Annotated in this window: 45 protein-coding genes, 10 tRNA genes, 3 pseudogenes and 1 other annotated feature (2 of these 59 only partly in view); of the genes and pseudogenes, 8 read left to right on the forward strand and 50 right to left on the reverse strand. The window is 33.9% G+C overall.

What is annotated here, in order from left to right; genetic code table 11:
* From EM808_RS16485 to EM808_RS16540, 12 genes are all read right to left on the reverse strand, one after another.
* Window positions 1–79: transfer RNA gene (locus EM808_RS16485), tRNA-Ser, on the reverse strand (it extends 14 nt beyond the left edge of the window).
* Between the two features lie 4 nt (window positions 80–83).
* Window positions 84–159: transfer RNA gene (locus EM808_RS16490), tRNA-Ala, on the reverse strand.
* Between the two features lie 18 nt (window positions 160–177).
* Window positions 178–254: transfer RNA gene (locus tag EM808_RS16495), tRNA-Pro, on the reverse strand.
* 8 nt (window positions 255–262) lie between these two features.
* Window positions 263–339 (reverse strand) — tRNA-Arg (locus EM808_RS16500).
* A gap of 21 nt (window positions 340–360) precedes the next feature.
* Window positions 361–449, reverse strand: a tRNA-Leu gene (locus tag EM808_RS16505).
* A 14-nt stretch (window positions 450–463) separates the two neighbouring features.
* Window positions 464–538: transfer RNA gene (locus tag EM808_RS16510), tRNA-Gly, on the reverse strand.
* Between the two features lie 16 nt (window positions 539–554).
* Window positions 555–630, reverse strand: a tRNA-Lys gene (locus EM808_RS16515).
* 17 nt (window positions 631–647) lie between these two features.
* Window positions 648–723 (reverse strand) — tRNA-Thr (locus EM808_RS16520).
* A gap of 5 nt (window positions 724–728) precedes the next feature.
* A tRNA-Val gene (locus EM808_RS16525) sits at window positions 729–804 on the reverse strand.
* A gap of 7 nt (window positions 805–811) precedes the next feature.
* A tRNA-Glu gene (locus EM808_RS16530) sits at window positions 812–886 on the reverse strand.
* 295 nt (window positions 887–1,181) lie between these two features.
* Entirely contained in the window at window positions 1,182–1,748 is a 567-nt protein-coding gene (locus EM808_RS16535; protein ID WP_127739304.1) for a DUF2812 domain-containing protein, read from the reverse strand.
* Window positions 1,735–2,052 (reverse strand): PadR family transcriptional regulator, encoded by a 318-nt coding sequence (locus tag EM808_RS16540; protein WP_127739305.1) that lies wholly within the window; start codon window positions 2,050–2,052, stop codon window positions 1,735–1,737. The genes EM808_RS16535 and EM808_RS16540 overlap by 14 nt, the downstream gene beginning before the upstream one ends.
* 467 nt (window positions 2,053–2,519) lie before the next feature.
* Here EM808_RS16540 and EM808_RS16545 point away from each other — a divergent pair, with 467 nt between their 5' ends.
* Window positions 2,520–2,975, forward strand: coding sequence for a hypothetical protein (locus EM808_RS16545; protein ID WP_127739306.1), 456 nt, complete (start codon window positions 2,520–2,522; stop codon window positions 2,973–2,975).
* Window positions 2,976–3,122: 147 nt separating this feature from the next.
* Here the strand turns inward: EM808_RS16545 and EM808_RS16550 are convergent, their stop codons facing one another.
* From EM808_RS16550 to EM808_RS16560, 3 genes are all read right to left on the reverse strand, one after another.
* The gene (locus EM808_RS16550) at window positions 3,123–3,392 is read right to left on the reverse strand and encodes a hypothetical protein (RefSeq protein ID WP_127739307.1); all 270 of its coding nucleotides are present in this window, start codon (window positions 3,390–3,392) and stop codon (window positions 3,123–3,125) included.
* A gap of 927 nt (window positions 3,393–4,319) precedes the next feature.
* On the reverse strand, window positions 4,320–5,069 hold the full coding sequence (arr, locus tag EM808_RS29145) for an NAD(+)--rifampin ADP-ribosyltransferase (RefSeq protein ID WP_127739308.1): 750 nt from the start codon (window positions 5,067–5,069) through the stop codon (window positions 4,320–4,322).
* 400 nt (window positions 5,070–5,469) lie between these two features.
* Complete coding sequence (locus EM808_RS16560) at window positions 5,470–5,853, reverse strand: VOC family protein (RefSeq protein ID WP_127739309.1); 384 nt, start codon at window positions 5,851–5,853, stop codon at window positions 5,470–5,472.
* A 543-nt stretch (window positions 5,854–6,396) separates the two neighbouring features.
* Between EM808_RS16560 and EM808_RS29795 the strand changes: the two are divergent.
* Window positions 6,397–6,492 (forward strand): annotated as a pseudogene (locus tag EM808_RS29795) (hypothetical protein); the annotation flags it as partial.
* 462 nt (window positions 6,493–6,954) lie between these two features.
* Here EM808_RS29795 and EM808_RS16570 read toward each other — a convergent pair.
* Window positions 6,955–8,400, reverse strand: a complete 1,446-nt coding sequence (locus EM808_RS16570) for a glycoside hydrolase family 5 protein (RefSeq protein ID WP_127739311.1) — start codon at window positions 8,398–8,400, stop codon at window positions 6,955–6,957.
* Window positions 8,401–8,846: 446 nt separating this feature from the next.
* Window positions 8,847–9,073 (reverse strand): annotated as a pseudogene (locus EM808_RS29970) (IS110 family transposase); the annotation flags it as partial.
* Between the two features lie 189 nt (window positions 9,074–9,262).
* Here EM808_RS29970 and EM808_RS16580 point away from each other — a divergent pair.
* Entirely contained in the window at window positions 9,263–10,198 is a 936-nt protein-coding gene (locus EM808_RS16580) for an NADP-dependent oxidoreductase (RefSeq protein ID WP_127739312.1), read from the forward strand.
* A gap of 533 nt (window positions 10,199–10,731) precedes the next feature.
* On the opposite strand, the gene EM808_RS16585 is transcribed toward EM808_RS16580, so the two are convergent.
* The 4 genes from EM808_RS16585 to EM808_RS16600 form a co-directional block, all read right to left on the reverse strand.
* Window positions 10,732–12,768 carry a beta-galactosidase gene (locus EM808_RS16585; RefSeq protein WP_127739313.1) on the reverse strand — a complete coding sequence of 679 codons (2,037 nt, stop codon included), beginning with the start codon at window positions 12,766–12,768 and terminating at the stop codon, window positions 10,732–10,734.
* A 51-nt stretch (window positions 12,769–12,819) separates the two neighbouring features.
* Window positions 12,820–13,647 carry a carbohydrate ABC transporter permease gene (locus EM808_RS16590; RefSeq protein WP_182103796.1) on the reverse strand — a complete coding sequence of 276 codons (828 nt, stop codon included), beginning with the start codon at window positions 13,645–13,647 and terminating at the stop codon, window positions 12,820–12,822.
* A complete protein-coding gene (locus EM808_RS16595) occupies window positions 13,647–14,570 on the reverse strand; it encodes a carbohydrate ABC transporter permease (protein WP_182103811.1) in 924 nt (307 codons plus the stop codon). Before EM808_RS16595 ends, EM808_RS16590 begins: the two co-directional genes overlap by 1 nt.
* Before the next feature lie 64 nt (window positions 14,571–14,634).
* Window positions 14,635–15,945: an ABC transporter substrate-binding protein gene (locus EM808_RS16600; protein ID WP_127739314.1), complete on the reverse strand. Its 1,311-nt coding sequence runs from the start codon at window positions 15,943–15,945 to the stop codon at window positions 14,635–14,637.
* 330 nt (window positions 15,946–16,275) lie between these two features.
* On the opposite strand from EM808_RS16600, the gene EM808_RS16605 reads away from it, so the two are divergent.
* Complete coding sequence (locus EM808_RS16605; RefSeq protein ID WP_127739315.1) at window positions 16,276–17,541, forward strand: helix-turn-helix domain-containing protein; 1,266 nt, start codon at window positions 16,276–16,278, stop codon at window positions 17,539–17,541.
* A 528-nt stretch (window positions 17,542–18,069) separates the two neighbouring features.
* On the opposite strand, the gene EM808_RS16610 is transcribed toward EM808_RS16605, so the two are convergent.
* From EM808_RS16610 to EM808_RS16730, 25 genes and pseudogenes are all read right to left on the reverse strand, one after another.
* On the reverse strand, window positions 18,070–18,345 hold the full coding sequence (locus EM808_RS16610) for an HU family DNA-binding protein (RefSeq protein ID WP_127739316.1): 276 nt from the start codon (window positions 18,343–18,345) through the stop codon (window positions 18,070–18,072).
* A gap of 238 nt (window positions 18,346–18,583) precedes the next feature.
* The gene (locus EM808_RS16615) at window positions 18,584–19,915 is read right to left on the reverse strand and encodes an FtsW/RodA/SpoVE family cell cycle protein (RefSeq protein ID WP_127739317.1); all 1,332 of its coding nucleotides are present in this window, start codon (window positions 19,913–19,915) and stop codon (window positions 18,584–18,586) included.
* A complete protein-coding gene (locus EM808_RS16620) occupies window positions 19,912–20,346 on the reverse strand; it encodes a PadR family transcriptional regulator (protein ID WP_127739318.1) in 435 nt (144 codons plus the stop codon). The genes EM808_RS16615 and EM808_RS16620 overlap by 4 nt, the downstream gene beginning before the upstream one ends.
* 3 nt (window positions 20,347–20,349) lie before the next feature.
* The gene (locus EM808_RS16625) at window positions 20,350–20,901 is read right to left on the reverse strand and encodes a sigma-70 family RNA polymerase sigma factor (protein WP_127739319.1); all 552 of its coding nucleotides are present in this window, start codon (window positions 20,899–20,901) and stop codon (window positions 20,350–20,352) included.
* 589 nt (window positions 20,902–21,490) lie between these two features.
* Entirely contained in the window at window positions 21,491–21,955 is a 465-nt protein-coding gene (locus EM808_RS16630) for a GNAT family N-acetyltransferase (RefSeq protein WP_127739320.1), read from the reverse strand.
* Window positions 21,956–22,110: 155 nt separating this feature from the next.
* Complete coding sequence (locus EM808_RS16635; RefSeq protein ID WP_127739321.1) at window positions 22,111–22,761, reverse strand: metallophosphoesterase family protein; 651 nt, start codon at window positions 22,759–22,761, stop codon at window positions 22,111–22,113.
* A 622-nt stretch (window positions 22,762–23,383) separates the two neighbouring features.
* Complete coding sequence (locus EM808_RS16640; protein ID WP_127739322.1) at window positions 23,384–24,952, reverse strand: 2-isopropylmalate synthase; 1,569 nt, start codon at window positions 24,950–24,952, stop codon at window positions 23,384–23,386.
* Window positions 24,953–25,005: 53 nt separating this feature from the next.
* Window positions 25,006–25,251: a binding site (T-box leader), on the reverse strand.
* A gap of 233 nt (window positions 25,252–25,484) precedes the next feature.
* A pseudogene (locus EM808_RS29155) lies at window positions 25,485–25,636 on the reverse strand (cupin domain-containing protein); the annotation flags it as partial.
* 547 nt (window positions 25,637–26,183) lie between these two features.
* Complete coding sequence (locus EM808_RS16650; RefSeq protein WP_127739323.1) at window positions 26,184–27,140, reverse strand: ROK family glucokinase; 957 nt, start codon at window positions 27,138–27,140, stop codon at window positions 26,184–26,186.
* 103 nt (window positions 27,141–27,243) lie between these two features.
* Window positions 27,244–28,227: a sugar phosphate isomerase/epimerase family protein gene (locus EM808_RS16655; protein ID WP_127739324.1), complete on the reverse strand. Its 984-nt coding sequence runs from the start codon at window positions 28,225–28,227 to the stop codon at window positions 27,244–27,246.
* Window positions 28,211–28,648, reverse strand: coding sequence for a C-glycoside deglycosidase beta subunit domain-containing protein (locus EM808_RS16660; RefSeq protein ID WP_127739325.1), 438 nt, complete (start codon window positions 28,646–28,648; stop codon window positions 28,211–28,213). Before EM808_RS16660 ends, EM808_RS16655 begins: the two co-directional genes overlap by 17 nt.
* A 21-nt stretch (window positions 28,649–28,669) precedes the next feature.
* Window positions 28,670–30,109: an MDR family MFS transporter gene (locus EM808_RS16665; protein WP_127739326.1), complete on the reverse strand. Its 1,440-nt coding sequence runs from the start codon at window positions 30,107–30,109 to the stop codon at window positions 28,670–28,672.
* 237 nt (window positions 30,110–30,346) lie between these two features.
* Window positions 30,347–31,753: an MFS transporter gene (locus EM808_RS16670; RefSeq protein ID WP_127739327.1), complete on the reverse strand. Its 1,407-nt coding sequence runs from the start codon at window positions 31,751–31,753 to the stop codon at window positions 30,347–30,349.
* A gap of 325 nt (window positions 31,754–32,078) precedes the next feature.
* On the reverse strand, window positions 32,079–33,050 hold the full coding sequence (locus EM808_RS16675; RefSeq protein ID WP_127739328.1) for a sugar phosphate isomerase/epimerase family protein: 972 nt from the start codon (window positions 33,048–33,050) through the stop codon (window positions 32,079–32,081).
* Window positions 33,050–33,508: a C-glycoside deglycosidase beta subunit domain-containing protein gene (locus EM808_RS16680; RefSeq protein WP_127739329.1), complete on the reverse strand. Its 459-nt coding sequence runs from the start codon at window positions 33,506–33,508 to the stop codon at window positions 33,050–33,052. The genes EM808_RS16675 and EM808_RS16680 overlap by 1 nt, the downstream gene beginning before the upstream one ends.
* Window positions 33,509–33,539: 31 nt before the next feature.
* Window positions 33,540–34,649 carry a Gfo/Idh/MocA family protein gene (locus tag EM808_RS16685; RefSeq protein ID WP_127739330.1) on the reverse strand — a complete coding sequence of 370 codons (1,110 nt, stop codon included), beginning with the start codon at window positions 34,647–34,649 and terminating at the stop codon, window positions 33,540–33,542.
* 264 nt (window positions 34,650–34,913) lie between these two features.
* On the reverse strand, window positions 34,914–37,418 hold the full coding sequence (locus EM808_RS16690) for a GH39 family glycosyl hydrolase (RefSeq protein ID WP_127739331.1): 2,505 nt from the start codon (window positions 37,416–37,418) through the stop codon (window positions 34,914–34,916).
* Between the two features lie 462 nt (window positions 37,419–37,880).
* The gene (locus tag EM808_RS16695; protein ID WP_127739332.1) at window positions 37,881–39,005 is read right to left on the reverse strand and encodes a Gfo/Idh/MocA family protein; all 1,125 of its coding nucleotides are present in this window, start codon (window positions 39,003–39,005) and stop codon (window positions 37,881–37,883) included.
* A 42-nt stretch (window positions 39,006–39,047) separates the two neighbouring features.
* A complete protein-coding gene (locus tag EM808_RS16700) occupies window positions 39,048–39,953 on the reverse strand; it encodes a sugar phosphate isomerase/epimerase family protein (protein WP_127739333.1) in 906 nt (301 codons plus the stop codon).
* 263 nt (window positions 39,954–40,216) lie between these two features.
* Window positions 40,217–40,684, reverse strand: a complete 468-nt coding sequence (locus EM808_RS16705) for a methylglyoxal synthase (RefSeq protein WP_127739334.1) — start codon at window positions 40,682–40,684, stop codon at window positions 40,217–40,219.
* Window positions 40,685–40,782: 98 nt separating this feature from the next.
* Window positions 40,783–41,832 (reverse strand): Gfo/Idh/MocA family protein, encoded by a 1,050-nt coding sequence (locus EM808_RS16710; protein WP_205685864.1) that lies wholly within the window; start codon window positions 41,830–41,832, stop codon window positions 40,783–40,785.
* Between the two features lie 96 nt (window positions 41,833–41,928).
* Window positions 41,929–42,999 carry a Gfo/Idh/MocA family protein gene (locus EM808_RS16715; protein ID WP_127739335.1) on the reverse strand — a complete coding sequence of 357 codons (1,071 nt, stop codon included), beginning with the start codon at window positions 42,997–42,999 and terminating at the stop codon, window positions 41,929–41,931.
* 14 nt (window positions 43,000–43,013) lie between these two features.
* Entirely contained in the window at window positions 43,014–43,805 is a 792-nt protein-coding gene (locus EM808_RS16720) for a sugar phosphate isomerase/epimerase family protein (protein ID WP_164849690.1), read from the reverse strand.
* Window positions 43,806–44,094: 289 nt separating this feature from the next.
* The gene (locus tag EM808_RS16725) at window positions 44,095–45,489 is read right to left on the reverse strand and encodes an MFS transporter (RefSeq protein ID WP_127739337.1); all 1,395 of its coding nucleotides are present in this window, start codon (window positions 45,487–45,489) and stop codon (window positions 44,095–44,097) included.
* Window positions 45,490–45,690: 201 nt separating this feature from the next.
* On the reverse strand, window positions 45,691–46,773 hold the full coding sequence (locus tag EM808_RS16730) for an FAD-dependent oxidoreductase (protein WP_235856632.1): 1,083 nt from the start codon (window positions 46,771–46,773) through the stop codon (window positions 45,691–45,693).
* A gap of 186 nt (window positions 46,774–46,959) precedes the next feature.
* Here EM808_RS16730 and EM808_RS16735 point away from each other — a divergent pair, with 186 nt between their 5' ends.
* Both EM808_RS16735 and EM808_RS16740 read left to right on the forward strand, forming a co-directional pair.
* The gene (locus tag EM808_RS16735) at window positions 46,960–47,559 is read left to right on the forward strand and encodes a TetR/AcrR family transcriptional regulator (RefSeq protein ID WP_127739338.1); all 600 of its coding nucleotides are present in this window, start codon (window positions 46,960–46,962) and stop codon (window positions 47,557–47,559) included.
* A gap of 540 nt (window positions 47,560–48,099) precedes the next feature.
* Window positions 48,100–48,690 carry a DUF1349 domain-containing protein gene (locus EM808_RS16740; RefSeq protein ID WP_127739339.1) on the forward strand — a complete coding sequence of 197 codons (591 nt, stop codon included), beginning with the start codon at window positions 48,100–48,102 and terminating at the stop codon, window positions 48,688–48,690.
* An 889-nt stretch (window positions 48,691–49,579) separates the two neighbouring features.
* Here EM808_RS16740 and EM808_RS16745 read toward each other — a convergent pair.
* From EM808_RS16745 to EM808_RS16760, 4 genes are all read right to left on the reverse strand, one after another.
* Window positions 49,580–51,151, reverse strand: coding sequence for an alpha-L-rhamnosidase-related protein (locus tag EM808_RS16745; protein ID WP_235856633.1), 1,572 nt, complete (start codon window positions 51,149–51,151; stop codon window positions 49,580–49,582).
* A 723-nt stretch (window positions 51,152–51,874) separates the two neighbouring features.
* Window positions 51,875–52,702, reverse strand: a complete 828-nt coding sequence (locus EM808_RS16750) for a carbohydrate ABC transporter permease (RefSeq protein WP_127739340.1) — start codon at window positions 52,700–52,702, stop codon at window positions 51,875–51,877.
* Window positions 52,699–53,658: a carbohydrate ABC transporter permease gene (locus tag EM808_RS16755; protein ID WP_235856634.1), complete on the reverse strand. Its 960-nt coding sequence runs from the start codon at window positions 53,656–53,658 to the stop codon at window positions 52,699–52,701. Before EM808_RS16755 ends, EM808_RS16750 begins: the two co-directional genes overlap by 4 nt.
* Window positions 53,659–53,755: 97 nt before the next feature.
* Entirely contained in the window at window positions 53,756–55,033 is a 1,278-nt protein-coding gene (locus tag EM808_RS16760) for an ABC transporter substrate-binding protein (protein WP_164849691.1), read from the reverse strand.
* Between the two features lie 112 nt (window positions 55,034–55,145).
* Here EM808_RS16760 and EM808_RS16765 point away from each other — a divergent pair, with 112 nt between their 5' ends.
* Both EM808_RS16765 and EM808_RS16770 read left to right on the forward strand, forming a co-directional pair.
* Window positions 55,146–56,891 (forward strand): sensor histidine kinase, encoded by a 1,746-nt coding sequence (locus EM808_RS16765; protein WP_127739342.1) that lies wholly within the window; start codon window positions 55,146–55,148, stop codon window positions 56,889–56,891.
* Window positions 56,884–57,671, forward strand: the 5' portion of a protein-coding gene (locus tag EM808_RS16770; RefSeq protein WP_127739343.1) for a response regulator transcription factor. It continues 679 nt past the right edge of the window; only the first 788 of its 1,467 coding nucleotides appear in the window; its start codon is at window positions 56,884–56,886; the stop codon falls past the right edge of the window. Before EM808_RS16765 ends, EM808_RS16770 begins: the two co-directional genes overlap by 8 nt.

The following is a 57,671-nucleotide window of genomic DNA, read 5'->3' on the forward strand; positions in this document are numbered from 1 at the left end:
GGATTCGAACCCCTGCGCGGTTTGACCCGCCTGTCGGTTTTCAAGACCGATCCCTTCAGCCGGACTTGGGTATTCCTCCGTATTGGTGGAGCCTAGCGGGATCGAACCGCTGACCTCCTGCGTGCAAGGCAGGCGCTCTCCCAGCTGAGCTAAGGCCCCAATTTAAAATAGTAATAATGGTCGGGAAGACAGGATTCGAACCTGCGACCCCTTGGTCCCAAACCAAGTGCTCTACCAAGCTGAGCTACTTCCCGTTTATATATGGCGCGCCCGAAAGGAGTCGAACCCATAACCTTCTGATCCGTAGTCAGACGCTCTATCCAATTGAGCTACGGGCGCTAAATATTCTCGAAAAAACAATGGTGCCGAGGACCGGAATCGAACCGGTACGGTAGTCACCTACCGCAGGATTTTAAGTCCTGTGCGTCTGCCAGTTCCGCCACCCCGGCATTGTTTTCATATCTGGAGCGGAAGACGGGGTTCGAACCCGCGACCCCCACCTTGGCAAGGTGATGTTCTACCACTGAACTACTTCCGCTCGCTATTAAATTAAATGGTGAGTCATGCAGGATTCGAACCTGCGACCCTCTGATTAAAAGTCAGATGCTCTACCAACTGAGCTAATGACTCATCTCATTTTAAAAAGATGGTGCCGACGAGAGGACTTGAACCCCCAACCTACTGATTACAAGTCAGTTGCTCTACCAATTGAGCTACCTCGGCGTATATGGTGGAGGATGACGGGATCGAACCGCCGACCCTCTGCTTGTAAGGCAGATGCTCTCCCAGCTGAGCTAATCCTCCGAAATATTGGTGACCCATACGGGATTCGAACCCGTGTTACCGCCGTGAAAGGGCGGTGTCTTAACCGCTTGACCAATGGGCCTTTATGTAATTAATACTGTAGTAGCTTTGCAGTTATTTATTTACCTGTTTTAGCGACAAGATTTATTATATATAAATTACACTAATTTCGTCAACAACTATTTTCATATTTTATTTGTTTTTTTAAAAAAAGTTTATCAGAATGCCTCAAACACCATATGTATTAGGTATTTCAGCAGTAATTTGCCACTGTTTCATAAGAAAAAATACGTTACTTCTCAATCCCTTACATGTACTATCATTCAAAAAAGACGCTTTCTTATAAAAAAGCGCCGACATTGTTAGATATATAATAACTATTCTTTTAGCATGGAATACTTTCGATAAGCCTTAAAGTAACTGCTAACAAAGAGAACAACCATAATGGCAGGAAGCGACCTCAAAAGGGCAAATGGAGTTTCAAACAAAAATGCTTTCCAAAATAATGCCCCCTTCATACTCCATAGACCTTCGGTTAAATATAATCCGGAATCTTTGTAAAGCATAAAAGAAATAAACAATAACATAAAACCTAAACCAGATGAATAACCCATCAACCGTTTATAATAATTTCTCATTGATTGGCGATCTGAAAAGATTTCCTTTTGATCATCCGCTTCTTTTTGCCAATATTTAATCCCACCAAGCCATGAACCATTCATATAGCTCCAACCGAAGTCTTCATAGATTCCTCTGTATTCTTTAAAATTTTTCTTCGATAAATAATCCTGATAATCCAATCGCATCACATATCTCTTGTCGGTTTTTTCGAAAGTGTATATTCCTACCCCACTAATATTTGTACATCGATAGCCTTTTTGTAATTGCCTGTTCAGCCATTGCTCCTCTTTCTCCATATCAAAAAAGACCTTAAATTTCTTCACTCGATTCACTTCCTTCATACAAGGATAAAATATGCAATAACCTCTTTTGCTCCACTTGCAGAATTGCGCTTCCTTCCGGAGTTATCATATACACTTTTCTACGACCCGACTCTCCAACCGGTTCAATCCACCCATGCTTATTCAAGTTTTCAAGTGCACCATATAATGTACCCGCAGCTAAAATAACAGTACCTTTACTTATTTTTTCTATCTTCTGCATGACAGCATAGCCATGGAGCGGCTCACGAAGAGCTAATAAAATATAATGCATGGTTTCAGACAATGGTAATAATTTATGTTTCATATCTCAACCTCTATTCAGTCCAGCTATATAGTTCAACTTAATAAAAGTTTATTACAGTTCAACTGAATAGTCAATAGTATTCTGAAAATTTGTGAAAAACTTGAAGTAAAACCTTCTAGAGCCAACCCAATAAAAAAAAGTCGCTTTCTCTTATGTTAAGGAAAGCGACTTTGTTTATTGGGTACCAAGTGAGTTTAGAAATTGTTTGAACTAAAATTGACATAGATATTAAGCCAAGATATATATTTAACCAATAGCCCCTGTTGCTCAAGTGTACTTCTTCAAATTTTTTCCTATTTGGTGCAGCATTAAAAGCTCAGCTGGACTAACGAATAAACAATTACATTGGTAAATAGTTATATAAACAGCGGAGGTAAACGAGTATTTAACAGGCAACACTAAGTTATTCAGCAATTAACGGGAAAGCATCGGATAAACTTAAAAATTAACCATAAGGGGAGAAATGTATGCACGTTGAGAGTCTAAAAATTTGGCAACCTCAAACAAACCTCCATTCTGATCATCCAGTTAAAATTCTCTTTAAGGGTTTAATTAAGCATGATGACTATTTCAAAATAATACTGGAGGATTATGACGACAATATTACTGAAATTGTCTATAACCAATTAAACGGACCTATGGAATATTATGTTTGGTCCTTTAGATATACAACAGAGATTGGAAGATTTGGCTTATATAATTTAGAGGTTGATGAATCAGGTTTAAAACAAAAAGAAAAAGCCTATTTTTTTAAAATGGAAAACTCAGAATACATTAATTGGTTTGACAATCAAAATCCCCTTTTCAATAGCACAACACATCCAAATTTAGAGCATCATGTTTATATTACTCGTGATGAAGTAATAGAAGTATTATCAGATTATGCTCCCTTAGTAAAAGGAAGCTCCCAATCATTTAAATAATTAAATTAACTAATCCTTTTTGGATGCTGGAGCATTTATCAAGTAAAAAAGGCCCTCACTTTTGTTAAAGGAAAGCACAAGCTCATTTTAGTATACTATTTTGCGCTCTTTTCAGAGAATTAAGCTCAACCAAGTATTATGCTTTTGTTACAGGTTCTCATCCACTAATACCTTTTTTAAATCAGCCTGAAATATTATTAATTTTTCATAGTCATTTATGATACTTTCTATATCATATTGACCTATAAAATGTCGCAAAGAATCATTCAACTGTATTAACGTACCATGACGATAAAGTAACTTTCTATACCATACTTCTTTTCGAAGCAACCTAAAATTTTTGTTGATTTTTTTATCAGCACTTGATGGTATCGCTAAAAGTATTCCTTCAACTAAACTACTAATCATTTCTATCATATTTATGCCATCCTTAAAATTCGTTCTAATATCGTATACGTTTAAATGCATCAGGAAGTTTCACTTTTTACAAATCTAACCATTAATGACTATTTAACCTCAATAATAAGCACTTTGCTTATTTAGATAATTTCATTCAGTATATGAGTGTTGATCCTTCTTAGAATGAAATCTAATATAATAAAAAACCGTTTAAACCCATATATATCAATGGTTTAAACGGTAATTCTAAAAATATATAAAGCGCTAATAGTCATTTAACGCAGACTTTTTAATTTGTAAATTATTTTTTCTACTTCTTCTCTTGTCTGTCAATGAGACTCCATTCTAATTCTAGATATTTACTTTCTCCAATTGGTACTATAATCGTCCGTTCTTGCTGCTAGTCATTTCTGGTAGCAAGAAGCTTCTTGAATTAGAATCATACTTTTATTTTTTCATGTAGCAATTGGTAACTTAGTAAAGTAAAACTCAAGGGGTTTTTCCGACTAATTTTGGCAATATAGAATGAAGCTCTTATTGAGCTAAAGTCCCCAATAATATAAGTGCATTTGTTCACAAACTTAAAAAGTACGGCAAATCTACCTTGCTGGATTAAAAAACAAAAAAGATTACAAAAAACAGAACAATTGTCCATATGTAGGAAGTAAGGATGGTTTTATTGACACGATTGTTATTTCTATTTTTCTTGTGCTCAATCGAAAAAATAAAAAGAAATAGTAAAAATAGAAAGTATATAAGGAAGATATATAAGAGTGACCGCAATTGTTCTACCCAAGTCATAATGGATCCTGCAGTTCTCTCAAATACAACACCTACCGAGATCTAATAAGGAAAAAGCGTTTCCTGTTATTTCAGAAACGCCACCGTTTGCGGAATATTAGTAATTGCAAACAAAATAACTATTTTACTCTATTTGAAATAGGTTCAGTTAATAATATCGCCCTTATTTTTGTCTAAATTTTTGCGCCATTCACTTCGCTCCGTAGTTGTCAGTTTGGCCCACTCAGTTTCTTCACCAATAATTCTTAAAGGATCTTGAGAACGATAAGATCGTGTTAAGTTACCCGGGAACTTTTTGTCAGTAACATTTGGGTCGTTTTCAAATTCACCTGTTGGTTCTATTTTAAAAACGCGTTCTCTTCCTTCTCCATTTGCTAATGCTGCTGCTAGTCCTGCACCATTGGCATTAGCAGTGAAATAAATGTGGTTCATTTTAAGCCCAGGTTTGTAATTTGAATTTCCACCCGCTGTCAGTAAATCACCAACCTGTAAATCTGCCTTAGTCCCATGATAAAAAGGTCCTTCATCAGTAGGTGCACCGTTATATGAGTTTGACAATTCATAATTTCTTTTTGCATTATCAGAATCATACAACTCCTCATAGCATTTGGCAATGTTTAAATATAACGTTGAGTATGCACTCTTAACATTATCATCATTTATATTTAGAGCACACTGTAAAGAGTTTTCCAGCCATTTCAATTTGTCTGTAATACTCTTTTGTATACGAGCCAAATGATAAGCTGCAATAAACCTTTCATAGTCGTCTTTTGCTTCCTGCCATGCTTGATGAAACATTGTGGTTGCACCTTCAACATTTCCGCCATCTTCCATGTTCATCCCACGCATACAGAGTTTAATAACGGCGTTGTTTGGGTCAAATTTTATATTCATCTAATTTTACCTCCAAATTAATGAGATCACATTTTTGAATTAAATTTCTTTAAAACCCTTTATCTAAAAGACCATGCCTTCTCTGTGAAAATTTTAAAAAATAAGTTTATCCGCTAAAATGTCCCGTTTGTTGAACAAATACCAAGCAATTCTTTACCTATATTTTACCATAAATACAGCTTATCCTTCTGCACTTACCTGCACTGTTAGTACCAGAGCAATAAAGAAGCATTAATCCCAACTGATTGACGCCCCCTAGTTAAGTGGACTTATTCACAATGTCTTTATTTTTATTTTTTATAAATGGATAACCCTGTCCTAAAATTAAGACAGGGATAACATAACGTTGTTGTTAAATTGTTTTAAAAAAACTTTATTGGATAACTTTTTACCATAAAGTTTACTCCTGCATTATCTGAATAAGGTTCCCGCATGTATCGTCGAATACAGCTATTGTGACTTCGCCCATTTTTGTTGGCTCCATTGTAAACTTCACGCCGTTTTCCAATAATCGATCGTACTCTTTACTAATATCTGCAACGCCAAACATTGTTACTGGGATGCCTGCGTCAAACAGTTTCTTTTGATACTCTTTAGCGGCTGGATGGTTATTAGGTTCGAGCAAAAGCTCGGTACCTTCTTTGTCTTCAGGAGAAACAAGCGTTATCCACCTAAATTCTCCTGCTGGAACGTCATGCTTTTTTACAAAGCCCAGGGTTACTGAATAAAACTCCAATGCCTTGTCTTGATCTTGTACAAATATACTGGTAACAATGATTTTCATATGTATTTGCCTCCTTTGATATTGCCATATATGTTACTTAGTCTCCATTAACTATTTGATTACATTATACCATGAAGAGCGAATAATAAAATTAACTCCATTTTTGGGAGAAACAATGGTTCTCTCTACAATAAACCTTTTCCGTTTCTGCCAAAAGCTAAATTTTAATTTATTGCAGGAATGCTGACCTTTAGCTACATAGGTTATAACAGTTGTTTACTTAGATTTATCTGATAACTATATCTATATTTTATTTGTTGGATATTTCGCTAAGATAAAATTCTAATCCCATATTATTTCATCTACATACGTTAAATCTAAAATTAACTGATAGTCTGTTCTCCTACTATATGTTTCGATTTCTTTGATTTTTCAATTTCCAAAATGTATACAAATCCCAATTTTGTTTATATAATCTAAAATACTGAATTATATATAAGGGAGTTACTTATGAATAATAATAATTCTTACAACATACCATCTGAACTTGGCATACATATTGAATTCTTAAAGAAGAGCTTGGTAAAAGTTGTGCAATAGTATGGGGTGAATAGCAAGGAGGCACTAACATTAAGCCAAGAGCTGGATCAATATATAATTTTTTGTCAAAGATGCTGCCCAAAAGGAAAATGCAATTAATATATTTTTACTTCTTGCAAAGCTTCCAGGCGTAAACTCAAAATTCGAAAAAATCATCTCCCTAAAAAGAAACTACTTCTTTATTAAAAGAATGTATGCCATTGCCAAAATGCATTATTTCTTCTTGGATAAATGCCCCCTATAGCTTGAGTACATTTCTTCGCAAAGTTATTCATTTCAGAACTTCAATATATTAGAGGTATAATGCACCTGGTTTTAAAAAAGCAAAAAAGAGGATTCATCCAATTCATTCGATAGATCAATATCCCTTTTGTTTAGTTCATTAATCGACAATCTGCCAATTTCCGTTTCTTTTAGCCCAATTACAGATCACATAGAAAAATAAAAAAAGTTGTATCTGTCATTGATTCATACCTTTAAATAATAAAAAAATAATTACAACATATCGCTGATCAAAAAAGCTAATCCTTCTATGCTACAAGGATTAGCTTGGTCATCAATCTATTGAGTTGTTACATTATCTAAATATAGTGATGTTTGACCACTACTGTTAGATGAACTTGTAAATTGAATACCAACCTCTTTAATTTCACTCACACTGGAAATATTAGTTAAATCGATTGTTAGAGTAGTATCGGAAGATGAACTTATTTTTGTTAATCCACTATCAAACCATTTCCAGTCTCCACCTGTTTTAACATAAAGTTTCGCACTTATTCCATTGCCGACATTCCCCCAGTTTGCATGTTTAACGGTAGCTTTCAACTTAGATTTCCCACTAAAGTTCAAACTTTGAGAAAGAGATAAATAATGGATGGAATTTGAAGATAATTGGACATCAGCTTTTAATGACTGTTTGCCTCCTGCTGCCCATTCCGTTGTAGGCCAAGGCCCACCCGAAATATTTGATCCAATCCAGTTTTGATTACCGCTTTCAAAATCGTACAATATATTATTTGTTCCTGCTGAGCTACCGAATACTCCGCTTAGTTTTGAAGTGGCTTTTAACCCATTTGCCCCATTTACAACCGTATTACCCCAATCAGTTAAACTGTTACCAGACCAGTCGTTACTTAAATCCAGATAGCTCCAATCTGTGCTATTTCCTTTCCAAGACCATGCAAGCCAACCCACATTTTTTTGCTGTGAATAATTCATGATGGTTGCTTCGTCTACATCTCCATTTGTATGTTTTTGTCCGAATTCTCCTATTATTAAAGCTAATCCTTGGTTTAAGACACCATCAATATTTGACTTAACAGTTGCGGCATCCCCACCAGCATACTCATACATATGTATGGAGAACATTGTATTTTTCAATGGATCTGCATTAAATACCTCTTTTCCATAATTATGAATGGAAGCTGGGTATTGTCCCCATCCAGCAGAATCAATTATTAGAGTGTGATTTAAGCCTGCATCCCGTAACTTTGGAATAGCTTGTTTATAACCAGCTGCCCATGCCGCACCATCCCAAGTACCATACCATTCATTCGCAATGTTTATCATCACTTTATCTTCTTTGCCTATCAATGCGTCTTTTAAGCTGATCCAATAATCGACTGCACGATTTAAAGATTCCACATCGTCTTTCCCTGTTGCGTCATGAACTTCCAGAATTGCAATCAGTTTATTTTTTTCTGCTAATGACAAAAGGTTTTTAACAGTATTAATATCATCCTTGGTGTATTGTCCACCATCAGATAAAACAATTCTTACTGTGTTTGCTCCAGTTGCCGCTATTGCTGGAATAGCAACTGCTGAATCTTCTTTAAACCAAGAATGAGCATGATTGACACCTCTCATAATAAAAGGTTTGCCCGTAGCATCATACAAAGTGGTACCGCTTACACTAAATCCCGAAGCAGCACTTGCTTTTGAATCGGTTATAAAGATAGCAGAAGTAACTAACAGAAGAATTAAAATAAAACCTGATATTTTTTTCACACAATCAATCCCCCAATTTATAATTTTTATTTTAACTCTTTCTTTTTCATATACCTCCCTTCTATTGAAAGAAAGAGATAAAAGTAAAACTGTAAAGTAATTTTACAACCTTTATAACCTTAACGATTAAGTAAACATAAAGTAATATTAACATTAATTTAAAGAAAAACAATATTTTTCTTTTGTTTTTCTTAAAACGAATAAAAAGACCTAAATAATTTTACTTGATATAAATTAAAATGAGATTTCACATAAGTGAAATCTCAATAAGTTAATTGAAAATCTTGAAAACTTGTGAATAAATTAACTTCCGAATAATTATTTAGTAAATGGTAAGCAAGTTTTACAACAGTTTTAGCAGACATTTCATTTACATCTGTTTCGCTGCCGGCAGGATAATTGCCCAAAAACATTGCCTTAGATAATCCAGTAATTCTTCATCTGTAGACTTTTGCGGCTTTTACATCATTTTTTATTGAAGAGTTATCGTCTAACTCTTTACTGTGCTTGACGTGTTAAGGGTTGACAGTTACAAACTTAATCTGTTCCTCCTTTAAAATATGAGCTAAATTAAGCCAATAATGGCCTATAGCCTCCATCCCAGTAATGACAGACTCCATTTTCCGCATGACTCTATTTGAATAATCCAATTAATAAAAGTCCTAAATCCTTCATGATTTACAATAGAAATCGTCTTTATTCTCATAAATTTACTAACACATATTATGAATAGCTTGATTAAAAATTTTTTAAAAGGAAAAATAAGAAAAGTTCTCCTTTTTATCAGGGGAACTTTTGAAAAATCATATTTTAGTCAGTATTAGTAAGTATAAGGTTATTATCTTTAAGGAGGGTTATAAAAATGAAAGCAGTTGTGATTAATCAATATGGAGGTAAAGAGGAATTAGTTGAGCAGGAAGTTAATAAACCAAATGCACAAGCCAATCAAGTGGTTTTAAAATTAGAGGCTACATCTATCAATCCAATCGATTGGAAATTAAGAGAAGGTTATCTAAAAGCCATTTTTGATTGGAAATTTCCTATCATCTTAGGTTGGGATGCGGCTGGAGTCATAACAGACATTGGTTCTAACGTTACTAAGTGGAAAGTTGGAGACCGAGTATTTAGTCGTCCTGAGACAACTCGTCTCGGTACATATGCTGAATATATAGCAATAGATGAGCACCTACTAGCAAAACTACCTGATTCTATCTCATATGAGGAAGCTGCAGCTGTACCATTAGCTGGTTTAACGGCATGGCAGGCCTTGTTTACTCATGGTCATTTAAAAGAAGGTGAAACTGTACTAATTCACGCTGGTGCTGGCGGTGTAGGGATTTTTTCCATTCAATTAGCAAAGTATGTCGGTGCTCATGTTATTACAACAGCTAGTGAAAAAAACCATGAACTTCTCTATTCATTAGGTGCTGATCAAGTCATTGATTACAAAAAAGAAAACTTTGAAGATGTTCTAAAAGATGTGGATTTAGTGTTTGACACGATTGGTGGAGAAGTAGCTGAGAATAGTTATAAGGTACTAAAGCAAAAAACCGGAAGATTAATTACCATTGTTGGTGAACCAAATCATGATACTGCTAAGTCTCACAATGTATCGGCAAAGGGTATTTGGCTTCAGCCTGATGGTGAACAATTGCAGAGAATGGCAGATCTGATGGAAAATAAAAAGATAAAGTCGATTGTAGGGGCAACATTCCCGTTTAGTAAACAGGGTATTTATGATGCACATGCTTTAAGTGAAACTCACCACGCTGTAGGTAAAATTGTCATTAAATTTTAAAAAAGAGACTGGCCCGCAAATATTTAGGTAGACATTTTAATAAGTAGGCTCTTTTGAGCCTGCCTATTTTTATTAGTAATATCTCATTTTCATAAGCGAAAAAAAACCTGATAGAATTAAGTTACCACACCAAACTTCAAAAGTGGATCATTATGTTTAAACATTATACCAGAAACGAAGTAGTTTTCCCCACTTGCTCACACCTTATTTAACTTTTACAGATTGATACGAATATCTCTCGAATGCTCACTTATTCCTAAATTGCGAGAAACTTCACTTAAACAATACTTCCTCAAAAAACATCCCCTAATCTCTTAGATACTTAGTTTTACGAAGTAAATGTGCGTAAACTCCTGATAAGCGTTAATCCTTCTTAGATTGATTAATTCACAAAGAAAAAACCGTCTACCCCCATATATAACGGTGGTTTCGACGGCCTCCTAGCTTATTTTATAAAGCACTAATGGGAATAGGAGTCACATCCTATGAACTAGCTAAACTTATGTCTCTCTTCTACCCTGAGATTATTCCTGCTATTCAAGCACCAATACATCATAAGGCTCTAAAGTAACCCTACCGCATACCTGATTACCTGTTAACATATTTCTAAACTCTTTTTTGACAACAATTTCTTGTGGTCTATCAGAATAGTTTAATAAGAATGTATAGTCATTCCCATCCTTTTGTCGAATAGCTAGCTCAATTTCTTCAGGTAGCTCAAATTTTTCCTGATAGTTATTAAGTTCAAATTCATTGATTAATAGGGAAGCCAAGTCTAAATTAAATACTCCACCATAATAATAACTACTACCTAATCCATCATTACGTTTGACTAAGGCTGGTTTTCCTTCAAAGTGTGCACCAGAGAATGTGCTGATTACCTCAGCATCTTTTTCTAGTTGCAGGACTTCGTTGAAATCATTCGCCTCAATATCATGTGCTCCTTTAAAGTTAATGCTCGGTACCTGTTCAAAAGGAGCAACTCTCGTAAACTCTTCTACTGTTACGCCAACCAAGTCAGAAAGATACCCTGGAAATTGCTTCATATATGTTTGACCCGTTTCATCTTTATAGCCTGAACGGCATCCAAATATAATGTTTCCGCCTTGCTGAACATATTCACTAAATAGATTAGCTTGTTGCTTGGTGACAATTGCGGCATGTGGATAAATTAATACTTTATATCTCTTTAAATCAACAACTGTAGTTTCTGAATGAAGGTTAAAGGCATCTACTGGGATATGGTTATATTGAAAAGCTTTAATCCATGCATCCTTACTTTTAGTAGCATATGGCCCATGCCATTGATCAAATTCTCCATCCCATTCATTATCATAATTTAAAATTAAAGCAGCCTCTGCTTGATAAGAGGAACCTACTATCTTCTTCCCAATTTGCTGCACCTCGCTGCTGACCTGTTCAACCTCTTTTACACGACGGTTTGGTTGATTATGATAGTCATTGATTCCATGCCAATATATTTCCGTTCCTTTCGTTGCCGTTCTCCATCTAAAATACATCACCATATCTGCACCATGAGCGATAGATTGATATGTCCAAAGTCTTAACTGACCTGGCTTTGGAGAGGGCTGTTCAAGTCTCGTTGTCCATCCACCAGAACCAGATTGTTGTTCAAAAATAGCATAATTTGGTGAGATACTTCTTACAACACTTAAATTCCAGCTCCATTTTCTGTCTCGCAATGGCTTCTCTGAATGGTCTTCGATTACCCTTCCGAAGTTAGGATAAGAGTCATAGGCATAGAAATCAAGTATTTCAGTTGTCATTCTGTGATTATCTATATGCTTGAACATACCGTTCGTTGTAATCCAATGGTTTGGTGCATGTTTACGTAAAATGTCTGCTTGTAATGCAGCATATGATATGGCACTGTCAGAAATAAACCGTTTTTCATCCAGCATATGATGAGGGTTAGGTGAATTCGGCACAGTTTTACGAGTTAAATAAACTTGATTCCAGTTCGTATACGTTTGGTTCCAAAATACTGTTCCCCAGGCATTATTTAAGTTATCTAGGGTTTTATACTTCTCTTTTGCCCATTTTCTAAATGCATTGTGATCTGCTTCTGAATAAAACACATCAATTTCACAATTTAATTCGTTATCGATTTGCCACCCTACGATCGCTGGATTGCTGCTGTAATGTTGGGCCATTTGGGTGACGATAATCGATGATAGCTTTCGATAATTTTCAGAGTTGTAATTATAGTGGCGCCGTGCACCATGTTGATAGGAAATACCGTCTTGAGCAACATTTAGTACATCAGGATACTTCTCAGTTAGCCAAGCTGGAGGTGTTGCTGTTGGTGTTCCCATAATGACACTTAATCCAAATTCATGAGCCTTAGTTACTGCTCGATCAAATAAGTCAAAGGAAAAATTCCCTTCTTCCGGTTCAAATATTGTCCAAGCAAATTCCCCCATACGAACATAAGTGATACCTAGGTCTTTCATGCGTTTAAAATCGTCCTCCCATAGGTCCTCTGACCAATGTTCCGGATAGTAGCATACACCAAGCTTTAATTTATCTTCTACTAATCTTTTCTCCATATTTATTCCTCCATAAATTTAATTTTATCTTACATAAAAGCATAACTCCTTCTATTCCTTAATAGACCCTCCAAGAATCCCTGATACAAAGTGCTTTTGAAGAATGAGGAAAACTATCATAATTGGAAGTACAGAAATAGTTGTACCTAACATCAGTTGTCCATAATCGATTGAATTTAGGCCTGCAAGGGTAGATAACGCAACGGGAAGTGTATAGTTTTCTTGTGTTGTCATGACAATTAATGGCCACATAAAATTATTCCATTGGTGTGTAAACAAGAAAATACTGACTGCAGCCAAAGTAGGCTTCATGGTTGGTAACACTATCCTAAAAAATATATACAATTCCCCTGCCCCATCTATCCTAGCTGCTTCTAACAATGAATCTGGAATTCCCTTCATATTTTGCCTTATCAAAAAAATGGCAAAAGGATAGCAAATTTGTGGTAAAAGAACTGCTCGGTAGGTGTTAATCCAATCTAATGAACCAAATACTTGGAATAATGGAATGATTGTTGCTTGATATGGAATCATCATCGCAAGCAGGAAAGATGCAAAAATCAGATTATTTCCTTTAAATTTATATTTAGCAAAAGCATATCCTGCTGTCGAACAGACTAATAAACTCATAAGTACATAAATAATGGAAATGACAGATGAATTTAGAACTGCTTGAACAATATCAATCGATTCACTTAAGTTTTTATAGTTCTCAAATAAATAATTTCCTGGCACCAATTTAGGTGGAAAGGATAACACGTCCCCAGATGGGTTAGTAGCTCCTACTACCATCCAATAAAAAGGAGCTAGAGATATGACAACCCCTATTAGTAGAAAAATGTGTAAAGACGTTTTTTTCAGCAATTTATGATTTCCCATTAGTCATCCCTCACTACTTTAAATTGAATCCAAGAAAAGAATGCAATAAATATTACAATTACATAAGCAATCGCAGAAGCATATCCAAAGTCAAAGTAACCAAAGGCCTGGTTGTATAAGTAGTAGGTTAAAGTAAGTGTCGCGTTGTTTGGTCCACCGCTTGTTAAATTATAAGGTTCATCAAACAATTGGAATGATCCAATTGTGGAGAGGATGAAAGTAAATAATAATACTGGCTTTAGTTGTGGAATCGTTATCGCAAAAAATTTACGAATTGAGCCTGCACCATCAATACTAGCCGCTTCATACAGACTGTGGGGGATACTTTGCAGCCCTGCGAGAAGAATGACCATATTATACCCCGTCCATCTCCAGGTGGTGACAACAATTAAGGAAACCCTTGCCCAAAATGGATCCGTTAACCAACCAACCTTCTCCAACCCAATCGAGGCCAATAAATAATTGATTAATCCATAATCTGTATTTAACATAAGAACAAATATGACAGACGCTGCAACTAACGAAGTAACAGCAGGAGTGAAAAAGGCTACTCTGTAAAAGCCTTTCATTTTTAGTAATGTTGAATTAAGGAAAACAGCTAATATAACTGCTATAAGCAACATAATTGGAACTTGGACGATTAAAATAATGAATGTATTTCCCAAAGCTTTATAAAATAGAGGGTCGCTAAACAGTCTAGTGTAATTTGCCAAACCAGAAAATGTAAACTCCCCCATAACCTTTGTCTTAAAGCTCAGTAAGAAGGAAGCGATAATTGGATAAACGGTAAAAGCTAAAAACAGCAGAAGAGCTGGCCCAACAAAGAAATAGGGTGTACTTTTAGTGGTAAGCAGCTTTTTCTTCTTTTTAGGCTGTATAACGGCTTCCGACTCCTCTTTTAAAGAACGACCTGTTTGCAACATCATCACTCCTCCAAATAGTTAGAATTAGACTAGGCGGACTAGTCCGCCTAGTCTATTAGCTTTTTTATTCTGAGACTTCTATTCCTATTTGCTGCTTCGATTGCTTTTCCCCATCAATTAACATTTGCTTCGCCGCTTTATCTTCTAGTAAAAACGCTTGAAATTCACTTGTCATGATTGATCTAACCTCTAGCTCAGCTGGAGCATGGTTAATCGGTTGAATGTCTGCTACTGTATCTGAAAAATTCTTAAAGAATGGTTTATTGTTAAAATACTCTTGGTTTTTCGTTAGGATTGGACTATCATATGCTTCTAATAATGATGGGAATAACCCTCTATTTGTTAATCCTAGAATTTGCGAATCCACATCAGTTGTTGCAAATTCTGCAAACACGTAAGCAGCTACTTTATTCTCAGACGAACTTGGGATCGCTAAAGCAGATCCTCCATCATTTGCAGCCCTAACTCCACCCTCATCAACAGCTGGAAGTCTAAACATATCCCACTTACCTGCCAATTCGGGCATCTGTTCTAGCATAGTTCCACTCCACCATACAGCCCCTGGATGTGACGCAACTTCACTGTTTTTCATCGCAGCTACTTGACCATCCCAGTTAGTTGTATAGGTAATAATCCCTGCATCCTTCATTTTTTGGATGATAGCAGCTGCCTTCTCTGCTTCAGGTGAAGTAAGATCTAGCTTTCCATCTTCCGTAAAATAATATTTACCTTGTTGTTGCAGCATAATCCGCAAAAGCGCCTCACTATCAGTGCCTAAAAATGCCTTGCCTGTATGGGCAACTACTTTCTTACCAGCTTCAATATAGTCATCCCATGTTTCGATACTTTCAGGATCTATCCCTACTTCCTCAAAAATATCTTTGCGATAAATTACGCCTACTGGACCCAAGTCTCTTGGTGCAGCGATAATGTTACCGTCTTGATCCTTCAAACCTTCCACCTTAGAAGTCGAAAACTTATCTTCATGCTCGCTATAACCTAGCTTACTAAGATTTGTGAAAGCATCAGGAAATTTATTAGTAAATGAATGAACACGATTATTTTCAACCTGGACTAAATCAGGTAAACCACTACCACCACTTGATAATCCAGCACTTAGTTTTTGATACACTTGGTCTACACCTAAATTTTCCACTGTTACTTTTACATTTGGATAAATCTTGTTAAACGCAGGTGTTACATCTTTTTCTAAGTAATTGGCTTCTAGCGCCCATGCCCATACAGTAACTTCCCCTTTTACATCCTCTGGGTTTTCTGGAATGGTCAAATCTTCAGAATTCGATGCACTATTACTACAGGCACCTAGTATTAAAGACATCATCATGAAAAAACTAATAAACCAATACTTTCTCACTTGTCACTCACTCCCCTTAATGTTTAGAACATAATACCCTTGTAATGGATACGTTTTCATTTTAAAATAATCAGCATTACAAGGGGTATTGGTTAGAATTATATATTTATTCAGAATGTTTTTATGGTAGATTTTCCACTAAAATGGTACTTAATCATTTTTATAAATCTATTTTTTCAAGTGGCGTACTTTTCCATGACCGTCTTAAAGGATACCTTGTGTTCTCACCGAATATCTCTTTCATATTCTCCCTAGTTTGAGCAAACTGTTTTTAACCGTAAAACTGTGCTTTAACAAATTTCACTAAAGATAGTTAAGGGGGATTTTATAATGGATCAAACATTCAGAGAAATTGGTTTGGAATTTGGCTGCACTCTAATTAATGAGACAACGAATATCCCAATCTCAGTTCTAGACAAACAAGGTAAATTGATACTACATTATTCATCTAACCTACCTCATAATCCAACGTTTTCTTCCTATGAGGAGCATTTAAAAAGCATCAATCTATCAGAAAAAGAGAAAACACTTCCGATAATGTGTTCAACTATATTTCAAGAACAGTTCGTTCTAATTCCTATTGTTCAAAACCATACGTACATCGGAACAATATTCTTAGGCCCAACAGTATTCGCAAATCCTTCAGAAGTAATGTTAAACAACAGATTTAAAGCAAATGATTTAGGCGAACTCACCCCCAAAGTAAAAGACTATCTTTATACCTTGCCTGTTATAAGTAAATGGAAGTTAATTAAATCAAGTATTCTTCTTTCTTATGTTTTATTTAAAGAAAAATTTGACATAAGCGAAATAATGGAAATAAATCTCTATTCAATAGATAGTTTCCATCAACACCACGTATCAGACAAAAGTATTTCAGATTTACGTCAAAACTCCTCCTTTCATCACGACCCTGCTGCAGAAAAGAAATTGTATCAATATATTACGGATGGAAATAAAGAAGATTTAATCATCTATTATAAAGCCTTTCATCGAAGGTCCGATTTTGAATTTGGAGTATTGTCAAAGCAATGTGAAATTAGAAGTCATAAGAACTTAAAAATAGCAGGGATTACCCTAGCTACTCGAGCGGCAATTGCTGGTGGTTTAAATCCTGAAATTGCTTATACGTTAGGAGATAAATATATTCAAGATATTGAAGAACTTCATTCGATTAATGAGGTTGAGACACTTACTGAAAGTGCCTATTTGGACTTTGCTGAAAGAGTATATAAAGGTAAAAGACAGCAAAGTTCCAAAACAATAAGTGATTGCAAACATTACATATTTAAATATATATACGAAAATATTTCTCTCGCTGTCCTTGCTGACTATGTCTCCATGAATCCAAAATATCTTTCAAACTTATTTAAAAAAGAGGTTGGGATTTCAGTTACGGAATATATTCAGCAATCTAAAATTGATGAAGCAATAAAATTAATGATATTTTCTAATTACTCTTTATCAGAAATATATACCCTGCTTAATTTTACCGATCAAAGCTATTTCACTAAGGTGTTCAAAAAGTTTACAGGTTTTACACCAAAACAATACATAAAAAATAACATCGGAAAGGAAAAAAATCTTAATTTCTGATTCGAATTTTCTCTCTTTAAATATTGTGGATCAATCAAAGAAATAACATAATGTCTCTTAAGAACTAGATTGTTTTCTGTAGAGGCAGTGACATACAAGCAATAAATTAATCAGGAAAAACTTTGTACGGAAGCGATAAAACCGTAAAAAAATAACCGTCTAAATCCCTATATATTAGGGATTAGACGGTTTTGCTGCCAAATTTACTTAAGCATTAAATGATAAAAGGTAACACATTCCCTCAATTTGAATATATGATGGACTTTTTTATCTTTTTAGGTTGATTTCGCTTTAGATAGTTACACTTTATTATTTAATGAAGTGGGGGAGAATGTATTAAACCTTAAAGGAGATTTTATGTTTTTAATAATATTTTCTTGAAATATATCACGGAGCAAGTGTATTTAATTAAGCTTTTCATTTAATCACCTATCTTTATTTATAAGCTTTATACCGAATCGTAGTATTCTCAGCAATACTAGCAATTTAAAAGAGGTAGAGGAATGATCCCCTACCAGACTAAGATCTTTATTCTTTTACAGCATCCTTCAATTTTTTTCCTGCTTTAAAGGAAGGTGCTCTACTTGCTGCAATTTCTATTTCTTCACCAGTTTGCGGGTTACGACCCTTTCTAGCTGCACGTTCGCTAACAGAGAAAGCACCAAATCCTAAGATTTCTACTTTTCCACCATTTTTCAATGCTTTTGTGATTGTTTCCATTACGGAGTCAACTACTCTAGTTGAGTCTTTTTTTGATAGTTCAGAGCTTTCAGCTACTGCATTAATAAGTTCTGTTTTGTTCATAAATATTTACCTCCTAAAAATCAGTCCTCCAAATAGGACTATCAGTATTTCACAAACTTTTTTAATTCTCAATTATTAAGCTAATTAGAGCCTTATCAAAATGTGTTGTCAAAAGTGACATTATATTTAGTATATGAGATGTCCTCTTATGGAACAAAAGCCCCCAATAATTCAATAAGGGAAGGGCGACAACTATTACTTTAGCTGTCGCCCTTTTTAAGCAATTACATGTTCGACTTTAACTTTTAATTTCATCTGCAATCGTGGGTTCTACAAGATCTTTTCTTCGATAAACATTTAAAATGAGTCCTAAAACAGCAGCGTAAAAGAGTATCGCACTGCCTCCATAACTAATAAAAGGCAGAGAAATTCCCATAATAGGCACGACTCCAAAGCTCATTAAGATGTTCCAGGTAGTAGGAACCGCAAACAATGTAGCACCACCTATTACAATCAATCTCCCATAGAGGTCCTGTGTTTTAAACGCATTTTTTGAGATCCTTGAAATAAATATCAGTAGGATCAAACATAGAACAAATCCGAAAGCCCAACCAAAAGAATAGACGAGGAAAGGAAAAGCAAAATCTGTATGTGATTCTGGTAACAATTGAAAATTCAACTCGTTGGAAAGTCCGTTACCGAACCATCCCGCTTCTGAAAGGACATTCCTAACCGCATTATACATATATCCTGCTCCATTTGAATCGGCAGTAGGGTTTATAAAAGCAGATAATCTAGTTAACAAATAACTTTGACGTGAGGTCATGTAGAACATAATAATGAAAATAATACCAGCCATTAGATTTGTTAGGATCAGATTTACAGCTAATTTCTTATGGATTCGAGCGAAAGCAAACATCCCAAGTATGCAGAAGAAGTAAATAATACTAACCATAAAGTCTGGCACCATCATGTAGAGCGAGATGGGAATCCAAAATAAAACAAAAAGTAAACCTTGTTTATTCCAACTACGAAACTCATTTATTTTGTTAAAGATACCAGTCCAAGCAAGAAAAAAGAAAAATAAGCTCATCATGGTTCCATCGACCGTCAGGCCTGGGAGGGAAACCCACTTCTTTGCTCCGTTGGTCATAATTCCAAAAAGATGAAGATATATATGGATCAATAGACCTATCGCATAAAAGTATATCCATCCGTTCTTTAATTTTTGGTAATCAAAGAAATGGAATCCAATGATTACAAGAATAGCCAGAGTGTACCAAATTGTCTGTCTCCCCATAAAATAGGTACCTGATAGGGAAAATTCAGGAATTCCATCAACTAACGGGAGAAAACTAATACCAGCAAAAAGAACAAATAACACAATTAGAACCCAATCCATTTTCGGCTTATGTAGGGGATTTAATCTCTCCCCAATAGTAAAAGGATTTCCCATTTCTTGAATCGCCTTTTCCTCTGCATCCTCTTTAGAAAACCCTCTCTTTTTGTAAGATTGACTTAACTCTTGCAGATGATGAATAAGCTCTTTTTTTATCTTGTTGTGGGCTTGCTTAGATTTCACTTTGGAAGTTACTTTATTTAAAAATTCTTCAAATTTGGAAGAACTCATAAGGACGCCTCCTCTAGTAAGTGTTTAAGGGATAACTCTTGTTTTGATTTATCTTGTTTATAGGTAGCTAAGTATTTTCCCCCTTTGGAATTTAATGAGTAATATTTCTTTTTGTTTATCCATTTTGAATGAAGAATTTCTTTATTTTCTAGTAGATGTAAAAGTGAATAAAGCTGCCCTTCATTTTTTTGGAAAGTATGTTCACTTTTTTGAAAAAGTTGGGTAGAAATATTGTAGCCATCCTTTGATTCATGCTGAACCGATTCTAATATAGCTATGATGGTTTCTATTTTCCAGGAATGAAATGGTGATTGAGATTGTCTCATACGAATGGATTCTTTCACCGCATTTTTTCTTTCATTGGAAAAAGAAAAATCCTTGAAAATTGATTTTTTCATCGAACTCTTCAGGTTAGTAAATGGATCATTCATCTCCTAAACCTCCTCAATCATCTTGTCTTTTAATAATTCTTTTGCACGCTTTAACCTAGTTTTTATTGTATTTATATTTACTGACGTAATCTTGCTTATTTCGGCTAAAGATAGTTCTTCATAATAATGCAAAAATACTACTTCTCTGTACTTTAGAGGTAAATTCATGACAGCATTTGTTAAGATGTTTCCTTCACTATTCGCGATAATCTCTTCTTCAACCTGTTTTGATTTCGAAGGTATATAATCCAAAATTTTATCGCTAAGCGTTATTTTGCGATAATGCCAGCTTCTTAAATAGTCCTTACAATGATTACTAGCAATACGATATACCCATGTTTTTAGTGTTGCCTGCTGATTAAACTGATTTAACTTTTCATAACATTTTATAAATATCTCCTGTGTTAAATCTTCTGCTGTCGTTCGATTTTTAACATATGTATATACTAGATGCAGGATATCATCGCTATATTCTTGCATTAATTGATCAATTATTTCCTCTCTCTCAAGCAACATACTTTCATCTGTCACCGCCAGTTGTTTTAGTCCATTCATCTTGTTATCACCCTCTCACATATAATAGACGTAGCTAACCTTCATTTGGTTTGAAAAATATTGGATTTTTATGAGCTTCTATAATCTAAGGTATAAATGGAAAAAAGACCAACCTCTTATCGGATTAAAACTTTAGTAAAAAGAAAAAACCACCTACAGGTGGTCATTAAAACAGTTTATTTAAACCTATGAAACGAAAATACAATGCTATTACATAATTGACAATAATAAATACTGCATTGATTTTAAGCATAAATGCAAAGAAACCTTTGTCTTTAAACTTTAATAACAAATAAAGAATAGCCATTATCAATACAAGAATATATTAAGGTGCTATTGCTAACTTTGAATATAGATCTGGTAACATCATTTGTCTTTCACCTTACTATGTTGTATCTTCTCTTTGCTTGGTATTATAGCTCTAATCTTCTTCTTTGGATACATAATCTCATTGAATGCCTATTCCACTATCCTGCAATGTTTGTGACACAAGAAGGCTTCTCTTCAGTTATTACATGAATGCTGCCATGATAGCTACAATAGAAAAAGGCCTCCCATTATTAAATGGAAAGAACCCGTTAGCTTATAATTAAACTTTTTTTACCATCCGTACTTGTTTTAAGATATGTCCATCGAACTCTACATCAGATTCCTTAACTACTTCGAACCCTTTAGCTTCATAAAAGTACATGCCAATCTTATTATCTTTTTCAACGTTTATATAAATTTCTTTTATACCTAACAATTCTTTTACCGCTTGTTGTATCAAAGCAGTACCTATCCCTTTACCTTGGAATTCTAGATAAAGATAAATAGCAGCCAATTCGACCTTTCCACCATCCCTTACTATGGAATAGTTTGCAAAACCAACAATTTCCCCCTCAACTTCTGCAATATAAACAATAGAACGTTCCATACGTTTTTTCATACTTTCATCACTGTAATTTACTTTTAAGAAGTTATTTTGTACTTCTAAGGGAATTATGCCTTTGTATGTGGTATTCCAAGTTATTTTAGCTATGCTTTGAACTTGTTTTATATCTTCGTATTGCATCTTACGAACGGTAATATTTCTTAAGCCCCCTTAAATATTATTATTACTCTCTACCACACATCCTTTTCTGTGAAAATATTGCTCTAATATTCCAAACATCGTTTACATTTGATCTCCATGAAATATGGTAGTAAGAATTTAAAAAATCCAAGTTATCATATAATGTTTCTTGTAAGGGTAATTTCAAATTTCTTCTTTGAAAAATTTATGAGTGCATATGGTGCTATAGGTTTGTAATTACAACCTAATGAACCTGGATTTAGGTAAGTTGCTTTCTTTCCTGTAAAAAAGTGTGTGGGGTGATGGTGTCCAAAACAAATCAATTTTTCGTTATGGTTTCTAAACAATTTTTCAAGATTATCTTTTGAAGGTGAAACATTCGAACTAAGTGGATCTATACTAATAGGCTGATCCTTGTGGTCTTTTTTGAATTGATAGTGACAGAATAATACAGAATGGCCTTCAATATTTTGTATTATTCTACGAGGTAGATTTTCAAGATACGGAATAAAGGATTTATCTAATCTATCTAAGATCCATTGGTGATGCCTTCTAACAGAAAAATGACTTTTGGGATACTCTTCCCCTTTAGCTAAAGCTAAAACTGCCTCATCATGGTTTCCTGTTATCATTGAAACATCTTTAGAAAAAAGGAGATGTAGAACTTCATTTGAATCAGGTCCGATGCCTATCATATCACCTAAACAATAAATATGTTTAACATCTTTTCTGAGATCTAATTCTGAAAAAACAGCTTTTAAAGCTGGTAAATTCCCATGAACATCTGCGATTACAGCCATCTTCATATACAGTTTTTTCTCCTTTTTTATATAACTATATAGATATATATTCTGTTGGCCCCAAAAAAATCCTTCGTGAACTAAAATGCCTTGTTAGTACCAGAGTAAAAGAGAAGCATCGATTATACTGGTATAACGCCCTCGATCGTGTAAGTGTAATGATTCACAAACTATCCTTGTTTCATCCTTTATTACAGGAATGCTGCCCAGTTAGTATAGAAAAAGAAAAGTAGAGCATTAATTCTTATTGGATCAATGCTCTCTAAAGTGAAAATATCCTTTTTTAAAAGTTCTTTCATAGGAAATTGATTCTAAAATTACTCGTATTTAAATAAAATTAACTTTTCTGTAAACTAAACCAGCACTTTTTTGTTAAGATGAACCAATAGAATCTTTTTCTTTACACATCCATTATTATTTCATCTTACATAAATTGCACCTATAATTAATTCTTTTTCTAGAATCGTAAAATGATAATAATTCACTTGGAATTTTGTGTTTTTTCTTACAATAATTGGATTTGTAACTTCTTCTGGAGATTGTTAACTTTCTGGAATTAATATTTGTTGTATTATATTTTCCCTTCCCTTTTTGATAAGCTCCTAACTTTTAAAATCATAATAGGTTTTTATTTAACTGGAAGTAAATGATCGACCACAATACTATTTATGGCGTTAATATACGCATATGCACTTGCTTTTAAAATGTCTGTATCTGATGCTTTGGCAATATATATTTCCCCTTTAAATTCAATTTGAATTTTCACTTTTCCTAATGCTTCTTTTCCCCTTGAAACACTTCTAATATCGTATTGAATCAACTTCATATCTAAATCACATACATTCATAATTGCAGAATATAAAGCATCAATTGGACCAGAACCTATCGCAGTTCCCTTTATGATTTGATCAGCCTTCTTTAACTCCACACTAGCAGAAGGAAATTTTGTATTACTGATCACTTGCAGATCTATTAACTCATAAAAATTGTTACTGTAATGGCTGATGTCCTGATTATTTCCTTTTACTTTTTTATAAAAATTTTCAATCATTACATATAAATCATGATTATATACCTCTTTTTTCGCATCGGCTAATTCAAGAAAGTCTACAAAGATTTCCTCGAACTCTGAATCTGAAAATTGATTCATACCTAATTTTTCAAAAGCAGTTTTAACCGCATGGCGTCCAGAGCGTGCTGTTAGAATAAGCTCCATGTCATCAAGACCCACAGTGACGGGATCAATTATTTCATAAGTATTTCTTGACTTGATTAATCCATCCTGGTGAATACCTGAAGAATGCGCAAAAGCATTTTCCCCTGTAATTGCTTTGTTTACTTGTACATCAAGTCCCATGAATCCACTTACCATCCTCGACGTATTCATAATTTCCTTTGTATTAATATTGGTAAATGCTTGATATATTTCAGAACGTGTATGAACAGCCATAACTACTTCCTCTAATGAAGCATTTCCTGCACGTTCTCCAATTCCATTAATGGTACATTCTACTTTTTCTGCACCATTTTTAATTGCTGCCAATGTATTAGCTGTAGCCATTCCTAAATCATTGTGGCAATGAACACTTAGAAGCACCCTATCATTCAAATTCTTCAAACGATCATTTATTTTGTGTATTAATTCACCGAACTCTTGAGGTTCAGCAAAACCAACTGTATCAGGAATATTAATAATTGTGGCTCCTGCTTTTACAACAGCTTCTATAGTTTTCCATAAATATTCAAAATCAGCTCTAGACGCATCCTCTGTTGAATATTGTACTTCTGGTAGGAGTGTTTTCGCATACTTCACAGCATCTACTCCTATATCTAATATTTGATTTTTCGATTTCCCAAATTTCTTTTCCACATGAATATCCGAAGTACCTAATACAATATGGATTAGTGGATTTTTTGCATATTTCACACTATTATATACAGCATCAATATCGGATTTTACTGCTCTTGCTAACGCCGTAATTATCACATCATCTGTATTTCCTATCCTTTTAGCTATTTCTTTAACCGCGTTAAAATCACCTGTTGATGAAGAAGGAAATCCAGCCTCAATCATATCAACTTTAAGTTTCTTTAATTGCTTGGCGACTTCCAATTTTTCATATACATTCAATTTTGCACCAGGAACTTGTTCTCCATCTCTTAATGTTGTATCAAATACCCAAATTTTTCTTGACATGTGAAACACTCCTTATTTAATAAAATAAAAAAAGCCCCGCCTCTATATAAAAATATAGAGACGAGGCATTGCTCGCGGTACCACTCTAATTGGTTAATATAATACAAAAGTAACCCACTCATTTTCGGCGGCGATCACCACCTATCTTTTATAACGGAAGAAATCCGACTTCTCCTACTTATATGGTTCAGAGAGTAGCTCTTGGATGAGTTCAAAGGGTATAACTACCGATTCACACCAACCATCGGCTCTCTGAAGGAGTTTATAAACCTTCTACTATTTCCAATCTTTGCTTATTTATTATTTAATTATAGGCTATAATATACCAGTATTTTCAAGTTGTCAAGTTGCAATTTTCAGAAATATTCAATTAGACTAATCTTTCTCATATGGTTACCTTTAGATATTTGATTAATTTTCTTTTCACACTTACTATAACGTTTGAATAATTGTTTATATTTTATCATTAAATTAGATTCTGATATCATTAACTCGGTTAATGCTGATTTAGTATCGCCAGTATTACAATTCCCCTTGGCTCTACTAGCATGATATGACACTCTTGTGTAGCAAATGTTTTATGTTCGGTCCCCTAAACATCTCTCCTTGAGACACCTTAACTTGACCCTCGTGAAAATCAATGAACATATCACCAGCGAGAACGTCAAACACCTCGTCGGTATCTTGTAAAAGTTCATGTTTGAATCACGGATGCAGGATAAACTTAACTGCCATCCAATACCGGATTCACATAGAATATTACCTGCCTAAAGCTAGTGAAAATGTTACCAGTCAGCAGTCATTAGGTTTAGAGCGTCCTATCAATTTTTTTCGCTAACCTTCCACGTTTCTTCCGTAAGCAAGTTTTTCCTTTATTAGAATGCTGCCCCATTTATAAAATAAAAAAGCTGCTCTTGGCAGCTGAATCTTGTTCACCTTATACTTATATCACTTTAATACTTTACTTTTGGATATTTTTTTAAATGTTTAAATGAGATTAATTCCCCTCTGAACTAACCACTATTTCATCTTCTCCATAAAAATTATGGGCACCATATTAAGAAGATACTTGTAAAGTTACTTTATAAGCTCCTCCAATTCCGTTTGTTTGTTTTATTTTCATAATTTCCGTTGTATATGGAGCACAACTCAGACCTTCAGTAGCTTCCATCCAAAAGTTAGATTTCAACTCTAACTTTTGGGGTGCAGAACCAACTTTTAACGAATTTAATTAAGATTGCCTTTTCACCAACGATGCTGCACCAATTATACCTGCGTCATTTCCTAATTCAGCAAATTTTATTTTAGTGGAATTTCTAATTTGTGGAAAAGTGTATTTTTGAAAATAGTGATCTACACCATTAATTAATATTTGCCCAGCTGCAGAAACCCCACCACCAAGAACAATTGTTTCAGGATGCAGAACATTGGCAATGTTCCCACAAGCTAGACCTAAATAGAAATTAAATTTATCTAATACTTTTATTGCTAATGGGTCATTCTCCTTTGCTTGATCCATTACTATCTTAGCTGTCACTTGCTGACCATCATCAATCAAGTATTTTAATTTCGACTCTCCAGCATATTGTTCTGACATATCTCTTGCAAGGCGTACAATTCCTGTAGCACTAGCAACTGTCTCTAAGCAACCTATATTTCCACAAGTACATGTGTAACCATTTGGATCAACGTTTATATGACCAATTTCACCAGCTGCACCAACGCCATGTACTAATTTTCCTTCCGCTATAATTCCACCACCTACACCTGTGCCAAGTGTAACAAATACAACATTATTACTCCCTTTTCCTGCACCAATCCATTGTTCGCCAAGCGAAGCAACGTTTGCATCATTATCAATAAAGAAAGGGATTCCTGTCCCGTTTTCTATCTGCTCTTTTACTGGTTGTAAAGATTCCCAATTTAAGTTATAGGCTCCGATAACCGTTCCGTTTTCTAAATCCACAGAACCAGGAGACCCCATTCCAATGCCAATAATATCTTCACGTGATAAACCATAAATCTCCAAGTGATACTTTATAGATTCAATGATGTTTGGAACAATGTTTCTTCCATTGTTGCTGATATCAGTTTCAATACTCCATTTTTGCTGCACTTCTCCATTTTCAGTTAATATGGCAAATTTAATAGTTGTACCGCCTAAATCTATACCGATTAATTTTTTCATATAAACCTCCTGAGTAAAAATATAATCAGCTTGCATCTTTATTCTGATTATATTTATGACACCAATTAAGCCATTGATTGATAAAAAAGCAGCTTATATTATTTTAATTATGAATAATTTGATGCAATAATTTTTGATGTCTTTGAACTTGTTCGATACTATCTACCTCTTTATAATCCTGTATATGACGATTTCCTTCGTATTCACTATTTACATAGCCTGTATATCCATTGTTTTTCAAGACGGAAATAATATCGTTATAAGGAATGCTTGGCTCTTCCATCTTGTTATTAATCTCATAAAACTTTCCATGCACATGCATGATATAAGGAATGTAGTCTTTTAGAATTTGGGGATCTGTGTAAACCATATGGGTACCTAATCTTGCGAACAATTTATCATATTCATTTGCACTACCCATATTTTGTACTTCTTTTTCAATTGCTTTCATATCTGCTCTACTCGCATAGTTACCGCTTACATATTCAACAATTTTAGGATTCGCACCATGTCGAATATGCCAATCTTCCATCACACTCGGCATGCGTTTTACGAAAACACCTAAATCAGGCATAATTCCAAACCACTTTGTTCCCGTTTTTTGAATATATTCCATCCTCTCTTCAAACCAAGGAGTACCGAAAGTGAATGGGGCATGAACTTCTAAAGCTATTTTTATATCTTTTTCTTCTGCATATTCTAGCGATGCGCCTATTACTTCAATTGGTGTAGCAACAAGCGTTCTTAATACTTTACATCCTAATTTATTTGCAATAGAGATATCTCTTTTCATCATTTCAACTGATTCATCAAGTGTTGTAATACGATTAGGAAATAATTTAAGTTCTAAAAACGCATCATATGCAATTGGTGTCAGATTATATTTTTCCATCCATCCATGCCAAGTTTCATAAAAAGATTCAGGAATATGAGGGAATCCTTTAATCATTTGCTCAGGTAGGATTTCTACGCCTTTTGCACCAGACTTAGCTACCTCTTGTATACATCCTTCTAAATCTAACTTTCCTGTATAGAATTCCTCTTGATAACTGTACAAAGAAACTCCAGTTTTAATTGATTCTGCCATTATTCATAACCTCCTCATCTACTTTTCTAGTTGTTCCAAGCTTTAATATTTTTTTGTCTGCACCTGTATTTGGGTGGGGTTGATATGAAATTCGAAGACTAACAAATGCCTCAATTGTATGTTCTTTATCTTCCAATCCTCCAGGCGCATTCACAAAAACAACAGCTTCCTCAGTCATTTCCCATCTATTATTTATAACAGTTGAAATTTCGCTATATGGAAATGAACCTGTTTCAACAACAATTGTCATGTCGTCGCAAGGAACACTCTCCCCATTTATTGTTAAGTTGATTTCATTAATACAAGATAGGGTAATGCCGCGATAATATGGTATTCTTAATCCAACAGCGTATCCTATTATTTCTCCTTTTTTTTCAACATTGTGGAAAGTTTTTTCTGAGATAAGATATTTTTCAAACATGTGGATCCCTCCTATTTTTTATTACTTATTTAATGAGCCTAATTCTTCTGTAGGTTTTACTTCTTCATTTACTGTGGTTTCTTTTAATTTAAATGCTAATAAAAGACCAAGCCCACTTATAATTGTTACAAAAATGAAAGTGACAGTTAATGCATCCTTTTCTGTTTCTAATCCGCTAAGACTTGAGTTTTTGGCTAAAGCTGTATATAAACCTACAATAAGTGAAATACCGATAGAACCCGCAATATTAGTTAAAGTACTATATACCGCAACACCATGTCTGTACAAATGTTTCGGAATAGCATTCATTGCTCCTGTTTGTACTGGTGTCATTAGGAATCCTGTCCCAATCATTCGTAGCGAATAGAAAATAACAATCATCCATAAAGTTTTTTCAATTCCAATTATCGCAAGTGGGATTGTTGAAAGTGTAACAATCAAAAAACCAACTAGAATCAATACTTTAATCCCCATTTTATCTGTTAATTTCCCTACAAATGGGGACATTGTTCCCATTAAGACAGCTCCTGGTAATAAAATTAATCCAGACACCAATGCTGAAGTTCCTTCTACATTTTGTGTATATAGAGGAATGATTGTTTCTACTCCAAACATCGTTGCAAAGGCAATACTAACTAAAATAGCTGAAACTGAAAATATTTTATATTTAAAAACTCTAAACTCAATCATTGGATCTGATAGTTTCAATTGTCTTCTTACTAAAAAATATAAGGAAATAGCTCCAATCCCAATCCAACTAATTGTTATAATATCTCCCCACCCTAATGTACCTATTAGACTTAAACCATATAGGATTCCAGTAAAAGCCACTGTAGATAAAACTACTGATATTACATCAATTTTTGTATGTTTATTCGTTACGGTCACATTCTTTAAAATAAAAAAGGAAGCAATTAATATACATAATACAACTGGAAATGTTCCAAAAAATAAGTATCTCCATGAAAAGTAATCAATGATTGCACCAGCAAGCGCAGGGCCAATTGCGGGTCCAAAGCAAATGACGAGAATTAATAATCCCATTGCACTGCCCCGATTTTCATTTGTTGTAATTTGTAAAATAATATTTGAGACAAGTGGCATTATTAATCCAGCCCCAATAGCCTGAATTAGGCGACCTATTATAAGGATGGTAAAACTATTTGCAATTCCTGCTAAAATGGTTCCTATTAATAATGAAATAACGGCCGCAAAGAATAATTGCCTAGTTGTAAATCTAGCAATAAAAAATGCGGATATTGGTACAATTATTCCACTTGTTAGCATAAAAATGGTAGTTACCCACTGTGCTTTGTTAGCATCAACATGATAATCCACCATTATTTGTGGAAGAGCAGTGATCAAAAAGGTTTGATTTAGTACAGCGACAAAAAGTGTCACTAGAATTAATGCCAATAATACGTTTCTTTTATATTTCGTTTGTCGGATTTCATTTTCCATTCTTTACCTCTCTCCTTAAGTTGAATTTTATTCAACATTATCTGTAATTTATTTTAACTTCTCACCTAGGAAAGGGCTTTCTAATCTTTTGACAATTTCCTTTAAATTTTTATCCACACTACAAACCCTTTGTATATAGATTAAAAATTTATATGTTATTTTTATTCTAAATTCTTTTTTAGTAAAAATGAAAATGCACATAACTATTAAAAGCTATGTGCATCTATCTATTATTTGTTATTCATTCACACGTTGAGCATCCAATTGCTCTCTAATCTCTCTCGTTTTATTATCATCTAATTTGTATAGAAAAACAGGAATCATAGCTAGTAAGAAACACAAAGCAGGTAATATATTTACTACCAAATTAATACCAGCAATTGCCTCTGGCGTTTGATCTGCATTCGCTACATATCCAAAAGAACCTAATAATGCTACTGTTACAGCGCCACCAAGCGCACTAGCAAATTTAGTTGCTAAACTTGTTGCTGCAAAAGCAGTACCATCTACACGTACGCCCTTTTTATACTCTAATTCATCAATTGCATCAGGGATCATAGCCATAACAATAGGTGTTCCAAATTGAGCTAATCCGAATAAGAATGTTACGACTAATAACATTGTGATATTGCTAAAATCTATAAAGTAAAGCATGATTAGAAAAATGCTTGAGAAGAAGTAAGAAATATATAACAAATTCTTTTTACCTATTTTCGTTCCAAAGCGAGTAAATAATAGGATACCAATTACTGCTCCAACCGCAGGTAGTGGCATAAATACAGCTACTAAATCCATTCTTTTGATAACATACATATAATAGTAGATTTGAACACCCATTCTACCAAAAAAGGCTGTTAATGAAGTCAATAACATGAAGAATATCAAAATAAGTGATTTACTGGATAAAACGCTTACAAAAGATTCCTTAAAAGATACTTTTGCTTTATTAATAGGAAGAACAACTTCTTTTGAATTAAAGAATAGCACATAGAAAAGTGGAACTGCAATTACTGCTAGCGTTACAGCCGTCATCGTATATCCATTTCCAGTTAAAGAATTTGCATTTCCGCCACTAAAGAATATGATTAACGGCATTGAAGCGATACTGAGTAATACGCTTCCTAGATTGGTAAAAGTCATTCTAAATGAAAATAACGCTGTTCTTTCCCCTGGATTTGGTGTCATCACTGATGCTAATGAACCATACGGAATATTAACAACTGTGTATAATGCACTTAGTCCAAGGTATGTAAACAAAGCCCATGCAATTTTAGCATCCATGGATCCAAGAAAGGCTGGGGATGTAAAGGCCAAGACACTAAATAGAGCTAAGAATGGTGTACCGTATAAAATATAAGGTCTAAATCTACCATGTTTTGATTTCGTACGATCTGCAATAGCACCGAGGACTGGATCAAACATACCATCCGCGATTCTTGAAAACAACATAATCATTGCGATAACAGCTGGTGCAATTCCCATGACATCCGTATAATAAATAGTTAAATATGAACCACTGAAACTCCAAAATAATTGGCTGGCAAAATCTCCTAATCCATAGCTAACTTTTGTTACTATTGGCAGCTTTTCTTGTTTTTCAATAACGGTTACTGGACTTTCGGTAACAACACTCGTTTTACTCATGAACTTTCCCCCTTTTTTATGTAGAAAATAAAAAGTAGAACCTTTTCTTTAAATTTAAATCTCTTTCTGATTTAAATTGTAAATGTAACCACTTACATTAGATATTGTTTTTTTACTCTGAATGCTTTAGATATTTAATCTACTTTAGTGAGTAATAAGGAATTGGTTAATAATTTATATTTTTCTTTAATATCATTGGTAAGTAGCCATAAATTCTTTCACTTCTTATATATAAATTTCGCAACCACCTATTTATTGTTAATACAAAAAAGAAGAGCCTGCATTTCGTACAGAGCTCTTCTATAAGTGAAGCATTTTTACACATTTATTTTAATTCCCCCAGAATATTACGTTCCATTTGTAAATGTCTTCTAGTCATCTCAACTGCATCAATTGAAGCTTCGTATTCAGACATAATGTATCCATTAAAGTTTGACTCATGGAGAACTTTTAATATATCAGCATATGGAATACTAGCTTCTTCAAGATGCTCATGCATGTAGTGGAATTTACCATGACAGTATTGAATATGAGGTATGATCTGTTTTAATCCCTCTAAATCTGGTTTATGGCTAAATTGTACAAAACCGTACATACCCTGCAGAGCACCAATAACAGCGCCATTTGCACCTGCTTCTAACAATTTCTTCATGGCTTCCTCTTTCGGTACATTATCGTAACGGAAGTTTGCAGCCATTTCTAATAATTCAAGTGGCGCCCCATTCTCTAGCGCTTCATCCCAATAAACTTTGTTAGGTTTTGTTGCAAAACAACCGAAATCTTGCACAAACCCAGCATAATCACTTCCTAATTTTTCAAATAATTCTACATATTTCTGGATTTTAGGTGACGATGGATTATCAGGATTATGAATTTCTACGCCTAATTTAACTCCATAGTTTTCCGCATAAGGAACTAATTTTTCAATTGCTGCTGGTGATAGATGATATTGTACTCTCATCATCTCGCAACCTAATTTATTCGCCGTTTTAATATCAAGTATTGCGGATTGAATTAACTCTTCATCCGTTAAATCTCGGTCTGAAGTAACCCCTCTATCCGCACTTGCACCGTACGATACAAATTTAATTCCATAATGATCACTCATTGATTTAAATTCTTTGACTAGTTTTTCATTAGCATATGGATATGTAGATAACATGGATGCTCCAACAAGCTCAAATCCTTCACCGCCAATTTCAGCAGCAGAACGGATACAATCTTCTAATGTAAGAATTCCTTTAACATAATCTGTTGAAAAACTAAATAAAGAAACTCCTAGTTTTATATTACTCATTAGTCCTCTCTCCTCTCTTCATTTCTTAAAGTTAATGTTTTACTACCACATGAATCTAATACTGCATAATTATGTTTTTCTGTATTTCCTGGAATGTACATGTAGGCATTACGAAGTAATAAAGTGACATCAATGTTATGCTCCCCATCCTCTAGACCACCTGGTAAATAAACTTTAATTGTAGCTGCTTCATTACAATTCCAAAATTCAGAAATAAGATATGGAATTTGTCCCATTGTAAATTCCTTACCATTTAGACAAAAATTAATATCATTCGCTTTTACTTCTTCCCCATCTACCACGATTGTTAATTCCTCGATACAGGACAAATAATGACCTCGATAATAACTTAATCGGATTTGGAACTCATATCCAAGCTTTTTTCCATTTACTAATGTATTAACAAGGCTATTGTCAACTACTGTATCAACAAAGGGTAATTTCATTACAAATGTCATTTTTTCTCCTCCTACTTACAACGATATTTTTTCATTTATTAAAAACAACTTCTTTACCAGTTTCCGCAGATTCATAAATCGCATCTAAGATTTTTGTGACGATAAATGCTTGCTCTGGCTTAACTAATGGTTCTTTATCTTCTTTCACTGCTGCTAACCATTGCTTCGCTTCTAATACCTCTGGTGAATTCGCACCACCTTCAAAGTATGCAATATTTCCTACTGGTGACTTTTTCTGTTCGACTAACATATTGTTATGTGCTCGGTTAAATATAAGTTCCTTTTCTTTTTGGCCCATTCCAGAAATAATTTGAGCACCACCTTTTGTTCCGCAAAGAGTAGTTGCTGCTTCTTTCGCATCCAATGTGTTCAATGCCCATGAAGATTCTAAGAAAATGGTTGAGCCATCCTCCATTTTGATATAACCAAATGCTGAATCTTCGACTTCAAAGGTTTCTGGATCCCATGGTCCAAATAGATTTCCTTCTGGCCCTTCCGGTAATCTGCCTAACTTATGGAATACGGATCCTGATACAGATACTGGTTTATAGTTGTTCATCATCCATAAGGTTATATCTAGGGCGTGTGTTCCGATATCGATTAGCGGACCTCCACCTTGTTGTGATTTATCTGGGAATACGCCCCATGTTGGCACGGCACGGCGGCGTACTGCATGTGCCTTTGCAAAGTAGATTTCGCCTAATTCTTCTCTTTCACATGATTGGTGTAATGCTTGGACTTCTTCTCTGAAACGATTTTGATAAGCAACAGTGAACTTTTTCCCTGATTTTCTCCAGGCCTCCATCATCTTTTGCGCTGCTTCAGTATTGTGTGCCATTGGCTTTTCACATAAAACATGTTTTCCAGCCTCAAATGCGGCTACTGTAATGGGGCTATGAGATACATTTGGCGTACATACATGTACGATATCAATGGAGTGATCTTTTAATAATTCAGTGTAGTCCGTATAAGCCTTCGCATCAGCTGATCCGAATTCCTTCGCTGCTTTTAAAGCTCTTTCTTCTATAACATCACAAAATGCTACTATTTCACATTCCTCTTTGAAATGAGATAACGCTGGGAAATGCTTGTTATTTGCGATTCCACCGCAACCGATAATGCCAATTCTTAATTTACTCATTTGTATAACTCCTTTATTTTGGTTTCGCTTACATATTTAGTTTAACTTTTATCTCTATACTTTCCCTTTTGTTTCTTAACTTTTGAACATTGAATTTCAACCTAATTTCATTAGGAATAATTCCAATAAATAATCAGAAGGTTAAAAAATAACGTGTTATTTTTAATCTCCATAACGTATGGAATGTTTATAAAGACTCTAAATATAAAAATAAAAAAAGATGAAAAATTACGATGGTAATTTTTCATCTTTTCTCTTTATATATTATGAATCACTAATGATTAGGTTTAACTCATATAGTCTTACTTCATGCGGTTGTAACTCACCTATAATCAATATATTATTTTCTTCTACAATAGTATGGTCCACCTTCATATAGGGAACACATTTTTGTTTTAAATAGTCTACTTCATCTGGCTTCATATCATAAATAGAACCAAAATTTAACCATTCATCTAAAACACTACCATATTCACGATTAATCCGTTGTTCTTTAATACGATATCTACCATTCTTAATTCCTTTCAATTTTAACGAAAGTGTTAGGGGATTATTGTTTTCGAAGATATCATATTGTTCACTTATCTCGATACTACCTTCCGGCTGAAGATAATAAGAATAATCAAAGTGTTTATAATTATAGCAAATAATCTGGTATCGATCCCCAGATTTTTTGGTAATAATATAGTTGTCCCCTTTTGAAATTAATATTTCACCTAATCGTTTTAATAGAGAAAATGAATGGTAGCTTGGTTTTCTAATACCACTTTTGGTTATGAGACCTACCCCACCATGTAGTAGGTTTTTAGAGTCTTTAAAGTCACTAAATATATCCGAACACATCCAATATCCCAACATATTAATATTATTAAGATTTAAATTGTCTATAATATTTTTAGCTATATAAGATGCTTTAAAGCAAGTATCATTTAAATAGTCCCGATTTGATATGGAAATATTCCACTCCGTAACATTTAATTCTAGATAATCATAGCCATATCTCCCCATTGCATCCCGTACCTGTTTTATTTTGTTTTTTATGTAGTTTGGATTTGTTGAAATTACATTCTTTTTAGCATTTCTATCACTCTCTGTTTCTATTGGATAGAGGTAAATAGAAAGAAAATCCGGTTGCACCTCTTGCAATCTCCATTGTTTCAAAAATAAATCTAACTTTTCTGTTTCTAAATCCATTGTTAATCCACAACCACCTACCTTTGCACCAGGAACAATCTCATTTAAGATTCTCTTTAGAAAACTGAATATCTTAAAGTATTCTGCAAATTGACTTGGGTCATGTCTACTATTTTTAGTTAAATTCTCTCCATTCGTCAGATTAATAATAGGATCAATGTTGTTACTCCAAATTTCAAAGTACCATGTTTCTACCTCTTCGATACCATAACGTTCAATACAATGTAATAAAAAAGCTCTTAGCAGCTTTTTCCATTCATCAAGCGACTTTTCATTATTTGTCTGATAAATGAGTGTTTGATGAAATGATTTTAAAACAAGTTTCGGTTTCGGTCCAAGCTCGATAAATGGTTTCAATCTATTTTTTATTAAGAAATCTAATAATTTATTAATATTTGAAAAATTATAAACTACCTGTCCATACGAATTGTCTTCAACATGCATTTCATCACTAAACATCCCCCAAAACCGTGCATAAGTAAAACCTATATCAGTCTGTAAAAGTGAAATCTGTTCCTGCATATCGGAATTTAATAAGTCTGTTGCATAACCAATATTAATAACCTTATTCCAATATTTTGTATAAGCTTCTAATTTGGATATTTTCATCATATCTATATCCATTGAAATTAATTCATTTTTCTTTTCTACTGGTGAATAAGCTTCCATATAATTACGCAGCTCAAACAAAGCTTCTTCCTTATCCACTTTATCATTACTTACTGTCTTTACTTTATCGATAATTTTCTCTAATTTACTTTTTCTATAGTCAGCAGGCTTCACCTTAAATTTATCATTGAAAACTCTATTAAAAGCTACTAGATTTGGAAAACCATTATCGAGTGCAATTCTAGTAATTGATTTTTTCGTATTAATTAGTTCATTTACAGCATGTGCAAGCCGTACTTTATTTAAATATTGTAAAAATGTTTTACCAGTCTGTTTTTTAAAAAATTTAGATAAATAAGGTACTGTTATAAATTGAGTGCTCGCAACCTCTTCCAGTGTTAATGGCTCACGGAAATTATTCTCGACATATTCAAGTATCTCCATTACTCTTTCGTTCGCCATTTCCTCAGATTGTACTGGTTTTATTTCTTGGTGCTTTCTATCCCTTAAGTAATTCAATTGAATAATAGAAATTAACTTCAATACTCTTCCCCAGTATTCTGCTATCGAAAAGTTAGATTCCTTTAAATAGACAGAAAGTACTTCCTCTATAACAGCCTTCATCTGTTGATTAGCTGCACCTGTATTTTCTAATGAAATACATTGAAAAAATAGATTCTCCTGTTGAAGAATGGAACGTATTTGTAAATAGTTAAAATGAATGATAACTATTAAACTATTTTCTCCTGAATGGAAGGAATGAAGTTCATTTGAATTAATAATAATAAAATCCGAACTATTTAATGTAAATATATTACTCTTTACCTTTACTTCTATACTTCCTTCAATCACATAAATTAATTCGATGTCTTTATGTGCATGATCCAACACATCTTTACCATTCATCACTGAAATGGATATTAATTGAGAATCTATTAAAGGTTGAGTTGTTTGAGTATTTAGCATTCTATACCCTCCACCGAATTTTCAAGTTAATATACTTACACATGTTTTAATCCAAATTTTCTTGCATTAAAATCATCTATACTTAGTTTTCAAAAAATTGCTCCATCAAATAGCACACAATTCACCTAAAAATATTCGTTATAGCGAATTTGTAAGCGGTTGATGTTCTTATTATAAAAATATTATCATCCTATCGAACATTAAACAATTCTTCATTTCAAACAAAATACCGGAACTTTATTGAAATAGACTATAACGTAAATATTATCCGCATAGTTTTTAACATGTAAATTGTGAGATTTGTCATAAACGTATGTTAAAGACGATGAAGCTAATGGAAGTTTTATTGTAAATTAAAAAGGAGAAACATTAATGTAACAGGTTTTCTCCTTTTTATGTTTACTTTATTTTTTTAGAAGGACTAATTAATCATTTCTTCTTGTTTTTATTAAATCGTCTTGCTTATACTATTTCTAATTCTTTTTTAAAAACAACTTCTTTACCAGTTTCCGCAGATTCATAAATCGCATCTAAGATTTTTGTGACGATAAATGCTTGCTCTGGCTTAACTAATGGTTCTTTATCTTCTTTCACTGCTGCTAACCATTGCTTCGCTTCTAATACCTCTGGTGAATTCGCACCACCTTCAAAGTATGCAATATTTCCTACTGGTGACTTTTTCTGTTCGACTAACATATTGTTATGTGCTCGGTTAAATATAAGTTCCTTTTCTTTTTGGCCCATTCCAGAAATAATTTGAGCACCACCTTTTGTTCCGCAAAGAGTAGTTGCTGCTTCTTTCGCATCCAATGTGTTCAATGCCCATGAAGATTCTAAGAAAATGGTTGAGCCATCCTCCATTTTGATATAACCAAATGCTGAATCTTCGACTTCAAAGGTTTCTGGATCCCATGGTCCAAATAGATTTCCTTCTGGCCCTTCCGGTAATCTGCCTAACTTATGGAATACGGATCCTGATACAGATACTGGTTTATAGTTGTTCATCATCCATAAGGTTATATCTAGGGCGTGTGTTCCGATATCGATTAGCGGACCTCCACCTTGTTGTGATTTATCTGGGAATACGCCCCATGTTGGCACGGCACGGCGGCGTACTGCATGTGCCTTTGCAAAGTAGATTTCGCCTAATTCTTCTCTTTCACATGATTGGTGTAATGCTTGGACTTCTTCTCTGAAACGATTTTGATAAGCAACAGTGAACTTTTTCCCTGATTTTCTCCAGGCCTCCATCATCTTTTGCGCTGCTTCAGTATTATGTGCCATTGGCTTTTCACATAAAACATGTTTTCCAGCCTCAAATGCGGCTACTGTAATGGGGCTATGAGATACATTTGGTGTACAAACATGTACGATATCAATGGAGTGGTCTTTTAATAATTCAGTGTAGTCCGTATAAGCCTTCGCATCAGCTGATCCGAACTCCTTCGCTGCTTTTAAAGCTCTTTCTTCTATGACATCACAAAATGCTACTATTTCACATTCCTCTTTGAAATGAGATAACGCTGGGAAATGCTTGTTATTTGCGATTCCACCACAACCGATAATACCAATTCTTAATTTAGACAAAGTAGTTCACTCCTATTTTTATATTAGATTATTAAAAAACTTTTAAACTAAAAATTGACTTAAATAGTTTTTGCTAATTTTTATAGAATCTTTTCTAGATTTTAATGACTCTTCAAACGCTTTATCTTCCACTTCAATTACTGCATATCCGAAATAACCAATATCCGTCAATGCAGAAACATATTTCCCCCAATTTACATCACCTAGCCCTGGTAGTTTAGGTGAGATGAACTGAAGGGGAGTTGCCATAATTCCAACATCATCTAAACGATCTTTGTATAATTTAATATCTTTAAAATGAATATGAAAAATTCTGTCTTTAAATTCATAAATAGGTTTTATATAATCAATCTGTTGCCATACAAAGTGTGATGGATCATAGTTCAAACCAAAATTTTTATTAGGGATTAATTCAAACACTCTGCGAAAAATAGCTGGAGTTGTCATTAAATTCTGTCCACCTGGCCATTCATCACTTGTAAATAGCATTGGACAGTTTTCAATTGCAATTTTCACACCTAATTCTTCTGCAAAATCAACAATTGGTTTCCATACATCCATCATAATTTGTAAATTTTCTTCCATTGTTTTATTTTGGTCCCTTCCAATAAAGGTGTTAACCATGTTTATATCTAATACTTTCGCAGCTTCTACACATTTTTTTATGTGCTCTACATAATAATTACTTTTTTCTGCATCGGAATCTAATGCATTTGGATAATAAGCGATTGCAGAAATTTTAACTCCTTTTTCTTCTGTATAATTTTTTATATAATTAACATCTAAATGGTCTACATCAATATGCGTAACGCCAGCATATTTTCTAAGAGCCTTTCCTTTCGGCCATGCACATAATTCTACACATTTAAAACCGTTCTCGGATGCAAAATCAATAACTTCTTCGAATGTGCATCCATCTAAAATAGCACTATTAAAACCCAGCTTCATTGATTATCCTCCTTCTTAATTGACTTATTAAACCGTTTACATTAATAGTGTACATCTAATGAAATATGTTGCCTTTTCAATATTTATTCTAGTAGCAGTATTATTTTCTCTATTTATTGAAAATTATATTTTTTCAGATTATAAATCACATAATAATTTTTAATCTCTTAATTTCTTCCATGTCATTACATCTATACCTCTATACAAAATAAAATAGATGTTATCACTGCTTCATCTATATTTATACGTTATTACTCATACTCCTATCTACCATTCATCAGAAGTTGAATTCCTCTTAGTAAAGCTTCTTGCTTTTCCAATTCTCTATTACGATCCTCATTAACAATGTTACGCCATTCCATATTTCCATTTTCTAAAGACTTTACAAGAATCTCAGCAGTTCCCATATTTGTTGCCATTGGAATTTTATACACATCTGAAAGTCTCTGAAGCTCATTTACGTCTGGTTCATGTGGTTTGGCGGTTAATGGATCACGGAAAAATATTATCATATCTATTTCATTCCTACCTACTAATGCACCAATTTCCTGAAAGCCTCCTAATGGACCAGACTGAAAGCATTTTACATTTAATTTAGTTTTTTCTTTAATTTGCTGACCAGTTGTTCTTGTAGAAAATAAGCTGTGGCCTTCTAAAAATTGTTTATATGCATAGGTAAAATTCGCCATTTCTCTTTTTTTACTATCATGCGCAATCATAGCTATATTCACTATAATTCCTCCCAACATTTTATATGAATTTCTCATATAAAATGACTTCTATTAACCTTCAATTTTATTTATTTCTGGAAAACTATTAATACCTTAAGCTACTCAAACAAGATTGCTTCTCCAATTTCCGATGATTTTCTAACGGCTTCCATCAATGATAATACCCGTCTTACCTCAGGGATTTTTATTAATACCTCCGCTCTTCCATTAATAACATCATCAATATTTTTATAGAAATCTGTCCAATCAGAATGAATTACTGGAAGTGGCTCTGTCACAATACCCCCTGGAGGAACCGGTGCGAATTGTCTAGTCGGTCCTGCTTCCGTTTCAGTTATCTGCGGCGGAAGTTTTTCCAGCATTTTTCCGGTTCTGTAAATATCCCCGTCACAAGCGAAGGTTTTGACAATCATTGTTCCTTTATCAGCACCTACTAGCCATCGTGGTTGATAGTCTAAAATATAAGTTGATAATTCAATATGTGCGGTGATACCATTATCCATTTTCATCATTATTTTGAAGTAATCATCTACTTCTTCATGCAATACATTTTTAACATCAGCATAAATTGATTTAACTTTTGCATTTGGCATTATAAATAGAATCTGGTCAATTAAGTGTACACCCCAATCATAAATCATTCCGCCTCCAAATTTTTTATAAATATGCCATTCATGCATATAGCCATTTCCTGAATGCAATTTGGATTCAATTGTAAAGATGTTACCAAGCATACCTTCTTCATATGCTTTCTTCACTGTCAACATATCTCTATCCCATCTTCTATTTTGATGACAAGTAAAAAATACTCCTGCTTCCTTACAAGCATTATCCATTTCATTTAACTCTTCAACATTTAATGCAGCTGGTTTTTCCGTAATCACATGTTTACCTGCTTTTGCTGATAATAGGCACATTTCTTTATGTAAGTGATTCGGTATTGTTAAGATAACCGTATTAATTTCTGGGTCTGCCAATAATTCCTCAGCTGTCTTATAAAGTTTATAGCCCATTTCTATTGCTTCCATTTGTTTCTTTTCCTCAATGTCACAAACAGCCACAATCTCAACTCCTGCTCTTGGAGCATTTTGCGCATGCCATTTACCCATCCCGCCAAAACCAATTACACCCAATTTAACTTTCATCATTATTTCACTCCTTTTAAAACATTTTTTACATAAAAGAACTATTTACTTTTTCCTTGTCTTTGGTGAATTTTGCTTTTTCTTTATAAGAAATTATTTTCAATTCAAAACAATCGTTTTATCGAAAAATACTGGTTCTTGAATATCAGCTGCTCGGTAAAAATGATCAATGATATCCATTAAATACACTCCATGTTCAGCAGGAGCTAGTAAATTTCCATTGTTTAAAATAGCATTTGTGAAATGTTCAAACTCACTTAATAATTTAATATTGTCATTTAAAACTGGGATAACATCTATACAAGTATCCAGTAACTCGGATTGAATTTTGAGCTTTCCGTTCACAATACTTGCACCACCTTTCGTCCCTAAAACCTCAACGAAAGTACGTTCTTCTTCGATATTCGAAGCCCAACTAAATTCAAAATGGATTGTAGAACCATTTTCAAGACCAAGGAAACCAGTTGCACTATCCTCCACATTGAAAATACCATTTGGATCGCCTGCATAACCATTACGATTTCTCGCAGTTGTATGAGTGAAATTCTGATATGTTGCACCTGTTATATACTTTGGTTCAGGCAAACCCAGGAGATAAAGGGCTAAATCAAGATAATGGGCACCAAGGTCAATTAATACGCCACCGCCAGCAATCGATTTGTTTGTAAACCAAGTACCTCTTCCAGGAATTCCACTGCGTCTAACCCATCCAGTATTGATTTTGTAAATATGACCAAAGTATCCAGTATCCATTAATTTTTTTAAATATATAGCTGCATTAGTGAATCGATTGTTCAATCCGATCATCACCAATTTACCTGATGTATTTTTGGCATCGACGATTCTTTGCGCTTCTAAAGCATTAATAGCAAGTGGTTTTTCACAATGGACATTTACTCCATGCTGCAGTGCATAAATCGTGATATCAGCATGAAGTGAATTTGGTGTCGTAACACTAACAATATCTAGGTTCTCTTCCTTAATCATATCTTGATAGTTCTTGTATACTTTACTAATAGCAAATCTTTCTGCTACTTTCTCAGCATGTTCCATGTTAATATCACTAATAGCAACAAGCTCCACATTACTTAACATCGCGTAATTAGTAAGATGCTTTTTCACCGCGTTATTTCCTACACCTATTAATCCGTATCTTAGTTTTCTATCCATTCTAGTCTCACCTCTTAATCTTTAAACAAAATCTTTTTCATATACTTGATCGTGTACAAAGTACCTTTAAATGCATCTTCTCCAGTATAAAAAGACGAGTGCGGTTCAATACTAAGTCCACCAGTATATCCCTTAACTCGAAGTAAAGAGATAAAAGATTTCCAGTCTGTTTGATCTAGTCCAGCAGGTGGATCATCTACTCTTATTCCATTCACCATTAAAGAGCCTTTTAAGTGGACGTGTTCAAATCTATGTCCCCAGTCAAGTGTTTCTTTTAAGTAATCTCCACCATCATAGTAACTATGTGAAGGATCATATTTAATTCCTAGATCTGCTAAATTACCATGAATCATTTCCCATGCTTTGGGATTATTCACGAAATTTACTTTTCGGCAATTTACAGAAGAAATTTTCACCCCTTTAAGCTTTGCATACTCTATAAGACGGGAATAAAACTCAATAGCAGCACTGCAATTTTCAAAGTATGATAACTCTTCTACATAATTACAACCGGCTACAAAATTCTTACAGCCTGATTCACTGGCAACATCTATTAGTCTGAAACATCTCTCTAATTCCGCTTGGATTACTTTTCCTGATTGATTAATACGAAGTGATTTCCATCTACCGATAGAACCTATATCCATTTGGTAATCCTTAATCCATCTCAATAAGTACTTTTTATTTTCATAGAATTCTTCTACATTGTCTCCTTCGTTTACACACAATTCTATAAATTCTAATCCCAGATTTTTCGCTTCTTGAAAACTCTTTTCAATTGGTTTTCCAATAATCCCAAGTTTCATGTAAACTCCTCTTTCCTTGAAATACATACATTTTTCTAATAACAATTTATAATTTTATTTTAGATTTATTTCATGGAACTTTCTTTCATCTTCTTAACTTAGTAAATTTGTTTTTTATTCAAAATAATCAAGAATAAACAAAAAAAAAAATAAGAGGTTAAAAATTAACATATAATTTTTAACCTCTTATTATAAAAAGTCTTACAATATAATTACAATTTTCTTCCCTAAGACTACAAATCTTGTTTTAAAAAGCATAATTGCCACTACACCTTTCCATTATTTATTATCAGTCTCGAGGTTGGTCCTTTGCCACCTTATTAAAAGTATATTTACTTACACTAAAGAAATAGATAACAAACATCAGAACTACTAACAGTGTAAGTACCAGATGTATATCACGATAGATAGCTGCCTTATTTTCTAACTTAAAAATGTTAAAGCTTAGAGTACTAGTACCCATAGTAATAGACGCTCCCATTAAAGTTGTTGCTATTGAACTTGCGATAAAGTTTGTCAGCATAAACAAGCCCATACCTACTCCAATTTCCGCTTTTTCTAATACTTGTGAGATCATGTTTGCAAGTGACATTTGGAAATATGACTGTGCAATATATCCAAACATGAGAATGACAATAAGGAAGTAGAATGTTTTTCCAGCAATCCAAGACAGATTAATAAAACAGATAAAGTAGGAGGTTAATGCTACATATCCTAAAAAGGCAGGTCCCTTTCTGTCGGCAAGCACTCCGCCTCTTTTAGATAGCAGTGCTGTTAATGCGGCCCCAGGAAACATGATAAGACCACTATTAAATGCATTAATATGATAAACATCTGTGAGAAAAAGTGGAGTTAAGTATGGTAAGGAAAAACCAATACCAGAACTCATTGCAAATAAGACAAGGATTAAAGTGTATCTTTTATTTTTAAATAATTCTGCTCTTATAAAGGGTTCCTGCGCTGTCCTAATCCTCCATATTAAGAAACATACTAATAGGATAGCAATCAAGAAGTAATAGATATGGTTTGTTGAAATACCTAATAAAAAAGAGGTAATTGTTAACCCGAGAAGTAGAGCACCTAACCAATCAAGTTTAACATCACTTCCTTCCTGATTATCAAGAGAACTTCTAAAAAAAGGGATAAAAACGATTGGTATAATACATAAAGCAAACAGATAGTGCCAATGAATAGCTGTAGTGAAAATGCCTGAGATAATCGGGCCTATGGCTACGCCAAATGATAATCCAGCAGATGTCATACCTAACGCTCTACCACGTTTTTCTGGTGAGAAATAGCGAGCTGGTATAATCATTGCTGATGCCGGAAATACAGATGCACCCATTGCTTGCATAATCCTAGAAATAATAATTAAGGAATAGAGATTCGAGAAAAAGCCTACTAAAGAACCTATCGAAAAAAGTAATATTCCTACTGTTATTAAGTTTTTCAACTTGTATTTATCAGCTAGTTTTCCGTAAGAAACGGATCCAAGGGCATAAATAATCATATAACTTGTTACTATCCAGCTTGATTGAGAGGAAGTTAGGAAAAGCTCCTTTGATATTGTTGGCAATGCAATATTAAACATAGTTGCACTCATCGATGAAAATACGAGCGAACAAGCTAAGACAATGAGCAATTTCTTTTTTGCTTCTTCTGATATTAAATGATAGGTTTCCATTATGCACTCCTACTATTCACTTCCTATTGTTTTTCTGCCATAGGAATAGGAAAGAAAAACAACAGAATATGTTTAATAATTAATTATCTATTCACAGGATTAAATTTTCTTGCTATATCATTATTTGATGACATTGCAAAGATTGGGTAATCGTGTAAACGCATTTCCTCTTCATATTGAGAGATAGCTTTTTTCCAGTTTTTATTGTTTTTTTTCTATTTCTATTATCTGCTCTGCGAGTATGCTAGCGTCTCTTAAAGCTAAGTTACAACCTGCCCCAAAGCTTGGAGGCATGGCGTGAATCGCATCCCCAATTAAGGTAACGCGGCTTGTCGGCCAAGGTTCAATCGGATTAACAGATCTAACAGGTAAGAGTGAAACAGTCTCTGATTCTATTCGTTCAACTAATCCTTTTAAGATTGGATGCCAATCTTTCGTTAAGTTCAGCATAATCTTATGATATACAGCAGAATCAGAATGACGAAGCTCCTCGTCAGTAAAGCTTAGTTGGGTTGCTGAAACATTTAAAGTTATCATGATATAATCAGCTACTGGTTCAAAGATAGAAAAAGGTGCTAGTTCTTTTGCAGCTTCTATAACTGGTCGTCTTGCTTCATAAGGACCTATCGCCATATAGGAACCCTTATCATCAATTACACTTGTAAAACCATCAAACAAAATATCTGGTAGACTTTTTCTTATATTGTTTGTTAAGGGAGACTTTGAGTAAAATGCTCTTGCACCTGTATCCTTCGGTGTAACCCCAGGAAGCAATTGAGACCGTACGATTGAATTTATGCCATCAGCAGCAACAAGTATATCCCCTCTTACTACTGTTCCATCTTCTAAATAAGCACGTACTCCCTCTTCATCTTGATCAAATCCTACTATGCTCCTGTTAAAATAAACATCTTCTTCCATACCACTAAGCAATATCTGACAAAGAGTTCTTCTATTTACAGCAGTATGCGGTAAATCTTTATCATTTGGAGCGCCAATATGTGGACGTACTCCTACTTCATTTAGCTGCTCATCAATTAGGACAGCCATTTCACGACGTGGTTTTTTTCTAGAAGTTTGTATATATAGTTGGTAAAGATTCTCTGGCAAACATTTTTTTAATGCTTCCCCACCATCCATGTTCATATGTAATCGATAACCAGATTTTGCGACATCATCTTCCCGTTCAAATACTGAAAAATCAATTCCAGCCTTCTTTAAGGCTTGGGCTAAACATAGTCCACCAATACCCCCGCCAGCAATTAAGACATGTAATTTACTCATCCTATCTCCTCCTTTTATTGAAAACTTATACAACACATTGTATGGTATAATGCAATGTGTATAATAATTTTACGAATTACTCCATCCAAATAAAACCATTAAAATGGTTAAAAATGTATTTTAAACAACATTTTCTATCATAACGTTATATATGTAGGAAAAATAATTCGAAAGTAGGAAGTATCAATGGAAAAGGTTGATAGAAGAATTACAAAAACCAAAAAAGCTATTCTTTGCGCGTATCTTTCCCTTTTACAATCAAAAGGAGCTGACTCCATTTCTGTGAGTGATATCACAAAAAAGGCAGATATTAATCGCGCCACATTTTACGCTCATTATAAAGATAAATTTGACCTACTAGAAAAGAGCATGAAAGATGTACTGGATGATTTAGAAAAGGCCATTGAATTACAACACAAAGACGATGAAACGTTTAATTTAAAAACATTAGAAGAAATATTTAAAGCAATATTAACAAATATTTATAAACATAAAGAGTTTTATACTGTTATGCTTGGAAAACATGGTCCTTCTATTTTTTCTGAAAAACTTCAAGAAATATTTTATGAAAAAACGGTAAAAGGTTTGATGACTGTACATCGAGAAGGAGAAGTTGATTTATTAGTACCTACGCCAATCTACCTTAGCTATGTTACTTCTGCACAATTTGGCGTAACTAAATATTGGATAAAAAATAATTATTTAGAGTCTCCTGTTTTTATGGCCAAGCAACTTCTTATGTTATACAAGCTTGGTGGAGCTACGGTAGCGGATTATAAAGAGTAATGGAATAATAACAATAGATATCATATGAATCTCAGTCCCTCACTCTACATTAATATTAATAAATAATGGAATTGTTACTACTATAATAAAAGGAGCTGCCGCACCAGCTCCTTTTAAACATCACCAATATTTCATTTTTTCACAGGTCTTAAATGAGACTAAATTTATCTACTAGATAAAACTGCTGAAGATATTAACTCCAAGATCATATATATCTAGATTTTTTCGCTTGCTTGAGTTATCGTTTTTTTCATTTACTACTCCTGCATTTATCACCTAATTCTTCCACTTCTTTTTATTTCCTAGCTTAAGAATATTAGAATTATTAGGAGCTACTACTAATACCCCTATCCCCTTTACTTCCCTAATACAACAAGAACGCTATATATTTTTTCAAAATATAGAAAAAATACAAATTTATGTCTGTTTTTTCACTTGTTTCAAGTAATGTGCTTATTTAAAATATAAGTTAGATACAGTCCGAGATTAATGGTTATTAGTATATAAGAAATAAAACTAAGATTTAGGGAGGTATGTAGCATGTTACATTTCAATTGGATTAATGAAAGTGTTATTTCTGAAGAGGATGGAAGAATAGAATTATATGCGCCTAAAGAAACTGATTTTTTCTGCAACAATGGTGCAATCGGAGAAGAAGGAATTACTCCAGAATCATTATGTAATGCACCCTTTTATTATACAGAGGTGGCAGGAGATTTTGTTATGAGAGTAAAAGTTTCTCATGATTTCAAGGATACTTACGATTCTGCCTCGATAATGGTAATGAAGGATATGACAAATTGGGCAAAGGCGTGTTTTGAATTAACCGATTTTAATACACATGCAGTAGTAAGTGTTGTAACGAAGGAAGAATCTGATGATGCGAATGGACCCAATATTGATAATAATACTGTCTGGCTTCAAATTTGCAGAAGTGGAAGATCTTTTGCATTCCATTATTCTACAGATGGTGAAAATTATTTTATGATGAGATTTTTCAATTTGCCAGTTGACGAAATTGTTAAAGTAGGTTTACTTGCACAAGCACCATTGGGAAGTGGTGGAAAGAGGATTTATGAAAACTTAAGCATTGAAAGAAAAACAGTTAAAAATATTCGTATGGGAAAATAATAGAAATATACATGGCACTGACTGGATAATTTCACATACCTTTTTACTTAGTCGATTGATGTCAAAGTCAATCGGCGTTTTTATGTTGTAAGGGTATATCTTTATAGGTTTTAAAGATACTATTATAACTCTGTGAATTCATTTGTTTCAAGACTCGATGATTCTCTACGCTTTACATATAACCCATTTAGAACGGTGTTTATAAATTCGGGTAAATCAGTGGACCAAGGGAAGGTACACCTTAAAAAGGGTCCCTTGTCCATTTCGGTTACGGCAGTAGTGCAAATAAATAGACTTAAACTAAACTGCTACGCTTCTTCCAAAAGCTTATTTTCATTCATTACAGGGATGCTGCCATAACCGTACCAGAAAAAAACGAAAATCAAAAAGAGCCTAATCCTTCTTAGATTAAGCCCACGTTCTTATTAGATTACCCTACCAAATCAAAAGACATACTAACCTATGAAATGGTTGGAAGATGCTTATTTGTCTAAACATTAGAATAACGTTCTGATAGTTTCTTTTTATGTGACTGAAACACTTCTTCTAGTGGAATATTGCACTTGTTAGCAATTACTATGAATGATTCTGATCCAGCATCTTTAATAGAACAATTTCAAACGTACAATCCACCTTCAGTTAAAACCTATATTAAAGCCGATCAAACTTAATCATTAAAGACAGAAACCATCAAATATTAGATGGTTTCTTGTTCAATAAACCTCCCTCAATAAACAAATACTTATCTCTTTAATCCGCAGTTTTCACGCAGTAAATGACTATTAATGCTTTATATATCTTTTAGAAAAACCGTTTAAACTAGAGCTTAGAGTCAGGAGAATTTTTTTCCCCTCACAACCGGATGTCATGAACACCCAACCCCTAGCTTCTACATATTATACTTTCGAATCAAATAAGTTGGTGTGCAGCTCCATGCATGGCAATAGCTGTTGATTAAATGGTGACCATAAGGAGAGAAGGCTTTATTCTTTGGATTATAAAGCTCCCAAAACGTATCTGCTCCATCCTCTAGCATACCACCCCAGTATGTTTTCATCCTATCCAATGCAGATTCCCTATCACCTGCAACCAAATAGGCTTCAACTAGATGATGATACATATATGGTGTGGCAGGCTCAATAGCATCTGTAGAAGGTAGTTTTTCTAAGGTTTCTTTTGCCTTTTGTGCGGAAAAAACACCTGCCAAAACCATCCATACCTGGCTTGCATAGGAGATTTGCTTAGTTGGACCACTTACAAATAGTTGTTTTTCTGAATCCCACAAATACTTTTTACTTGCTTCTACTAAAAGAGGAATTGTCTCTTCTAGAAGCAATTTATGACTATTATTCACCAAATGAGCAACAGAAAGGGCCTTTTTCATGACATAAATGAGAATCCCTTGAGTGGCTGTTTCTTTGTGCAATCCTTCTGCCCAATCAATAAAAGCAAAGAAGCCTTCTCCTTTAAAAAGATAGTTGGAATCTAAAAATTGGAGAGAATTCTCTATTTGCTTAAAGGCAATAGACCATAGATCTGTCAGTGTAACTAAGTCATTGGTTTCATGAAAATAGTCTACAAGTGTATCCATAAAAAATAGGGAGTAATCAATAAAATACGTATCATCTGCAATTACGGAAGGCTGGATAAATAGATTTGCTGCAAGTCTGCCCTGGTCATCTGGAGTCCCTGCAAAGAGATATAAACATCTTTTTACTAAATCATTATTTTTTACGGTTGCATAATTAGCCAATGCCTGCAGCCTTAGGTCTCCAAGCCACAGACGTCTATCACGTTTTGGACCATCTTCGAATACTTCTTGCATACAATCTACAAGAGTTTTAATACTAACCTGATCCATTCGTTGCAACATCTTATCAGAATGCTCAAGTTTACTTACTGCAGTTAAATCTGCTGAACTTACATTCTTGCATACTACTTTTTGAAATTGAACTTTATACTTTGGAGAAGTGGCTAACACTTCGACTTTCATATAACGGAAGCTATAGCGTCTTTCCAGCTTAAGGATTCCAGGTAATATATCCATATGAACTACTTCTTCCTGGAGCCAACCACTACTAATTACCCCATTGTAGGTAGAAAAATCCTCTGCAACTTCTATAGGCATCTCACCAAATGTTAGCTTTAGATGGAGTGGAGCATCTGGTGGACTCCCCACTGGGGTAATGTTGATTGTTACGTATCCAACTAGGTGTTCGCCGAAGTCAAGAATGACTTGGTCCCCTTTACCAAAATCCATTTTAGATAACTGTTCTACAGAGTCTATACTTCGTACCTCCCATCCATGAATTTTCTTCTTATTTGGTAAGACTTCGACAAGTTGAATAGGAGTAATATAACTTTCATTTAACACCGGGAGTAGACTTTCTGCTTTATTTAGAAACTCTTCATTTTCTATAATCTTTCTCTCAAGATTTGTTTGAAAAACCATTTCACTCATATCTATATACCTCCATTTTTTTCATGCAAGATGATACTCTACTTTCTACCGGGCACATACAATCACTTTTATAGTGTCTCCTTCTTGATGGAACTTCGAAAGATAAAAAAGGAAAGATAGAGTGCCCCACTAAAAATGAACAAAATGAGCATAAAAGAAATTTTCTGTACAGCTATAATCAGTGCAGCAATTAACACAGCGACCAGTATACCTAATGGGATTTGTTTAAAGAATCTCAAACAAGAAAATAGTATTAGATTTTTCCCTTCATACTTTTGCGAGTTTCCTATTATCAGGATAAACAGTAATAATTCCAAACAAAAGATAATAAGATTCATCACCATCAGGATATTAGTAACATAGGTTGAACCTAATGGAACATATAATGCTGACATCGTTAAATAGAAACATAGTGTACAGCTTAGCCAAATTTTCCACTCATACTTACATGTGTATAGAAGTTCCTTTATGTAAGTAGCAAATAATTGGAGAGATTCATTTTCCCTCAACCTTTTTATGCATCTAATTGTAGCAACACAAGAAGGAATAAGGGTTTGACTAGCTAAAAAAAACAAAGGAAAGAAAATAGGCTTAAAATCAATAAAAAAAAGGATTTGAAAGAAAAACACATTTATTATTAGAAATAAACTATTAAAAACAAAGAATTGGTAAAAATATTGACAAAAACCTATTCCTTTCTCGATTATATTATTCATGTCATCTCTATCCTTTCACTGCCCCAGAGGAGATACCGCTCACAAAGTGTTTTTGTAATAAAGCAAATGCAATAATAAGCGGTATTGCACAAAGTATACACGCTGCAAATAGAACACTCCATTGTGCAGGGTTTTCTTTATCTCCTAAGAAATTAAGCATAGTAACAGGTAAGCTCATTTCTGCCTGTTTACTAACAAAGATCAATGGATAAAAATAATCATTCCATATCCAAATTCCTTGTGTGATTACTACCGAAACAGTTGCTGGTGATAATAATGGAAAGACTATTTTGAAGAAACGTGTAAATAAGTTTGCTCCATCTAAATACGCAGATTCTTCTATTTCAACCGGAACTGTTTTCATGAATCCTGTGTATAAGAATACCGAGAACGGAATACTACAAGTAATAAACATTATCATTGGGGTAAAACGATTGCTCGGAATATTTAAAATGTCAAAAACTTGTGCAATTGGTATTACTACCATCTGTCCAGGAATTACTAAACCCGCGATAAACAGAATATATAAGAATTTGCTTAATGTTCCTCTCATTCGAGCAAGTGGATATGCTGCCATAGACGCTAGTAATACAATAATAAATACACTTCCAAAAGTGGTGATAAGACTATTCAAAAAAGACGTGCCAAAATTCATTGTGAAAAAAGCCGTCTTATAACTCTCAAAAGAAAATTCCGTAAACATTTTTAATGGAGAGGAAGTATCTCCAGGTGGTTTAAACGATGTTGATAAGGCGATTGCTAGAGGAGCCAATGTTACTAAGAGAAACACAATGATTCCTGAATGTATCGCAACCTTCTCGTATTTTCCCTTCATTCCATTTCACTCTCCTTCTTGTTCATCACGACCAATAACAGCGCTGTGATGATAATAATGACAATAAACGAGACGACTGAAAAAGCGGCTGCTTTTCCAAATTGTTGTTCTGTAAAAGCCATTTTATATATGGAAAACATAAGTGTATTAGTAGAATCTCCAGGGCCTCCATTAGTCATAATAAATGGATAGTCAAAAGCTTTTAATCCATTAATGACAGATAAAATTATGTTAATCGTAATCGATGGAGCTAATAAAGGAAGCTTAATATAACGGATAAGCTGGAAACCATTGCAGCCGTCCATACTTGCAGATTCTAACAATGAATCATCAATCATTTGCAATCCTGCTAGATAGATAATCATTGTTTGCCCGATATTTTTCCATATATCTACCACTGTAATCCCATATAATGCATTTTTATAATCACCTAGAATGTTAAAGTTACTTCCATCTAATCCAAGCATATTCATAATAGAAGGAATCATCCCAGATTGAGGCATATATACATAGCTCCAAATAAATCCAATAACAATCGCGCTAAATAGGGCTGGTATATAGGCTGCTGATCGATAAAAGCCCATGCCTTTGATTTTACTATTTAAAGCCATGGCTAATATTAATGCTAGAATATTTCCTAATACAACTAATAAAACAGTATAAATCAATGTATTTTTAATAGAAGTTGTTAGTATTCCTGATTCAAAGATAGATTGGTAATTAGACAATCCTACATGCTTATAATTCTGATTAAATCCATTGAAGTCTGTCACACTGAATGTGAATAGTTTTAAAAAGGGCCATATCCAAAAAGCTGAAAATATCAATAAAGCTGGTATGACAAAAAGAAACAACCGATTATTCATCACAAGAGACTTTTCTTTTTTAGACCTTAGTGGTTTCTTTAGCATGGATTGTTTCTCGAATCCCAACTTTATTTCTTTATTACTTTCCATAGAAAATACCTCCAACAATTAATACAAACAGGGAGCGAAAAACTATATCCCTGTTTGTCTTTTTAAGATTGTTGCTGTTAGCCTTACCGTTAAGGGCTTATTCCCCTTTTAATTCTTCAAATTTATCTTGCATTGCTTTAGCAACATCCTTTGGACTTGCTTTACCAGTTCCAATCATTTCACTAAATTTTGCTTGCATTTGTGCTTCTGTTCCTGCTGGCCATGCCTGATTGCTCCAGTAGAAAGAGCGACCTGATTCAAAGGCAGGAACAACATCATTAAATACAGGATTACTTAGCTCAACTCCTTTATATGTAGTGAAAGAAGTAGCTGTTTTAATCCAAATATTGTATAAATCAGATTCACCATCTGTCATTTTATTAAAGATTTCGTTTAGTATATCTTTATTTTCACTTTTGGAACTGATAGCAAATCCTGCACCTGTAGCAGCAGAAATATAGGCTTCTCCACTCTCGTTAGCAGGTAGACCCATAAATCCAACTTCAAAATTATCATTATTTAATGCTGGAAAACTGAAGTCACCGTCAAAAATCATAGCTGCCTGTTGATCCTTGAATATTTGCTGTGCTTGTGGCTGTCCTAATCCGAGTGAATTACTTGTGACATATCCCTTATCGTAAAGCTCTTTATACATCGTAATGGTTTTTACCCATTCGTCGTCTGTAAACTTCGTTTCCCCTGTATATAATTGATTATCAAATGTTGGATTATTAGGATACACTTGGTTTGCTGCAACTTGATACATCCCAAATTGAATCATAAAAGAATCCTTATCTCCCATAACAATTGGAGTAATGCCAGCTTTTTTTAATGTTTCACATGCACTTAAGAATTCATCCCATGTTTTAGGAATTTCAATATTGTTTTCTGTAAAGATATCTTTGTTATACCATGTTCCAAGCACACCAATGGAACTTGATAGCGCATATGGTTTCCCTTCGAAGGACATATCCTCTTTTCCTTGATCTATTATCTTATCCCAATTCTCTAAGCCAGATAAATCTTCAATATAACCTGCTTCAGCCATTTCTTCGACGGAATTAGCTCCAGCCTTCTTCGGCTGAACTAAGAATAAATCTGGTGACTGTCCTGTAGATAATTTACTCTTTAAAGCTGTATAATACTGATCGTCAGGAAGCAGTGTGTATTCTACAGTTGTATCGGGATATTCTTTTTCAACTAGCTTTTTAAAGTCCTCTAAGAAGATTCCTTGCGTTCCATTCTTTACACCAGATGCCATAACTGTAATCGTTTTTTCCTTATCTTCCCTTCCTGAACTACTATCACTTGCACAAGCTGATAAGAACAATAAGATAGAAAGCATTAAAGTAATTAATGTTATAAACCTTTTCATCATATATCCCCCATTTCTTTAACTTATAGGTTTATAATAATGTAGATGAAGTATATTTTTTTTCACTGTTATGGTATACTTTTTTTAGATTTTCCAAGGGTTGGTGGTAGCTGTGAAAATACAAAGAAAATTGGTGCTATACACTTTAGTTATTACAGGTTTGTCCTTAATATTTCTTGGGCTCTCATCATTCACCTATTATTACACTAATTCATCCAAAGAAATGAAAGCGAATACAAACATGGTGATGAATCAAGCAATGACTACTATCAATCATCAAATTGATGAATTAGACATACTCACGGAAAAGGCCCAATTTTACTCTAAAAGCTCTTACAACCTAATGAATGATTTACACAAATATAACTCAACTAATTATTCCAATGAAGATACTTATCATACAAACGAAGAAGTGCGAGGTATTTTTTCTACGCTACTTTATCGAACAGATTACATAAACTTCTTGGCTATTATCACACCTAATGGTCATATTTTTTCCTACTCCAATACACATAAAGATTTTTCCTATGGATTTAACCCACTTCATGAAAAATGGTATAAAGAAGCAGTGCAAGCAAAAGGAGATATTGTTCTTAACATACAACAAGAAAATGATAATATAGTGAATGGTAAAGGAGAACCTACACTTTTCTTTACAAGAGCTGTTTATGACTTTTATTCCAGGAAATTGCTAGGAGTCATGCTTGTTAATTGTGAAACCGATTATTTTGACTTTCTTTCTGAAGACTCATTGCGGAATATAAAGGGTTTTCAGTTAATAAAAGCTACTTCACAAGAAACACTCTATGAAAATATTAATGATTCACAGCAGACAAATTCCTATCTACATAAGGAAACTTTAACCTCAAAAAAATATCCTGTTAAGATTACAGCTTTTATTGATTATAGTAGCTATCATGAGCTTTTATCCAAAACACTCATAACCATCATTATTATCTTATTATCTGTACTGTTTGCTTCATTCATTCCATTATATTACTTCTCTAAAAGATTCACTTCGCCCATTATTCAACTATCAAGAGTAATGGGTGATAATTCGCGTAATAATGTATATACAATCGAGGAAACAAAGTATACTACGAGAAAAAATGAAATTGGAACACTATATAAGGAATATGAAAAAATGATAGTTACACTAAACCAGTATCTTATAGATAAGATTGCCTATGAGAAGACTCTGTTAAAAACAGAAATGGATGTTTACAAAAATCAGATTGATTCCCATTTTCTCTACAATACATTAGAATCTATCAATTCTTTGGCAGAACTTGAAAATATGGATGATATCTCCTCTATAACACTTGCCCTTTCTGATATGTTTCGATATGCATCAAATGGATTTGTTAATGAATCGCAGCTAAGCAATGAATTGAAACACGTGGAAGATTATCTTAAGATACAGGAAATACGATATCAAAAAAAATTGAATTACAAAGTATTTATGCACCCTGCCGAACTTTATTATTCAACAGTCCCTAAACTAATCCTTCAACCTTTGATTGAAAATGCAATTAACCATGGATTTAATAGAGGAAGAATGGACGGACAAATAAGCGTAAACGTGTCATGTAAAGAGAATGATCTTTTGATTCAAGTTTGTGATAATGGCAAAGGCATGTCTAAGGAACAATTAGACACTATTAGAAAGCAATTAAAGCAAGCCTCTATTAAAATTAAGCATACCGAATCGCATATTGGTTTAATTAATATACAAACAAGGCTGGTACTTACATTTGGAGAAAAGTATGGTTTATCAGTTGAAAGCCAAGAAATGAAAGGTACTACTGTAAGCGTTTTATTGCCAATATCCTTAGAGAGGACAGAAAACTATGTATAATTTTATCATCGTGGATGACGAGGACCTTATTCGCAAGGGTACACTTAAAAAAATAGACAAATTGAACTTACCTATTACCTGTGTTGGGGAAGCTACCAATGGATTTGAAGCAATGGAACTGCTACAGAAAAACACATCTCATTTTATTATTACAGATATGGATATGCCATTAATGGATGGAAGTCAATTACTAGACAATATTATAAGAAGTTACCCGAATATTAAGGTAATTATCATTAGTGGATTTGAAAATTTTTCATATGCCCAAAAAGCAATCCAAGCCAAAGCGGTTAGTTATATTTTAAAACCATTCAGTAAAGAAACACTTTGCTCTGCATTAGAACAAATTTTAGAAGCACTTCATCAGGAGGAAAAACAGCTTACTAATCCCATGGCAGAAACAGAACTAACATTATTAAGTCATTTTATCATTGGCAATATCACATTCTCTAAAATTCTGCCGCAAACAATCCTGAGCTTAACGGACAAAAAGTTAACTTTGGCTACTATTTATTTCAAGAAAACTATCAATTGGAATTCGGTAACTATTCCTTATACTATGTTACTGCATCCTCAAAATGATAAAATAGCTTTTTTACTTTTAGAGGAAGGTGTATCAGAATTAGCCTTACCTTTTCCCTCTAACTCTTACTTATGTGGTATAAGCAGGGAATTCAATCATCCTTCTCAGCTACATGAAGCTTATACACAAACGATTGCTGCACTTAATAAGAGGAGATTTCTAGATGAAATGCCTCTCTATTATTACCAAAAGGATAC

The organism is Niallia taxi (assembly GCF_004005475.1).
In the GTDB taxonomy this organism is placed as follows: Bacteria; Bacillota; Bacilli; order Bacillales; family Cytobacillaceae; genus Niallia; species Niallia taxi.

Bases quoted from the DNA above. Each gene is read 5' to 3' on its own strand.
- EM808_RS16540 (WP_127739305.1), bottom strand. From the start codon at position 2,052: ATGAAACATAAATTATTACCATTGTCTGAAACCATGCATTATATTTTA.
- EM808_RS16545 (WP_127739306.1), top strand. From the start codon at position 2,520: ATGCACGTTGAGAGTCTAAAAATTTGGCAACCTCAAACAAACCTCCAT.
- EM808_RS16550 (WP_127739307.1), bottom strand. From the start codon at position 3,392: ATGATAGAAATGATTAGTAGTTTAGTTGAAGGAATACTTTTAGCGATA.
- arr (WP_127739308.1), bottom strand. From the start codon at position 5,069: ATGAATATAAAATTTGACCCAAACAACGCCGTTATTAAACTCTGTATG.
- EM808_RS16560 (WP_127739309.1), bottom strand. From the start codon at position 5,853: ATGAAAATCATTGTTACCAGTATATTTGTACAAGATCAAGACAAGGCA.
- EM808_RS16580 (WP_127739312.1), top strand. From the start codon at position 9,263: ATGAAAGCAGTTGTGATTAATCAATATGGAGGTAAAGAGGAATTAGTT.
- EM808_RS16585 (WP_127739313.1), bottom strand. From the start codon at position 12,768: ATGGAGAAAAGATTAGTAGAAGATAAATTAAAGCTTGGTGTATGCTAC.
- EM808_RS16590 (WP_182103796.1), bottom strand. From the start codon at position 13,647: ATGGGAAATCATAAATTGCTGAAAAAAACGTCTTTACACATTTTTCTA.
- EM808_RS16595 (WP_182103811.1), bottom strand. From the start codon at position 14,570: ATGTTGCAAACAGGTCGTTCTTTAAAAGAGGAGTCGGAAGCCGTTATA.
- EM808_RS16605 (WP_127739315.1), top strand. From the start codon at position 16,276: ATGGATCAAACATTCAGAGAAATTGGTTTGGAATTTGGCTGCACTCTA.
- EM808_RS16610 (WP_127739316.1), bottom strand. From the start codon at position 18,345: ATGAACAAAACAGAACTTATTAATGCAGTAGCTGAAAGCTCTGAACTA.
- EM808_RS16615 (WP_127739317.1), bottom strand. From the start codon at position 19,915: ATGAGTTCTTCCAAATTTGAAGAATTTTTAAATAAAGTAACTTCCAAA.
- EM808_RS16620 (WP_127739318.1), bottom strand. From the start codon at position 20,346: ATGAATGATCCATTTACTAACCTGAAGAGTTCGATGAAAAAATCAATT.
- EM808_RS16625 (WP_127739319.1), bottom strand. From the start codon at position 20,901: ATGAATGGACTAAAACAACTGGCGGTGACAGATGAAAGTATGTTGCTT.
- EM808_RS16630 (WP_127739320.1), bottom strand. From the start codon at position 21,955: ATGCAATACGAAGATATAAAACAAGTTCAAAGCATAGCTAAAATAACT.
- EM808_RS16635 (WP_127739321.1), bottom strand. From the start codon at position 22,761: ATGAAGATGGCTGTAATCGCAGATGTTCATGGGAATTTACCAGCTTTA.
- EM808_RS16640 (WP_127739322.1), bottom strand. From the start codon at position 24,952: ATGTCAAGAAAAATTTGGGTATTTGATACAACATTAAGAGATGGAGAA.
- EM808_RS16650 (WP_127739323.1), bottom strand. From the start codon at position 27,140: ATGAAAAAATTAATCGGTATAGATTTAGGCGGTACAACTATTAAATTT.
- EM808_RS16655 (WP_127739324.1), bottom strand. From the start codon at position 28,227: ATGGCAGAATCAATTAAAACTGGAGTTTCTTTGTACAGTTATCAAGAG.
- EM808_RS16660 (WP_127739325.1), bottom strand. From the start codon at position 28,648: ATGTTTGAAAAATATCTTATCTCAGAAAAAACTTTCCACAATGTTGAA.
- EM808_RS16665 (WP_127739326.1), bottom strand. From the start codon at position 30,109: ATGGAAAATGAAATCCGACAAACGAAATATAAAAGAAACGTATTATTG.
- EM808_RS16670 (WP_127739327.1), bottom strand. From the start codon at position 31,753: ATGAGTAAAACGAGTGTTGTTACCGAAAGTCCAGTAACCGTTATTGAA.
- EM808_RS16675 (WP_127739328.1), bottom strand. From the start codon at position 33,050: ATGAGTAATATAAAACTAGGAGTTTCTTTATTTAGTTTTTCAACAGAT.
- EM808_RS16680 (WP_127739329.1), bottom strand. From the start codon at position 33,508: ATGACATTTGTAATGAAATTACCCTTTGTTGATACAGTAGTTGACAAT.
- EM808_RS16685 (WP_127739330.1), bottom strand. From the start codon at position 34,649: ATGAGTAAATTAAGAATTGGCATTATCGGTTGCGGTGGAATCGCAAAT.
- EM808_RS16690 (WP_127739331.1), bottom strand. From the start codon at position 37,418: ATGCTAAATACTCAAACAACTCAACCTTTAATAGATTCTCAATTAATA.
- EM808_RS16700 (WP_127739333.1), bottom strand. From the start codon at position 39,953: ATGAAGCTGGGTTTTAATAGTGCTATTTTAGATGGATGCACATTCGAA.
- EM808_RS16710 (WP_205685864.1), bottom strand. From the start codon at position 41,832: ATGATGAAAGTTAAATTGGGTGTAATTGGTTTTGGCGGGATGGGTAAA.
- EM808_RS16715 (WP_127739335.1), bottom strand. From the start codon at position 42,999: ATGGATAGAAAACTAAGATACGGATTAATAGGTGTAGGAAATAACGCG.
- EM808_RS16720 (WP_164849690.1), bottom strand. From the start codon at position 43,805: ATGAAACTTGGGATTATTGGAAAACCAATTGAAAAGAGTTTTCAAGAA.
- EM808_RS16725 (WP_127739337.1), bottom strand. From the start codon at position 45,489: ATGGAAACCTATCATTTAATATCAGAAGAAGCAAAAAAGAAATTGCTC.
- EM808_RS16730 (WP_235856632.1), bottom strand. From the start codon at position 46,773: ATGAGTAAATTACATGTCTTAATTGCTGGCGGGGGTATTGGTGGACTA.
- EM808_RS16735 (WP_127739338.1), top strand. From the start codon at position 46,960: ATGGAAAAGGTTGATAGAAGAATTACAAAAACCAAAAAAGCTATTCTT.
- EM808_RS16740 (WP_127739339.1), top strand. From the start codon at position 48,100: ATGTTACATTTCAATTGGATTAATGAAAGTGTTATTTCTGAAGAGGAT.
- EM808_RS16745 (WP_235856633.1), bottom strand. From the start codon at position 51,151: ATGAGTGAAATGGTTTTTCAAACAAATCTTGAGAGAAAGATTATAGAA.
- EM808_RS16750 (WP_127739340.1), bottom strand. From the start codon at position 52,702: ATGAAGGGAAAATACGAGAAGGTTGCGATACATTCAGGAATCATTGTG.
- EM808_RS16755 (WP_235856634.1), bottom strand. From the start codon at position 53,658: ATGGAAAGTAATAAAGAAATAAAGTTGGGATTCGAGAAACAATCCATG.
- EM808_RS16760 (WP_164849691.1), bottom strand. From the start codon at position 55,033: ATGAAAAGGTTTATAACATTAATTACTTTAATGCTTTCTATCTTATTG.